This is a genomic window from Pseudomonas entomophila, from assembly GCF_013523125.1.
Lineage (GTDB): Bacteria > Pseudomonadota > Gammaproteobacteria > Pseudomonadales > Pseudomonadaceae > Aquipseudomonas > Aquipseudomonas entomophila_B.
The window spans coordinates 1-53575 of sequence record NZ_JAAMQJ010000037.1 but is presented as its reverse complement, the minus strand read 5'-3'; the positions used below and the strand labels follow the sequence as shown (position 1 = coordinate 53575).

Annotated in this window: 54 protein-coding genes and 2 pseudogenes; 31 read left to right on the top strand and 25 right to left on the bottom strand. The window is 64.7% G+C overall.

Features of this window, described 5'->3' with window-relative positions; genetic code table 11:
* Positions 1 to 323 precede the first annotated feature (323 nt).
* From G7007_RS17430 to G7007_RS17410, 5 genes are all read right to left on the bottom strand, one after another.
* Positions 324 to 944, bottom strand: coding sequence for a GAD-like domain-containing protein (locus G7007_RS17430; protein WP_181103638.1), 621 nt, complete (start codon positions 942 to 944; stop codon positions 324 to 326).
* Positions 917 to 1165 carry a polymorphic toxin type 15 domain-containing protein gene (locus G7007_RS17425; protein ID WP_219859144.1) on the bottom strand — a complete coding sequence of 83 codons (249 nt, stop codon included), beginning with the start codon at positions 1163 to 1165 and terminating at the stop codon, positions 917 to 919. The genes G7007_RS17430 and G7007_RS17425 overlap by 28 nt, the downstream gene beginning before the upstream one ends.
* Before the next feature lie 116 nt (positions 1166 to 1281).
* On the bottom strand, positions 1282 to 1905 hold the full coding sequence (locus G7007_RS17420; RefSeq protein WP_181103637.1) for a GAD-like domain-containing protein: 624 nt from the start codon (positions 1903 to 1905) through the stop codon (positions 1282 to 1284).
* A gap of 17 nt (positions 1906 to 1922) precedes the next feature.
* Complete coding sequence (locus G7007_RS17415; protein WP_181103636.1) at positions 1923 to 3296, bottom strand: DUF6861 domain-containing protein; 1374 nt, start codon at positions 3294 to 3296, stop codon at positions 1923 to 1925.
* A 434-nt stretch (positions 3297 to 3730) separates the two neighbouring features.
* Positions 3731 to 5530: a putative bifunctional diguanylate cyclase/phosphodiesterase gene (locus tag G7007_RS17410; protein ID WP_258198607.1), complete on the bottom strand. Its 1800-nt coding sequence runs from the start codon at positions 5528 to 5530 to the stop codon at positions 3731 to 3733.
* Positions 5531 to 5685: 155 nt separating this feature from the next.
* On the opposite strand from G7007_RS17410, the gene G7007_RS17405 reads away from it, so the two are divergent.
* Positions 5686 to 5919 carry a hypothetical protein gene (locus tag G7007_RS17405; RefSeq protein WP_181103634.1) on the top strand — a complete coding sequence of 78 codons (234 nt, stop codon included), beginning with the start codon at positions 5686 to 5688 and terminating at the stop codon, positions 5917 to 5919.
* A 170-nt stretch (positions 5920 to 6089) separates the two neighbouring features.
* Entirely contained in the window at positions 6090 to 6554 is a 465-nt protein-coding gene (locus G7007_RS17400; protein WP_181103632.1) for a hemerythrin domain-containing protein, read from the top strand.
* Between the two features lie 97 nt (positions 6555 to 6651).
* Here G7007_RS17400 and G7007_RS17395 read toward each other — a convergent pair.
* Positions 6652 to 7767, bottom strand: a pseudogene (locus G7007_RS17395) (5-methyltetrahydropteroyltriglutamate--homocysteine S-methyltransferase); the annotation flags it as partial.
* Positions 7768 to 8040: 273 nt separating this feature from the next.
* Here G7007_RS17395 and fabV point away from each other — a divergent pair.
* Complete coding sequence (gene fabV, locus G7007_RS17390; protein WP_181103629.1) at positions 8041 to 9252, top strand: enoyl-ACP reductase FabV; 1212 nt, start codon at positions 8041 to 8043, stop codon at positions 9250 to 9252.
* A gap of 158 nt (positions 9253 to 9410) precedes the next feature.
* The gene (locus G7007_RS17385) at positions 9411 to 10091 is read left to right on the top strand and encodes an N-acetyltransferase (protein WP_181103627.1); all 681 of its coding nucleotides are present in this window, start codon (positions 9411 to 9413) and stop codon (positions 10089 to 10091) included.
* 49 nt (positions 10092 to 10140) lie between these two features.
* Here the strand turns inward: G7007_RS17385 and G7007_RS17380 are convergent, their stop codons facing one another.
* The 4 genes from G7007_RS17380 to G7007_RS17365 form a co-directional block, all read right to left on the bottom strand.
* Positions 10141 to 10482: a HopJ type III effector protein gene (locus G7007_RS17380; RefSeq protein WP_181103625.1), complete on the bottom strand. Its 342-nt coding sequence runs from the start codon at positions 10480 to 10482 to the stop codon at positions 10141 to 10143.
* Positions 10475 to 10771, bottom strand: coding sequence for a DUF1244 domain-containing protein (locus G7007_RS17375; RefSeq protein WP_181103623.1), 297 nt, complete (start codon positions 10769 to 10771; stop codon positions 10475 to 10477). The genes G7007_RS17380 and G7007_RS17375 overlap by 8 nt, the downstream gene beginning before the upstream one ends.
* An 8-nt stretch (positions 10772 to 10779) precedes the next feature.
* Positions 10780 to 11472, bottom strand: a complete 693-nt coding sequence (folM, locus tag G7007_RS17370) for a dihydromonapterin reductase (protein WP_181103641.1) — start codon at positions 11470 to 11472, stop codon at positions 10780 to 10782.
* Between the two features lie 129 nt (positions 11473 to 11601).
* Positions 11602 to 12216 carry a hypothetical protein gene (locus G7007_RS17365; protein WP_181103622.1) on the bottom strand — a complete coding sequence of 205 codons (615 nt, stop codon included), beginning with the start codon at positions 12214 to 12216 and terminating at the stop codon, positions 11602 to 11604.
* A gap of 251 nt (positions 12217 to 12467) precedes the next feature.
* Here G7007_RS17365 and G7007_RS17360 point away from each other — a divergent pair, with 251 nt between their 5' ends.
* The gene (locus G7007_RS17360; RefSeq protein ID WP_181103621.1) at positions 12468 to 12923 is read left to right on the top strand and encodes a flavodoxin; all 456 of its coding nucleotides are present in this window, start codon (positions 12468 to 12470) and stop codon (positions 12921 to 12923) included.
* Between the two features lie 252 nt (positions 12924 to 13175).
* Here G7007_RS17360 and G7007_RS17355 read toward each other — a convergent pair whose 3' ends face one another.
* Positions 13176 to 13967, bottom strand: coding sequence for an IclR family transcriptional regulator (locus G7007_RS17355; protein WP_181103620.1), 792 nt, complete (start codon positions 13965 to 13967; stop codon positions 13176 to 13178).
* 171 nt (positions 13968 to 14138) lie between these two features.
* Between G7007_RS17355 and hmgA the strand changes: the two genes are divergently transcribed.
* Genes hmgA through maiA form a run of 3 tightly spaced genes read left to right on the top strand, consistent with a single transcriptional unit; the run spans position 14139 to position 17376 of the window.
* Entirely contained in the window at positions 14139 to 15440 is a 1302-nt protein-coding gene (gene hmgA / locus G7007_RS17350; protein ID WP_181103619.1) for a homogentisate 1,2-dioxygenase, read from the top strand.
* A gap of 3 nt (positions 15441 to 15443) precedes the next feature.
* Positions 15444 to 16736 (top strand): fumarylacetoacetase, encoded by a 1293-nt coding sequence (fahA, locus tag G7007_RS17345; protein ID WP_181103618.1) that lies wholly within the window; start codon positions 15444 to 15446, stop codon positions 16734 to 16736.
* A gap of 10 nt (positions 16737 to 16746) precedes the next feature.
* The gene (gene maiA / locus G7007_RS17340) at positions 16747 to 17376 is read left to right on the top strand and encodes a maleylacetoacetate isomerase (RefSeq protein ID WP_181103617.1); all 630 of its coding nucleotides are present in this window, start codon (positions 16747 to 16749) and stop codon (positions 17374 to 17376) included.
* Positions 17377 to 17779: 403 nt separating this feature from the next.
* Here maiA and G7007_RS17335 read toward each other — a convergent pair whose 3' ends face one another.
* Both G7007_RS17335 and G7007_RS17330 read right to left on the bottom strand, forming a co-directional pair.
* A complete protein-coding gene (locus G7007_RS17335; RefSeq protein ID WP_181103615.1) occupies positions 17780 to 18586 on the bottom strand; it encodes a SirB1 family protein in 807 nt (268 codons plus the stop codon).
* A gap of 98 nt (positions 18587 to 18684) precedes the next feature.
* Entirely contained in the window at positions 18685 to 18945 is a 261-nt protein-coding gene (locus G7007_RS17330) for a YebG family protein (protein ID WP_181103614.1), read from the bottom strand.
* A 228-nt stretch (positions 18946 to 19173) separates the two neighbouring features.
* Between G7007_RS17330 and G7007_RS17325 the strand changes: the two are divergent.
* Positions 19174 to 19643: pseudogene (locus G7007_RS17325) on the top strand (phosphate-starvation-inducible protein PsiE).
* Positions 19644 to 19669: 26 nt separating this feature from the next.
* Here the strand turns inward: G7007_RS17325 and G7007_RS17320 are convergent.
* The 5 genes from G7007_RS17320 to G7007_RS17300 form a co-directional block, all read right to left on the bottom strand.
* The gene (locus G7007_RS17320; protein WP_181103612.1) at positions 19670 to 19969 is read right to left on the bottom strand and encodes a DUF3509 domain-containing protein; all 300 of its coding nucleotides are present in this window, start codon (positions 19967 to 19969) and stop codon (positions 19670 to 19672) included.
* A 107-nt stretch (positions 19970 to 20076) separates the two neighbouring features.
* Positions 20077 to 20505, bottom strand: a complete 429-nt coding sequence (locus G7007_RS17315; protein ID WP_181103611.1) for an HPF/RaiA family ribosome-associated protein — start codon at positions 20503 to 20505, stop codon at positions 20077 to 20079.
* Between the two features lie 178 nt (positions 20506 to 20683).
* Positions 20684 to 23008, bottom strand: a complete 2325-nt coding sequence (gene fecA / locus G7007_RS17310; protein ID WP_181103609.1) for a TonB-dependent Fe(3+) dicitrate receptor FecA — start codon at positions 23006 to 23008, stop codon at positions 20684 to 20686.
* A 102-nt stretch (positions 23009 to 23110) separates the two neighbouring features.
* On the bottom strand, positions 23111 to 24034 hold the full coding sequence (locus tag G7007_RS17305; protein ID WP_181103607.1) for a FecR domain-containing protein: 924 nt from the start codon (positions 24032 to 24034) through the stop codon (positions 23111 to 23113).
* Entirely contained in the window at positions 24031 to 24528 is a 498-nt protein-coding gene (locus G7007_RS17300; RefSeq protein WP_181103606.1) for a sigma-70 family RNA polymerase sigma factor, read from the bottom strand. The genes G7007_RS17305 and G7007_RS17300 overlap by 4 nt, the downstream gene beginning before the upstream one ends.
* A gap of 158 nt (positions 24529 to 24686) precedes the next feature.
* Between G7007_RS17300 and G7007_RS17295 the strand changes: the two genes are divergently transcribed.
* The 3 genes from G7007_RS17295 to G7007_RS17285 are packed head-to-tail and all read left to right on the top strand — an operon-like array spanning position 24687 to position 26895.
* Complete coding sequence (locus tag G7007_RS17295; RefSeq protein WP_181103604.1) at positions 24687 to 24992, top strand: DUF3649 domain-containing protein; 306 nt, start codon at positions 24687 to 24689, stop codon at positions 24990 to 24992.
* Positions 24989 to 26569, top strand: a complete 1581-nt coding sequence (locus tag G7007_RS17290; RefSeq protein ID WP_181103602.1) for a PepSY-associated TM helix domain-containing protein — start codon at positions 24989 to 24991, stop codon at positions 26567 to 26569. Before G7007_RS17295 ends, G7007_RS17290 begins: the two co-directional genes overlap by 4 nt.
* On the top strand, positions 26569 to 26895 hold the full coding sequence (locus G7007_RS17285) for a DUF3325 domain-containing protein (RefSeq protein WP_181103600.1): 327 nt from the start codon (positions 26569 to 26571) through the stop codon (positions 26893 to 26895). Before G7007_RS17290 ends, G7007_RS17285 begins: the two co-directional genes overlap by 1 nt.
* On the opposite strand, the gene G7007_RS17280 is transcribed toward G7007_RS17285, so the two are convergent.
* Complete coding sequence (locus G7007_RS17280) at positions 26881 to 27768, bottom strand: helix-turn-helix domain-containing protein (RefSeq protein ID WP_181103599.1); 888 nt, start codon at positions 27766 to 27768, stop codon at positions 26881 to 26883. The genes G7007_RS17285 and G7007_RS17280 overlap by 15 nt on opposite strands.
* A 135-nt stretch (positions 27769 to 27903) precedes the next feature.
* On the opposite strand from G7007_RS17280, the gene G7007_RS17275 reads away from it, so the two are divergent.
* From G7007_RS17275 to G7007_RS17260, 4 genes are read left to right on the top strand one after another with little or no spacing between them, the layout of a single operon-like run.
* The gene (locus G7007_RS17275) at positions 27904 to 28842 is read left to right on the top strand and encodes a DMT family transporter (protein WP_181103597.1); all 939 of its coding nucleotides are present in this window, start codon (positions 27904 to 27906) and stop codon (positions 28840 to 28842) included.
* A 29-nt stretch (positions 28843 to 28871) separates the two neighbouring features.
* Positions 28872 to 30371, top strand: a complete 1500-nt coding sequence (locus G7007_RS17270; protein ID WP_181103596.1) for a glucosyltransferase domain-containing protein — start codon at positions 28872 to 28874, stop codon at positions 30369 to 30371.
* A complete protein-coding gene (locus G7007_RS17265) occupies positions 30368 to 30736 on the top strand; it encodes a GtrA family protein (protein ID WP_308852308.1) in 369 nt (122 codons plus the stop codon). Before G7007_RS17270 ends, G7007_RS17265 begins: the two co-directional genes overlap by 4 nt.
* A complete protein-coding gene (locus G7007_RS17260; RefSeq protein ID WP_181103594.1) occupies positions 30733 to 31671 on the top strand; it encodes a glycosyltransferase family 2 protein in 939 nt (312 codons plus the stop codon). Before G7007_RS17265 ends, G7007_RS17260 begins: the two co-directional genes overlap by 4 nt.
* A 34-nt stretch (positions 31672 to 31705) precedes the next feature.
* Here the strand turns inward: G7007_RS17260 and G7007_RS17255 are convergent, their stop codons facing one another.
* Together G7007_RS17255 and G7007_RS17250 are read right to left on the bottom strand one after the other, a co-directional pair.
* Complete coding sequence (locus tag G7007_RS17255) at positions 31706 to 32680, bottom strand: 2-hydroxyacid dehydrogenase (protein ID WP_181103592.1); 975 nt, start codon at positions 32678 to 32680, stop codon at positions 31706 to 31708.
* Positions 32681 to 32767: 87 nt separating this feature from the next.
* On the bottom strand, positions 32768 to 33715 hold the full coding sequence (locus G7007_RS17250) for a LysR family transcriptional regulator (RefSeq protein ID WP_181103591.1): 948 nt from the start codon (positions 33713 to 33715) through the stop codon (positions 32768 to 32770).
* Between the two features lie 177 nt (positions 33716 to 33892).
* Here G7007_RS17250 and G7007_RS17245 point away from each other — a divergent pair, with 177 nt between their 5' ends.
* The 5 genes from G7007_RS17245 (at position 33893) to G7007_RS17225 (ending at position 39525) form a co-directional block, all read left to right on the top strand.
* Positions 33893 to 35419 carry an efflux transporter outer membrane subunit gene (locus G7007_RS17245; RefSeq protein WP_181103589.1) on the top strand — a complete coding sequence of 509 codons (1527 nt, stop codon included), beginning with the start codon at positions 33893 to 33895 and terminating at the stop codon, positions 35417 to 35419.
* Between the two features lie 17 nt (positions 35420 to 35436).
* Positions 35437 to 37593: an FUSC family protein gene (locus G7007_RS17240; protein ID WP_181103639.1), complete on the top strand. Its 2157-nt coding sequence runs from the start codon at positions 35437 to 35439 to the stop codon at positions 37591 to 37593.
* On the top strand, positions 37583 to 37783 hold the full coding sequence (locus G7007_RS17235; protein ID WP_181103587.1) for a DUF1656 domain-containing protein: 201 nt from the start codon (positions 37583 to 37585) through the stop codon (positions 37781 to 37783). Before G7007_RS17240 ends, G7007_RS17235 begins: the two co-directional genes overlap by 11 nt.
* Positions 37784 to 37793: 10 nt before the next feature.
* Positions 37794 to 38660, top strand: coding sequence for an efflux RND transporter periplasmic adaptor subunit (locus G7007_RS17230; RefSeq protein WP_181103585.1), 867 nt, complete (start codon positions 37794 to 37796; stop codon positions 38658 to 38660).
* 85 nt (positions 38661 to 38745) lie between these two features.
* Positions 38746 to 39525: an RHS repeat-associated core domain-containing protein gene (locus tag G7007_RS17225; RefSeq protein WP_181103583.1), complete on the top strand. Its 780-nt coding sequence runs from the start codon at positions 38746 to 38748 to the stop codon at positions 39523 to 39525.
* 187 nt (positions 39526 to 39712) lie between these two features.
* Here G7007_RS17225 and G7007_RS17220 read toward each other — a convergent pair whose 3' ends face one another.
* Complete coding sequence (locus G7007_RS17220) at positions 39713 to 40177, bottom strand: universal stress protein (protein WP_181103581.1); 465 nt, start codon at positions 40175 to 40177, stop codon at positions 39713 to 39715.
* A gap of 200 nt (positions 40178 to 40377) precedes the next feature.
* On the opposite strand from G7007_RS17220, the gene G7007_RS17215 reads away from it, so the two are divergent.
* The 4 genes from G7007_RS17215 to G7007_RS17200 all read left to right on the top strand — a co-directional run bounded on the left by G7007_RS17215 (position 40378) and on the right by G7007_RS17200 (position 45504).
* Positions 40378 to 41289, top strand: coding sequence for a LysR family transcriptional regulator (locus tag G7007_RS17215; RefSeq protein WP_181103579.1), 912 nt, complete (start codon positions 40378 to 40380; stop codon positions 41287 to 41289).
* Between the two features lie 160 nt (positions 41290 to 41449).
* A complete protein-coding gene (locus G7007_RS17210; RefSeq protein WP_181103577.1) occupies positions 41450 to 42988 on the top strand; it encodes an MFS transporter in 1539 nt (512 codons plus the stop codon).
* A 27-nt stretch (positions 42989 to 43015) separates the two neighbouring features.
* On the top strand, positions 43016 to 44077 hold the full coding sequence (locus G7007_RS17205; protein WP_181103575.1) for an HlyD family secretion protein: 1062 nt from the start codon (positions 43016 to 43018) through the stop codon (positions 44075 to 44077).
* Positions 44074 to 45504, top strand: coding sequence for an efflux transporter outer membrane subunit (locus tag G7007_RS17200; protein ID WP_181103573.1), 1431 nt, complete (start codon positions 44074 to 44076; stop codon positions 45502 to 45504). Before G7007_RS17205 ends, G7007_RS17200 begins: the two co-directional genes overlap by 4 nt.
* A gap of 315 nt (positions 45505 to 45819) precedes the next feature.
* Here the strand turns inward: G7007_RS17200 and G7007_RS17195 are convergent, their stop codons facing one another.
* Positions 45820 to 46644 (bottom strand): SDR family oxidoreductase, encoded by an 825-nt coding sequence (locus G7007_RS17195; protein WP_181103571.1) that lies wholly within the window; start codon positions 46642 to 46644, stop codon positions 45820 to 45822.
* A gap of 33 nt (positions 46645 to 46677) precedes the next feature.
* Positions 46678 to 47142 (bottom strand): multidrug transporter, encoded by a 465-nt coding sequence (locus tag G7007_RS17190; protein ID WP_181103569.1) that lies wholly within the window; start codon positions 47140 to 47142, stop codon positions 46678 to 46680.
* Positions 47143 to 47309: 167 nt separating this feature from the next.
* Here G7007_RS17190 and G7007_RS17185 point away from each other — a divergent pair, with 167 nt between their 5' ends.
* Entirely contained in the window at positions 47310 to 48176 is an 867-nt protein-coding gene (locus G7007_RS17185; RefSeq protein WP_181103567.1) for a hypothetical protein, read from the top strand.
* A gap of 72 nt (positions 48177 to 48248) precedes the next feature.
* Here the strand turns inward: G7007_RS17185 and yaaA are convergent, their stop codons facing one another.
* Positions 48249 to 49025 carry a peroxide stress protein YaaA gene (gene yaaA, locus G7007_RS17180; RefSeq protein WP_181103565.1) on the bottom strand — a complete coding sequence of 259 codons (777 nt, stop codon included), beginning with the start codon at positions 49023 to 49025 and terminating at the stop codon, positions 48249 to 48251.
* Between the two features lie 131 nt (positions 49026 to 49156).
* Here yaaA and G7007_RS17175 point away from each other — a divergent pair, with 131 nt between their 5' ends.
* From G7007_RS17175 to moaE, 5 genes are all read left to right on the top strand, one after another.
* Positions 49157 to 50356: a polysaccharide deacetylase family protein gene (locus G7007_RS17175; protein WP_181103563.1), complete on the top strand. Its 1200-nt coding sequence runs from the start codon at positions 49157 to 49159 to the stop codon at positions 50354 to 50356.
* Positions 50357 to 50622: 266 nt separating this feature from the next.
* Positions 50623 to 52017, top strand: a complete 1395-nt coding sequence (locus G7007_RS17170; protein ID WP_181103561.1) for a PhoH family protein — start codon at positions 50623 to 50625, stop codon at positions 52015 to 52017.
* A gap of 97 nt (positions 52018 to 52114) precedes the next feature.
* Positions 52115 to 52585, top strand: a complete 471-nt coding sequence (gene moaC, locus G7007_RS17165) for a cyclic pyranopterin monophosphate synthase MoaC (protein WP_181103559.1) — start codon at positions 52115 to 52117, stop codon at positions 52583 to 52585.
* Positions 52585 to 52830: a MoaD/ThiS family protein gene (locus tag G7007_RS17160; RefSeq protein WP_181103557.1), complete on the top strand. Its 246-nt coding sequence runs from the start codon at positions 52585 to 52587 to the stop codon at positions 52828 to 52830. The genes moaC and G7007_RS17160 overlap by 1 nt, the downstream gene beginning before the upstream one ends.
* A 2-nt stretch (positions 52831 to 52832) precedes the next feature.
* The gene (moaE, locus tag G7007_RS17155) at positions 52833 to 53279 is read left to right on the top strand and encodes a molybdopterin synthase catalytic subunit MoaE (RefSeq protein ID WP_181103555.1); all 447 of its coding nucleotides are present in this window, start codon (positions 52833 to 52835) and stop codon (positions 53277 to 53279) included.
* The last annotated feature ends 296 nt before the right edge of the window (positions 53280 to 53575 follow it).

Genomic DNA, 53575 nt, shown 5'->3' with positions numbered 1-53575 from the left:
ACCCGACCTCGTCAGACATTGGGCTGGAAATTCCCTGTTGAAGTGTTGACGGATCATCTGCAACTGCTGGCAACCAATCGGCTCAACATTATCAACTGACTGTTGCACTTGGAACCTGAGGCCGCCAAGCCTTGCTGCCGTGGAACTGCTCACCCGCATCGCCTAGCTGAGCTCGCCACCCATATTGAGTTCGGTGGGGTTTATGGAGCGCTTACGAAAAGGTAAGTCTGGGTCAAGTGGTCTACGAGGTAACGCGCCGGTGGCTGCTGCAGTGCGCCTTGATGTGTTTGGCGACAAGCATGGGCAACCGTCGAGCAAACGCATTAATACAGATCGGAAAGCGTAAAGGGCTCCAAAGGCGACAGTTGTGACAAGAAAGTGAGGTGCTCGATGATGTTCACTTTCTCCAGATTCTCTAACGCCTCACTGCCGCCCAGCATGAGCGCAGGAACGAAACCATACATTTCGTCACTCTTCAGAGGGCCGAGTTTTTTTCGCGCGCGGCTGAAAAGGCCTAGAAAGTCGCTACTTTCGATGCTGGGGTGCATGAAAAGAACCTGACTTTGCCTGTTCAAGGAATCTTCGGTCGTGCCCAGTTCATGGGCGGAGTAGCGAGACAAAGAGGTGTGGATATCCAGCGAGTAACCGGTTTTTTCCCCCCACAGATACAAGCACCCGAATGCAGTGCGTGCGATCACATGATAGATATCCCTTGCTTCGAAAACTGTTCCCTCAAGCCACGAGCGTACGACACCCTCATATTCCGCTGGGTTGACTATCCAAAAAATACCGCCTGCATGAGCGCTCCAACCATAATCCTTCCAGTAGCTCAATAGGCGCTCGGGTAATCTATCTCTGTAATGTTCAATAGCCGTTGATGGCACTGGGGTGTGTGACGTTGGGTTGCCCATTTCTTCTATAAAAAGGTTGATCGCCTCATCCATATAAGTCTCACATTTAAGAATGTATGCTTTCGTGCGGCCGGATGGATCCTCTCAGCGGTCGTCCAGATGCCGTTGATTTTCCCATTCCGCTGTGGGCCAATGCTTGAGTTAACTTGCCTATCGCCAAAGTCTGCAATGACATCCTTGCCTTCTGCGTTTAGAGCAGAGTTATACAGCGCCGCCAGCGGCGACAGGGTTTCTTGAATGCGTTTCTTTGCCAGCGCTCTAGCTTTTGTAGGGCTTCTCGTGGCTGAGCATATTTCTTCTGATCTGGGTCTAATAACTTCTCTGCAACGAGAATATGCTCGGCGGGTTTATTTTTTATTAAACTGAGCACTCAAGGATAAAGGTCTGCAAGTTTGAAAGGCTCCAGTGGGGCGAGCTGAGCCAGAAACGTCAAGTGTTCTATAATCTTGAGCTTTTCTAGATTTTTCAAATCTTCGCTTCCACCAATCATCAGCGCTGGTACGAAACCATACATTTCGTCACTTTGCAGGACGCCGAGTTTTCTTTTGGCAGGGACGAAGAGATCTAGAAAATCGCTGAATTCGAAGCTGGCAGAAATGAAGAAGCTCTCACATTGCCTATCCAAGTCTTCTGCAGTCGTTCCTCGCTTTTTATAGGCACAAAGTGAATAACAACTTTCAATAGTCAGGGACTGTCCCGTCTTTTCGCCCCATAGATAGAGCTTTCCGAATGCGGTACGTGCGATGACATGGTAAGTGTCTCGCGTCTCGAGTTCTGTGTCTTTGAGCCACATGCTAACGACGCCTTCATACTGCTGAGGATCTACGATCCAAAAAATTCCGTCTGCATGGCCGCTCCAGCCATAATCATGCCAATAATTGAGCAAGCGCTCTGGCAATATTTTACTGTAACGTACGATACTTGATATGGGTACAGCTTTTTGAGCGATCGGGGTGCCCATTTCGTCAAAGAAAAGCTTGATGACTTCATCCACTCTGTTTCTCCTTTTGGCTAGCACTTGTAGAGCTTGACATTTAAGAGTGTCGTTTTTCGCGCATGCTGAGGAATTTTCTCGGCAGCGGTTTTGATTGGGTCAATTTTTCGTTTCCATTGAGCGCCAATGCTCGAGTTGACTTGTCGATCGCCGAAGTCTGCGATGATATCTTTCCCTCCTGCAATCAAATCGGGATTGTGAAGCGCTGCCAATGATGACATGGTTTCCTTCGTATGTTGTCTAGCAAGCGCTTTGGCTTCGTCACGGCTCATTATGGCCGAGTATTCCTCTAGTAACCGAGAATGGATTTCCTCTCCTAGTAATATACGTTTTTGTTTCGCAAGGTATGGATCCCGTTTTTTAGGATCAGCAATGTTCTTCAAATACTCCTCAACCGTCAGCCGGTTCAACCCCCCTTCCTGCCCCTTCAACTGCCGCACAAACTCATCACCCTTCGACGCTGGCAATCGATCCGCCCTGAAACACTCCACCTCATGCACAGGCATGGTAGTCGATTTGCCCTTGCCTGGCCCTTCGTGGCGGCCATCCGGTTTAGGGGGCGAAGGCGACGCGTTTCCCTGACCGCCTTCGACCCGTCGTGGCTCGGTGGCCTTCAGGTCAGGGTGGCGCTTGAGCTTGTCTTCATGCTTGAGCATCCACTGCGCGATCCTGCTGCCCCGTGCGCTGCGCTGCATGTCCTGGGCAAGCACCCTCGCCGAACCGCCACCTCGTGTCAGGTAGGCGACGATCGCACCGAGCAGCAGAACCACCACGGCTTCGTGGGACCGTGCAATGTCCCAAGCGCCTTGCTGGGCCGCCGTGGGATCGTCGTAGAAGGTGTTCAGTGGGTCGTTGGGCAGTTCGCGAGGGCCGCGCCACGCCGTGGCGATGCCGCGCACATACCCCTCGATGATGGCCGGGAGCCCGTCCATGAAAAACTCGGCGACCGAGGCCAGGCCAAGGAGGCTGAGCAGCCAGCCACCCGCCTGGGCGCCGATCAGCGCGCCGCTCGCCGCGCCCGGCACGGCGCCGATGCCAGCCGCGAAAAACCCTACGCCCCCGCCGATCACGGCGCCGGTCACCGTGCTGCCGACGACGATCATGGCCATCTCGGCCAAGACCTCGATCAGGTCGTCGAGGATGTCGTGGATATCGAGATCGGCGAAGCGCTTGAGCAACTGGTGGGCCGCTTCGCGTTCGGCCAGGTCGCAGGCATGACGGACGCTCCTGATTCTGCGCCGGAGCAGATGAAGACTCGCACGGTGGGGTGAGCCGTGCGCGCTGAACGTGGGTGAGTACGGATCAGGATTGGTCGGGGCATGAACGTCGAACAGGTGTTCGATCTTGGCCTCCAGCGCCAGCCAGTCGAGAATCCATATCCCTGGGATCATGCGTCGCTCCTGCGCAATGTCAGTCGTTCAGGTAATAAGCAGCCAAGCCGCTCTCTCTCGAGGGCGATCGATACTCGATAAACCGATGTCAGGTTTATTCACGTGCAGGCGCGCACGTTCCGAACTTGGAAGAGGGTCGTTGTTAACGGAAACGTGATCGCATGTACGGCAGTTAAACGAAGTCGCCGCATTCAACCTGAAGGGTTTAAGTAGCAGTCATGTAAAGGCGGCGACAGGCCAAGCGTAAGTAAGGCTGCGCGCACGCTGCAACCGCTTAAATGTAAAAAGCCGATATTTGGGAAGGGGACTACAAGATCGTAGGAAAAGTAGAAGAATTCCTACAACAAAATTCCATAAGTTAAACGCTTTGTTGTTCATGGGCGTCAGCGCTTGTTGTTTCAACAATAAGCGCACACCTGCAGCGCCGCGCCTCTTTACACCTGCGCCTTCGCCCGAACGTCGCGCTCGTGTGCCTCGAGCCACTGCACCACCCGATCCGCGTGCATGGGCCGGGCGAACAGGAAGCCCTGTCCTTCGTCACAGCCCCATTCGGCCAGCAGCACGCGTTCGATATCGGTCTCGATGCCTTCGACCACCACCTTGTACCCGGTCTTGCGGGCCAGGTTGATGATCGTCTTGACCAGGCGCTGGTCCTTTTCCTCGGTGGCGAGAGTGTGCACCAGCGTGCGGTCGATCTTGATGACTTCGGCAGGCAGGTCCCGCAAGTAGATCCAGTTGCTGTAACCCGAACCGAAGTCGTCGATGGCGATGCGTACGCCGGCCTGGCGCAGCCGTTGCAGCTGCGAGCACACCACCTCGGGCGAACGCATCAGCGAGCTTTCGGTGAGTTCGATCGAAAATGAGCCACGGGGCAGAGCCTGCTCGTCCAGCAGACCGATGATCAGATCAGCCAGGCGGGTGTTCTCCAGGTCCGACGCCGCTAGGTTGATGGCGATCGGCATGCTCAGGCCTTGCCGGTGCCAGGCGCTGGCCTGTTCGATGGCGGCCCGGGCCACGAGACAACTGAGGGTTTCGATGAGCGCGGTCTTTTCCGCCAGAGGGATGAACTCGGCAGGCGAAATCACGCCCAGCATCGGGTGCGTCCAGCGCAGCAAGGCTTCGACACCGGTGCAGTGGCCATCGCGCAACGACACCTTGGGCTGATAGTCGAGACGGAACTGGTCGTCCGAGTGGACGGCGACCGACAAGGCGCTCACCAGGTTCAGGGCCCGTTGTTGCGCGGCGTCGATCTCGGACTGGTAGAGCGTCCAGCCCAGGCGCTTGGCGCGTGCGTTGTCGGAGGCGCCGACCACCAAACGCACGTGGTCCTGGTCGAAGGGCGTGTCTCGGCCAATGGGCAGGACGCCGATGCCGATGTTCATGTGCAAGGGAATGCCGTCGTTCACCAGTGGCTGGCTGAAGCGGTCGAGGATCAACTGGTAGAGCGCCGGTCCGTCGCAAGGCTCTTTCAGCAACAGGCCGAAGCGGGTAGGGCTGACCTTGTACAGCGCGTGTCGCGGGGGCAGCAAGGTCAGGAAGCGGTCGCGGATGGCCAGCATCATGTTGCTGGCGAAGGTATAGCCGAACGCCTTGACCACATCGTTCAGCGCCCTGGGCGAAATCACATCGATGGCCACCAGCTGCGTGGCCCGCTGCGCACGCATCGACAGCACAATGTCCTGTTCGAGCTTTGAGCGGTTGTACAGCCCGGTAGGCGGGTCGATGTACGAGGCCGCGCGCAGGTTGCTCAAGCGGATCATCACCAGTTCGGCCATGTGTTGGAGAAACGCCGCCTGCTTTTCGTTCATGGCCCCGCGCGGCTGCGTGTCGGCCACGCACAGGCTGCCCAGCCCCAGCCCTTCGCTGGACAGGATCGGGAAGCCGGCGTAGTAGCGCAGCCCCGGGTCGTCGACCATCAAGGGATTGGTGGCGAAGCGCGCGTCCTGCCAGGTGTCGAGCACTTCGAGCAGGCACGGTTCGAGAATGGTATAGGCGCAGATCGCCTCGTCACGGGGCGCCGACTCGACCGCCAGGCCGATCTGGGCGCGAAAGATCTGGCGCTCGCTCTCGACGATGGAAATGAAGGCGATCGGCACCTCGAGCACGGAAGCGGTCATCGCCACGAGCTTGGCCAGGACCGGGTCTTCCTTGCTGCGCGCTTCGGCCTCCAGGTCCCTGAGCATGTTCAGCCGTGCGTCTTCATGCTCCGGCAGCGGGCAATACGTCACTTCCATGGTTCATCCAGATGGCAATGCTTCTTCGCTATGGGTATCGGCATGCGGGCATCGATATGAAGGCGCACTGACGGGCGGTCGCGCGCGGATCGAACTCGGCGGCTCAGGTGCGCCTCGAACCAGCATAGGCGTTGCCACCCAAGAGGAGAACTGCCATGCCCTCGCCAGATGAGCAAGGTCTGCCGCCCGTGGACCCCTTGCCCGGTTCGAACGACCCGCTGAGCCCAGGCCGCGTCGACGTTCATCCCTCCCGCGATGCAGGCGTGGAACAGTTGCCCGACGATGACGACCACCGGCCCATCGACGGCGACGACACGCCGCTCGACCCACGGCCGACGGACGAAGAAACCGACAACGCCGAGTTCGACGGTCAGCCCGATCCGCGTTGACGCCCGTATTGCGTGTGCTCTTTGGCCCGCTCTGCGGGCTTTTTTACGGCGGGTATTCGACGGATGCGACCCCCCTGCTCCAGTGATCGACCGGTTTGAACCCAGCACGCTCGCTCGACTCAACCTTGGGCGACACCGTGAACCGAACCCTGGCCCTGATGAGGTTTTCCATGAACGCCATCGAACTGCTGACCAACGATCACAAGACCGTGAAAAAGCTGCTGGACGACCTGACCTCGACCACCGAACGCGCCGTGAAGAAGCGTGCCGAGTTGTTGGGCAAGCTGAACTACGAGCTGCAGCTGCACACGCAACTGGAAGAGGAAATCCTCTATCCGGCGTTCAAGAAGGCGGGCAAGAAAGAAGAAGCGACGATGTACTACGAGGCCAAGGAAGAGCACCGTACCGTCGACGCGCTGGTGCTGCCGGACCTGATGAAGACCGACACCGGCACCGTGGAGTTTTCCGGGCGCGCCAAGGTGATGAAGGAGCTACTCGAGCACCACATCGAGGAAGAGGAAAGCGAGATGTTCCCCAAGGCGCGCGAGTTGTTCTCCGATGCTGAGCTGGAGACCCTGGGTCAGCAGATGGAACAGTACAAGAAAGACTTCAAAGGCACCCAGCACGCCGCGTGAGCCTGGCCCTGCGCACGACGAGCCCCGGCGTCGTGTACAGGACCCCGGTGTGTCAGCTCGCTTTCGCCAGGTCAGGTGCTGCGGCGGCGAGCGTCCCAGGGTCGTTGACGGCCCTGGCCAACGACACCACTTCCTGGCACTTGCGTACCGCCAAGGCCAGCCATGCCTTCGGTTCGTCATTCCGTCCCGGCTCGGACACGAGATCCACGGGGCCGTGCAGCAAGGCGCACGACGGCGCTACCCACAGTCGATCGCCCAGCCGTTCGGCCGCATGGCGCAGCACCTCGGCGGCCTTGTCCAGATTGCCACCTTGCGGGTCACGACCATCGACCACGCCCAGCGACAGGGTCTTGTAGGTCGGCAGGCGGTCGAGCAGGGTCGGATACTGCTCCGGCGCGCACACCAAGTCGATGTGCAGGCCTTCGACCGGCAGGTTGGCGGCGAGCCCGAGGTTGTCCTGCAGACCCCCGAAGTAGGTGGTGATCAGCTTCTTCAATGGCGCGCGCTGGAGCAGGTTGTAGACGCGCTCGTAGGCGTTCTTCCAGGCCTGGGGCAGATCCAGGGCCAGGATCGGCTCGTCGATCTGCACCCATTCCACGCCCTGGTCGGCCAGACGATGGAAGATCTGATCGTACAGCGGCAGCAGGCGCTCGACCAGGTCCAGCCTGTCGAACGCCTCGTCCTGGGCCTTGCCCAGCCAGAGGTAGGTCAGCGGGCCTAGGATTACCGGCTTGACGGTGTGGCCCAGGGCCTGGGCTTCGTCGACTTCTTCGAACAGTTGCGTCCAGCTCAGCTGGAAGCTCTGGTCGACGCTGAAGACCGGCGCCCGGTAAAGGTAGTCGGTGTCGAACCACGTGGTCATCTCCTGAGCCGGTCCACCCCCGCACTCGACGGTATCAGCCGCCTCGTCGTGGGCCATGGCGAACAACGTGTGCAACGTCGGCGTGGCATCGCCCTGGGGGCGAGCGTGCGCGGGGATGACGCCGAAGGTCAGGGAATGGGTCAGGACTTGGTCGTGCCAGGCGAAGTCGCCCACCGGCACCAGGTCGATGCCGGCCTCTTTCTGCGCCTGCCAATGCGCGGCACGCAACGCTCGGCCCACGGCACGCAGGCCGGCCTCGTCGAGCGTGCCTTGGCGAAAGGCCTCCTGGGCGCGCTTCAGTTCACGGTCGCGCCCGATGCGCGGGGATCCCAGGGTGTGTGCAACGGCCATGTGTCGAGGTCTCCAGTCAGATGCGTGCAGTCTGCCGCGCACTGGCGCCTGAGAACATCTCATTTGATTCGCTTTGATCGTGAGCGTTTCTAATGCAGCAAGCGCTCTGCGCCTGGGACACCGCCTGGCGTCCGACCGACGTCGGCCTTGAAACCCGTCGATCTCCCCTTAATATGTGTCGGCTACGGAGCAGGGGTAGTCTCACCCTCTGATCACGCGAACGCGCCCAGCGAGGGGTCGTTCACAGACTAAACACCCGAAGAGGTACAGACGTTGGCCATTATCCACCCCAAAGTCCGCGGTTTCATCTGCACCACGACCCATCCGAAAGGTTGCGAACTCAACGTTCGTGACCAGATCGAGGCAACCCGCGCACTGGGCGTTCGTGAAGACGGGCCGAATAAGGTCCTGGTGATCGGCGCCTCCAGCGGCTACGGCCTGGCCGCGCGCATCACCGCGGCCTTCGGCTTCAAGGCCGACACCTTGGGCGTGTTCTTCGAAAAGCCTGGCACCGAGACCAAGCCTGGCACCGCCGGCTGGTACAACGCCGCTGCCTTTGACAAGTTCGCCAAGGCCGAAGGCCTGTACAGCAAGTCGATCAATGGCGATGCCTTCTCCGACGAAGCCCGCGCCAAGGTCATCGAACTGATCAAGAGCGACATGGGTGGCAAGGTCGACCTGGTGATCTACTCGCTGGCCTCACCCGTGCGCAAGCTGCCGAAGACCGGCGAGCTGGTGCGCTCGGCCCTCAAGCCGATCGGCGAGCCATACACGTCGACCGCCATCGACACCAACAAGGACACCATCATCGAGGCCGCGATCGAGCCGGCCTCCGAGCAGGAAATCCAGGACACCGTCACCGTCATGGGCGGTCAGGACTGGCAGCTGTGGATCGACGCCCTGGCCGAGGCCGGTGTGCTGGCCGAGCAGGCCCGTACCGTGGCGTTCAGCTACATCGGCACCGAGATCACCTGGCCGATCTACTGGCACGGCGCCCTGGGCAAGGCCAAGCAGGACCTGGACGACACCGCCCAGCGCCTGGACGCCAAGCTGTCTGCCGACATCGGCGGCGGCGCCAACGTGGCGGTGCTCAAGTCGGTGGTGACCCAGGCCAGTTCGGCCATTCCGGTCATGCCGCTGTACCTGTCGATGGTCTTCAAGGTGATGAAGGAGCAGGGCATCCACGAAGGTACCGGCGACCAGCTCAACCGCATGTTCCGCGACCGCCTGTACCGCACCGACGGTCAGCCAGGCGAGGTCGACGAGAAAGGCCGCCTGCGCCTGGACGACTGGGAACTGCGTGATGACGTGCAGAATGCCTGCAAGGCCCTGTGGCCGCAGGTGACCACCGAGAACCTGTTCGAGCTGACCGACTACGCGGGTTACAAGCGTGAGTTCCTGAACCTGTTCGGTTTCGAGCGCACCGATGTCGACTACGACCAGGACGTGGCGACCGACGTACCGTTCGACTGCATCTCGCTGTAAGCTTCACTTCGAACCCGCACGGCTTTCAAAGCGTGCGGGTTTTCTTTCGGTCTGAAACTATTTGATACAAATTATTTCACGCTTCGCGCGCGCAATCCGCCCACTTCTGGCCTATACCGCTTCCTGGGGAAGTCGATTCAATCAGCTAGGGGATATACATGGGAGCGGGTGCACTGCTGCAAAAGCTCAGGCAGAAAGGCCTGAAGCGTTCACTGAAGACGGCCTTCGAACGGTACGTGTTCTTTCACTGGGAACTGATCTGGACCGAGCGTGACCTGAGCATGCCGATCGAGCGGTTCAAACTGCGTGAGCATCCACCGCTCACCCGCCTCGACATCACACCTGAGAACGTCCACCGGTTCGAACGCCACTTCGGTGACCGTGTAGGCGTCATGCGCGAGTTTGCCGAACAAGGTCATGTCGGTCACATGTGGGTAGACGAAGCCGGCGATGTGGTGGGCGTGATGTGGTCGACCACGGACGATTACTACGACAAGCACTACTACGGCTGCACGTTCAAGGTCGCGCCAGGGCAGTATTTCGCCCACAGCGGAGAGCTGATCCGCCGTTACTACGGCACGCGCCTGTCGCAGACCGCGCAGTTGACCATGTGGGAATGCATGCGCGAGAAGGGCTGCACCACGACGATCGATGTGGTCGAAAGCCACAACGTGCCGGCCATGCGTCTGCACATGCGCATGGGCTATGTCGAAATGGGACGGATCACCCATGTGTACGGGCTGTTCGGGCACTGGCGCTTCTTCCGCGAAACCACCTACCAAGGCTCGCGCCTGGAGCAGCTATGCCGGCCGCTCGTGCGCGCCGCGGCCACGGCGTGAAGCGATCCTGGCCTGGACGTGCGCCAGGCCAGGGTCTGCGAGCCTCGTGTCAGGCCAGGCGTTGCAGCGGCTGTTCGGTGAAGGTGACGCCAGCCAGACCGTAGGCGATCAGCGCCCGGATGTTGGCATGGTCGCTACCGTCCGGCGTGGCCTGCACGCTGCGGTAATGCTCGCCGAACGCCAGCAAGGCTTCCTGGTCGCTCAGGCCCTCGAGCACGGCCAGGCCCAGGGTCTTGCAGGAGCCCTCGTTCTGCCCAGCGGCGTTGTGCACGTCGCCGTTGTCGAACGCTTGCGGCGTGTAGCGGTAGTGTTCGGCGATGAACGCCAGCGTATCGGCGAAGGCGTGCTCGCCGGTGGTCAGGCGCTCGCGCAGGGTGGCCAGGTCAGTCACGGGGTTTTCCTTGTTCGAAGGCCGCCTGTTGGGCAGGGCTGGCGTCGGTCTGGTAACGGTCTTTCCATTCGGCATAGGGCATGCCGTACACCGCTTCGCGGGCATCGTCCAGGCTCAGGTCGAGCTGCCGTTCGTCGGCGGCGGCCTTGTACCATTTCGACAGGCAGTTGCGGCAGAAGCCCGACAGGCTCATCAGGTCGATGTTCTGCACGTCGGTGCGACTGCGCAGGTGTTCGACCAGGCGACGGAACGCGGCGGCCTCGAGTTCGAGCTGTTGTTGGGGTGTCATGGCGACTCCTAGGCGATTCGGTTCTTCAGATGGCGGCCACCGTTGATGACCACCTGGCTTCCGGTGCTGTAGCGGCTTTCGAGCAGGAACATCACGGCATCGACCAAGGGGCCGGCGCCTGGCTCGAACTCCAGCAGGGCTTTTTTCAAGGCGTGCTCACGGTAGGCCTGGTCGCCGTCTTCCTTGAAGATCAGCAGACCCGGCAGGATCCCGTTGACCCGCACGGTGGGGGCATACTTCTCGGCGAACGACAGCACCATGTTCTGCAGCGCGGCCTTGGTCGCGGCATAGCCAATGTGGCTCTTGCTGCCGCGTGACGACGTCTCGTCGCACACATGGATGATGTCGGCCTTCTCGACCTTTCCCAGCTGTTCACCCAGCGCCAGGTTGAGGTGATAGGGCGCCTCGACGTGCAATTGGAACATGGTCTGCAGGTTATCCAGGCCATCGTCCAGCCAGAGCGAGGCGTTGTGCACGATCGCGCGCAGGCCAGGGTAGTCGTTGCGCAGATGGTCGATCAGCGTCTGGCGCTCGGCCGGCACGCACAGGTCGGCCTGGAACGGGATGATGTTCGGGTGTGCGGCCTCGGTGCCGATGCGGCGGCTGGTGCCGATCACAGTATGGCCGGCCTTGGCCAGCGCGAGTGCCAGGGCCAGCCCGACGCGCTGACTGGCGCCGGTGACGAGAATGGGGCTGTTCATGTGCTGGGTGGTCAACGCTGTCTGTTCCGTGTGAAGGTCGTCGAGCATAACCGAAGTGCAGGCCCGCGCGCAGGCCGGGGCAGGCAGGTCCGGTTGCTTTCAAGGCCGCCGCAGCGTGGCGCTCAAGCCTCACTCCAGCAGCGGGTCATGCACATCCGGATGCACGCGGCGGTGCGCCTGGAGAATGTAATCGCGCAAACGCTCGATCTCGTCCTCGGCGCTTTCACTCAGGTCGTAGGCGGCCAGGCGACTGTCGATCTGCCGACGCTTGAGGCCGCGCAGGCGAATCGGCAGCTCGCCTGGTGGCGCGAAGCGCATGTTGAAGCGCGTGGGCGTTCTGGCCATGCCCTGCGCCTCCAGCAGCACCCCTTTGAACGAGATGTCGCGGACCCACAGTCGACTGGCACGATCACGGTCGTCGAGCAAGGCGACCGGCGTCTCCAGCGTCAGGCGCCAGGGCCGCAACAGGGGCCCGTCCTCGTAGATGTCGGGCATGCCCAACTGCAGGTGCAGGGTGTGGAATTCGTCTTCCACCAGGTGCAACGGGAAACTGATCTGCTGGTTGTTGACGTGCGCCTGCAAGGTGACCTGGTCATGGCCGACCAGACGGGTGAGCAGCTCCTGGACCCGTCGATCGCCGTCCACGCGCAGGCCTGGCCCTGGATCGGCCGCGCCAACCTGAGGAAGTCGCTGCATGTCCAGGATGAAATCCAGTTCATCCTGGGTGAGAAGGTTGTCTGACATGGTCGAACTCGAAGAGGCTCATCAGGTCGGTGCGATCGCGCGGAGGGGCCGTGCATCGCGGGTCGTTCGAACGCTGCCCACCCCTCATCGGCTGGGCGCCGACTGCCGTCGCGCGCGATCGCTCAGCGCATCCAGGCAGCATGCCGCACATGATAGCCCATGACATGTGAAGACCGCGTTCATGCATTGGCCTTTTGCTATCGACCAATACGCGTATCCTACGGCTTCACTCTGTTCGGAATCTTCACCCGATGAAAGTCGCCATCATTTCAGGAACGGTCTACGGCACTGCCGAGGACGTCGCTCGTCACGCTGCTTCGTTGTTGGGCAAGGCAGGCTTCCAGACCTGGCACGCACCGCGCGGCACGCTCGCGGACATCCAGGCGTTCGCGCCCGAGGCCTTGCTGGCCATCACTTCGACCACCGGCATGGGCGAGTTGCCCGATGACCTGATGCCGCTGTACGACAGCTTGCGTGACACGCTGCCAAGCCAATGGCGGGGCTTGCCGGGCGGCGTCATCGCGCTGGGCGACTCGAGCTACGGCGATACCTACTGTGGCGGCGGCGAGCAGCTGCGCGAGCTGTACGCCGAGCTTGGCGTGCAGGAAGTCGTGCCCATGCTGCGTCTGGATGCCAGCGAAACGGTCGACCAGGAAACCGATGCCGAGCCTTGGCTGGACGACTTCATCAACGCCTTGAAGGGCTGAGGCGGCCGTCCCTGAAGGCCGACCGGCCATAAAAAAAGCCGCTGTCCACAGGCAGCGGCCAATCGAGACGACAGATCAAGGAGCTTCAAAATCCGCGTCGAGGTACCCACCGGCAGAGGTGAAGAGGGGGAGTTGTCACCCCTGCCAATCAGTCGAGCCAGCATAAGCGCTTGACCCTGAAGGAAATACCACTGCTTTTGACATTCACTGTTGCACGGTGGGCAACAGTCGGTGCCGTTCTCCGCGTGCCGTTCAGTCGCCTACGCTTTCCTCGGCGTGATAGCCCATTCGCCAACTGGTCGCCTGCGCTGCCGCGAGCAGACGCCGAGCCGCCGGGCCCTGTTCGTCGGCATCGAAGGTCGACGCCGGTCCGACCACGGTCATGACCGCAGCGATCTGCCCTCGTGCATCGAAGATGGGCGCCGACAATGCATCGACCCCGGGCAGCAACGACCCATGCACATGGTGCAGGCCACGCGCGCGAATCGTCTGCAAGGTGGCCAGCGGCCGTGCATCGCCGTCGAGTGCCGCCAATGCATCGTCGAGCAGGCTGGCCGTCTGGTGCCCGGGCAGGTAGGCCGCGAACACCAGGCCGGTCGAGGACGACAGCAACGGCAGCACCGAGCCGATCTGGGTCACCAGCGTCACTGCGCGCGCGGCCGGTTCGATACCGACCACCGTCGCGCCCTGGTTGCCCCACACGGCCAGGAAACAGGTCTCGTTGAGGTCGTCGCGCAGCTGCGCCAGCGGCAGCGCTGCCACTTTCAGCACATTGATGCTGCCCAGCGCCGCCAGGCCGACACGCAGGGCTTCGCGGCCGAGCGCGTAGTGGTTGGTGGCCGCCTCCTGCTCGGCGAAACCGCTGGCGATGAGCGCCTGGAGGTAGCGGTGGACCTTGCTCGCGGGCATGCCGACGTGTTCGGACAGGCGCGACAGCGAGGTCGAAGGCGCCAGCTGGGCCAGGGCCTTGAGGATGTCGGTGCCGATCTCGGCGGAACGGACCTTTTGCTTGCCCGTGTCGGGAGCGGAATGGGCGTGGGCCATGGGCAGAACATCCAGCGAGTCAGGGGTCGCCTTTATAGCTTGACGATCGGTGCCGAGCAAATTACGTTTATCGTAATCTGTTTACGATAAATACAATGCACTCGTACGATGCGTCACGCGTCAGTGCGAGCATCCACCCGCAGCTGGGCTTTCCGGCGCACGGAGGTACAGATGACAGCCAGCGCGTCTTCGGACATTCGCTACCAGAGTGGCTGGGGCAACGAGTTCGCCAGCGAGGCGCTCCCCGGCGCGTTGCCGATCGGGCAGAACTCGCCTCAGCGAGCGCCCTACGGGCTCTACGCCGAGCAACTCTCAGGCACCGCCTTCACCCTGCCGCGCACCGAGCAGCGGCGCAGTTGGCTGTATCGCATCCGCCCCTCTGCCTTGCATCCACGCTTCGAGCGCCTGGCCCACCAACCCTTCGCCGATGCCTTGCCGCCGGGCACGCCGAATCGTCTGCGGTGGGGGCCTCACCCTGTGCCCGACGCGCCGACCGACTTCCTCGACGGGTGGCTGCCGATGGCGGCCACGACGGCGGCCGATCAGCCAGCCGGCGTCAGCGTTTCCCTCTATTGCGCCAGCCGCTCCATGGAGCGTGTGTGCTATGACGCCGATGGCGAGCTGCTGCTGGTGCCGGAGCAGGGGCGCCTGCGGGTGGTGACCGAACTGGGCGTGCTGGAGGTCGAACCCTTGCAGATCCTGGTCTTGCCCCGGGGCCTGAAGTTTCGTGTCGAGCTGCTCGATGGCCAGGCGCGTGGCTACATCGCCGAGAACCATGGCGTACCGCTGCGACTGCCCGACCTGGGGCCGATCGGCAGCAACGGCCTGGCCAACCCGCGCGATTTCCTGGCCCCCGTGGCGGCCTACGAAGACCTCGAGCGGCCCACCCAGCTGGTGCAGAAGTACCTCGGCACGTTCTGGGCCTGCGAGCTGGAGCATTCGCCCCTGGACGTGGTGGCCTGGCACGGCAACAACGTGCCCTATACCTATGACCTGCGCCGCTTCAATACCCTGGGCACGGTGAGCTTCGACCATCCTGACCCGTCGATCTTCACCGTGCTGACCTCGCCCAGCAGCGTACCTGGCATGGCCAACCTGGATTTCGTGATCTTCCCGCCCCGCTGGATGGTGGCGCAGAATACCTTCCGGCCGCCCTGGTTCCACCGCAACCTGATGAACGAGTTCATGGGGCTGATCCAGGGCGCCTACGACGCCAAGGCCGAGGGCTTCCTGCCTGGCGGCGCCTCGCTGCACCCGTGCATGAGCGCCCATGGGCCGGATGCCGACACCTGCGCCAGGGCGATCGCGGTCGAGCTGCAACCGCACTACCTGGCGCACACCATGGCCTTCATGTTCGAGACGTCCCAGATCTTGCGTCCCAGCCGTCAGGCCCTGGACAGTGCCCAGTTGCAACCCGACTACGACCAGTGCTGGGCGACCTTGCCCCGCACCTTCACCCCGGACCGGAGATGATCGATGAGCCAGACCGCCGTTGCCCGCAGCTGGGTCGAGCATGCCAATGACCATGCCGACTTCCCGCTGCAGAACCTGCCGCTGGGCATCTTCAGCCGACCGGGTGAGGCGCCGCGCTGTGGCGTGGCCATCGGTGACGCCATCCTCGACCTGCAGGCCGTCTCGGCGGCCGGCCTGCTCGACGGCGCGGCCCAGGCGGCCGTCGCCGCGACCGAGGGGGGCACGCTGAACGGGCTGTTCGCCCTGGGCGCTGCACCCCGCGTGGCCCTGCGCGAGCGCGTGCAGGCACTGCTGGCCGAACACAGCGAGTACCGCCGCCTTCTGGAAGACGCCCTGTACCCCATGGCCGACTGCCAGATGCACTTGCCGGCGCGGGTCGGCGACTACACCGACTTCTACGTCGGCCTGCAACACGCCACCAACGTCGGCAAGCTGTTCCGCCCGGACAACCCCTTGCTGCCCAACTACAAGCACGTGCCCATCGCCTACCACGGGCGCGCCTCGACCCTGCGGCCTTCGGGCACGCCGATGCAACGTCCTTGCGGCCAGACCTTGCCAGCCGGCGCGGCCCAGCCGGTGTTCGGCCCAAGCGCCAAGCTGGACTACGAACTCGAACTGGGTGTCTGGATCGGGCCTGGCAATGCCCTGGGTGAGGCGATCCCGATCGCCGAGGCCAGGCAACATCTGGCTGGCCTGTGTCTGCTCAACGACTGGTCGGCACGGGATATCCAGGCCTGGGAGTACCAGCCGCTGGGGCCGTTCCTGTCCAAGAGCTTCATGACCAGCCTGTCGCCCTGGGTCATCACCGCCGAAGCGCTGGCACCGTTCCGTCGCGCACAGCCCGTGCGTCCCGCCGACGATCCGCACCCCCTGCCTTACCTGTTCGACACCCAGGACCAGGCCCAGGGCGCGTTCGACATCGAGCTGGAGGTGCTGCTGTCGACCGAGCGCATGCGCGCCGCCGGGCTGCCGCCCCACCGTCTGGCACGCAGCCATGCGTCGAGCATGTACTGGACCGTGGCCCAGATGGTCGCCCACCACAGCGTCAACGGTTGCCAGTTGCAACCGGGGGATCTGTTCGGCTCGGGCACCTTGTCGGGTACCGAACCGGGTTCGTTCGGCAGCCTGTTGGAAATGACCGAAGGTGGCAAACAGCCTGTCGAGCTGCCCAACAGCGAACGGCGGCAGTTTCTCGAGGATGGCGACGAGGTCACCCTGCGCGCGCGCTGCGTGCGCGAGGGCCAGGTCAGCATTGGGTTCGGCGAGTGCCGGGGCAGGGTCATGCCGGCGCGCTGAGGGCCTGGGAATGGAGCTGTTCACCTATTACCGCTCGACCGCGTCGTACCGCGTGCGTATCGCCCTCGCGCTCAAGGGCGTAGAGGTTCAGACGCTCCCTGTGAACCTGCTGACGGGTGAGCAGCAGGAGGCTGGCTACCTGGACGTCAACCCGCAAGGCCGCGTGCCGGCCCTGCGCCTGGACACGGGGCAGGTCCTGACGCAGTCCATGGCCATTCTCGATTACCTGGAAGAACGCTGGCCCACGCCGCCGCTTCTGCCGGCCGACCTGCTGGCCCGCGCCCAGGCGCGCAGCATCGCCGGGTTGATTGGGTGCGACGTCCACCCCCTGCACAACGTGGCTGTCCTGCAACGGCTGCGGGGGCTTGGGGTGAAGGAGACCGACGTGCAGGCCTGGATCGCGCACTGGATCGGTCGTGGACTGGCGGCGGTGGAGCCGATGTTGGGCGAGGAGGGGTACTGTCTCGGCGATACACCGGGGTGGGCGGATGTGTTCGTGGTGCCGCAGGTATACGCGGCCCGGCGCTTCGGCGTGGGGCTGGAGGCCTGCCCGCGTATCCAGCGGGTAGTCGCGCTGGCGGAACGGCATCCGGCCTTCATCACCGCCCATCCGCAGGCACAAGCGGATACGCCGGGCTGACCTGACAGACCAATGCATCCCTCCGTGGGAGCTGACGGACCAGCTCAGCCTTCTGTGGGAGCAAGCGGGCTTGCCCGCGATGCAGGCGGCGACGGTCTGGACGCTATCGCGGGCAAGCCCGCTCCCACAAGCTGCTTGCGCAGCCACGCCTACACCGACGGCTGCAGAGATCTGGGTGGGAGCTGGCTTGCCAGCGATAGGGCCCTGTCAGGCGCCGCCTGCATCGCGGGCAAGCCCACACAAGGTCCTGCGATAGCCTGCAACGCCGTAATACGGCTACGGGTGTGGGGGCGGTCTCTGCCGAGGCGCCAGACCGGCCACGATTGGGCGCAAAAGACCCACGAAGTCCGCCTGCAAGCATACCCATCAGTGGCACCGCTCAGACCAACATCACGACCCAGCCTCAATGAAGAGAATGCCCCGTCACCGGCAGGCGTCCCAGCCGTTCGCTCAACCGCAACCGCTGCACCGGGTCATCGCTCAGCAACAAGGCGCGCTCCAGGTCGAACCGCTCTGCCTCGGGGCACTCCAGCCGCTGGTAGAGGATGGCCCGCGCCACATAGTCCGCCGCCGTCGGCGCCCCCAGCTGCATGACCCGCTCGGCATCCACCAGCGCGGCCAAGGGCTGATCGTTGTCGGCATGCAGCTGACGCAGGTTGCGCGACAGGCGTTGCAGCATCTGCCAGGGCGTGGCGGCCTGCAGGTGGTCGGCGGTAAGGGTCACCTGCGCGCCATACTGACGGGCCAGCAGGTCGCGGCAGTCGGCCGGGTACAGGCGCCGGCCGCCGCAGGGGTCGAGCAGGTAGTCGGCACCGGGCACCCGCAGCAGGAAATGCTCCGGAAAGTTCACACCCTCGAGCGCGATATCCAGACGCCGCGCCAGTTCCAGTGCAAGGATCGCCAACGGCAGTGGTTGGCCTCGGCGCCTGAGCCGCACCTGGTCCAGCAGGGCAGCATGGGGCCGCAGGGGAAATTGCTCGTCCTGTTGAAAGCCGAGCGCATTAAGCTGGCGCAGCAGCAGTTGGGCGAGTTCGGCCGCCGGCAACGCAGGCAGGTGAACCTGCACCTCGTGCTGAACGTGTTGAACGTGCCGCAGCCAGGCCTCGGGGACGACCTCTCGGTCATGCTCGGCAGCGACCCACAGGGCAGCAGCGACCAGATCTGGCGGATCGTGTTGCAGGCAGGCCAGGCAAGCGTGACGTGGATTCATGAGGCATCTCCCGACGTCTTAACTATTAGCTGCCGGGCCCCGGTTCGTCCAGTGAACAGGCGCAGACGCCTCTGACATACGCTCGCGCCTCGACTCGATCAGTCGACCTGGCCATCAAGCAACTCGCCGAGTGCATCCGGCTGGCTCTTGAATGCCCGGGCGAACACGTCCCGGTGCTTGGCCATGTAGATGCCTGCCTCTTCGACCTGCTTCTCGTTCAACGACGGTACGGCTTTTTGCAGCACGTCGGCCAGGCGCTCGGCCAGTTCGAGCATCTTGTCATGACGATCTGCTTCGGCTTTATCCATGAACAAACGCTCCGGGTCGCGACTGCTGCGGTACACCACTTCGACGGCCATTCATCACCTCTATGCCTTTATCGCTGTCTGTAGATTGCTGTATCTATATACAGTATTCCGCATTCGCCCTTCCAGCGCAAGCCGGAAGATGCCCTTCGTCCCCGCGTCGACGTGTCCTGCGACGCTCGGTCGTCTTCTCAGGCTAGTGCTTTGGCCTCATGCCTGCATGGCGACATCTGTCATGGACATGACGTACCTTTCCATCCGTCACCTCGGGAGCTGGACATCGTGAACATCAAATGGGCTGAAAAGCTGCGCAAGGGCCTGCATGGCTCCGCCGACTCGCTGGCAATCTGTGCGTCGAGTCGTTCCACTACCTGGCCTTGTTCGGCATCGGTGGGGTGACCGCCTGGGCCGCGCTGATGACCTTTCTGGAAATGGTGGGCCAGGGCAGTGCCAGTGTCGATGACATCCTGCTGCTGTTCATCTACCTGGAGCTGGGCGCCATGGTGGGGATCTACTTCAAGACCAACCACATGCCGATCCGCTTCTTGCTCTACGTGGCGATCACTGCGCTGACGCGCCTGCTGATCGGTGATGTGTCGCACCACAAGGCGCCGGATGTCGGGCTGCTGTACCTGTGCGGCGGCATCCTGCTGCTGGCGTGTTCCATCCTGGTGGTGCGCTACGCCTCGTATCGCTACCCTTCGGCGCGCGTGCTCGATGCACATGGCAAGGATCTGGACGACGGCAAGTGATCAGCCGCGGGTGAGAAGCGTGCCGATCAGAGGGTGACGCCACTCACGGGGGTGGACGAGGCGGGCGAGCGCGGATCGCGGGGCATGCCTGTCAGCAAGGGCAGGGTGTCTCCCTGCTCGGAGGCAAGGTCCAGGCGAAGGCTGTCGATCACGTGCCGAAGGCGTTGAGGATCGTTGCGTTGCTCGGGCGTGATCAGGCGCTTGGCGGCCACGCCGTGCTCGGTGGACAAGGTCAGCATGATGCTGCCGTCGAGTCGTTCGATGCTCAGGTTGACCCGGTAACGCGGGGCGAAGGCATCGCTGATGAGGTTGAACGGGTTGTGCATGGTGCCGGTTCTATGGCGAGGGACGTGCAAGGATTGACCGGCGGCGACGGGCGTTGGTTCACGCCAGGCCGGACGCAGGGCACGAAGCCCGGCGTCCGGCACATCGGTCAGGCTTTCGAGGCCTTGGCCTCTTCCTGGGCTTGCAGGTCCTGCAGGCCTTCCAGCTCTTCAGAGCCGTCCAGGCCTTGCAAGTCCGGGTCTTCGATCAGTTCCGGCACGGCGCGCTTGTCACGCAGCTTGCCGTACAGGTGTTCCAGTGCATGGTCGAGCTTCTCGGCCGCGCCATCGATGGCCAGCTCGAGCGAGGGGGCGTTGTGGGTCACGGAGATCGGCTGGTGGCCCTTGGGTCGTGCCTCGAGCTGGCAACGCTTGTCGTCGGCCCCGGACTTGGCGCCGTTTTCGTCACTCAGGTGCACCTCGATGCGGGTCAGGTCTTCCTCGTAGCGTTCGAGCGCGCTTTGCAGGGTGCTGGTCACCCAGTCGTTGAGACGGATGCCGCCTTCGATTTGATTGCTGCTGTTGACCTGGATCTGCATGGTTCAATCCTTATTCAGCTGGCTCGCAAGAGGCCCTTGCCCTGGCCGAAAAGGCCAAGGGATCTATTGCCTCTTGACTCCAGGGTCGGGGGAAAGTGCATAGAATTCAACCCCCTTCGCCAGATAAATGTCCTGTTGCAAAAGGTAGTTGCCGACCGTCGAGGGTTGCGCGATGCGGTCAGAACTCGACGGACGTCTGCAGGTACAGCGTGCGCGGCTCCCCGACATACTTGCCCTTGTTGTTGTCATCGAACGAGCGGGTGTAGTACTCGCGGTTGAACAGGTTTTTCACGCCCAGAGCAACGTTCAGGTTCGACCATTCAGGACCGAAGTCATAGGCCACGCGGGTACTGGCCAACATGTACCCGGGGATTCTTCCCGTGCTGCCGTCGGCGCTTTCGGCACGGGTGTTGGCATTGTCGGCGAACTGGCCGTCCTGGAAGCTGACATCGAGGTTGGCCTGCCAGGGTCCTTCGCTGTAGCCCACGCCCAGGTCGCCTTTGTGTCGTGAGGAGAAGGGCACGCGGTTGCCTTTGTTGGGCCCATCCTCACGAATGCGCGCATCGACGAAGGCGTAGCTGGCGTGCACGTCGAAGCCGGCCAGGCGTGGGTCGAGGCCATCCAGCGCGTAGCGCACACGGGTCTCGATGCCTTGGTGCCGCGTCTCGCCACGGGCGATCACCGAGTCATTGGTCTGGTTGCTTTCGTACTGGTTGTCGAAGTTGATCAAGAACAGCCCCAGTTCGGCTTGCAGGTCGCCGCTGTCGTAGCGCGTACCGATTTCCCAGGTACGGGCCTTTTCCGGCTTCACTTCGCCACTGCTGACGCGGTTGGGCATCTGGCTGTACTGCACGCTGCCGAAGGAGCCTTCGGTGTTGGCATACAGGTTCCAGCGTTCGCTCAGGCGATAGAGCACGTTCAACGCAGGCAGTGCGGTCGTGTAGTCGCCCTGGTAGCGCTTGCCGTTGAGGGCATTGTCCTGCTCGGAGTCGATCAGTTCGTAGCGGATGCCTGGGGTCAGCGTCCAGCGACCGATGTCGATGCGATCGTCCAGGTACACGGCATGGGCTTCGGTGTGCCCGCGGGTGTCACGATCGTTACGGCTGGCCGTGGTCGGCAGGTCGGCGCCCGGGGCTTCGCGAAAGCGCAGCTCATGGCTGGATTCGTTGACGTAGCGATAGCCGACGCCCAGCTCATGCCAGCTGTCGCCGAGGGCGATTCCTTGGGAGAACCGCGTCTCCAGGCCGCGCACCCAGTACTCGCGCGGCGACAGGGACACGAAGTTGCCCTGGTCCAGGTAGCCACTGCGCAAGGTCTTGGTGAAGAAGCTGTTGACGCTGAACTGACGGTCGTCCTGACGGTAATCGTAGCCCACATTGAACAGCGTCCGACGGCCCCAGAACGTGTCGTTGGTGCGGGACGACTGATAGGGATCTGCGTCGAAATTGGCTTTGCTCAGACCACCCGGCATGTCTGCCTCGCCTTCGTAGTACTGCGCCATGGCATGCAGACTGTTGGCCTCATCCAGCTGCAGCGCGCTCTTGAGGATGAGGTCGTCGATCTGTGTGTCGCTGTGTTCGCGCCAGTCACCGCCCCGGGTGCCGGAGTAGAGCAGCGCGCCGCCCAGCCCGTTGTCGTTGGTGCCGCCGACCAGCAGGTTGGCGGTGTTCTTGAAGCCATCATGGCTCGACGAGGGGCTGATGCGGTTGGTCATGGACGCCTTGAGCGTGGGCGCCTCGGGGATCGCACGGGTGACGAAGTTGACGATGCCTCCGACGTTCTGCGGGCCATAGCGCACCGCGCCGCCGCCGCGGACCACGTCCACCGCGTCCATGTTGCCCAGGCTGATCGGGGCCAGCGACAACTGGGGTTGTCCGTACGGCGCGAAGGGCACCGGAATGCCGTCCATCAGCACTGTCGAGCGCGAGGCCAGTCGTGGGTTGAGACCGCGGATGCCGAAGTTCAGCGCCAGGTCATGGCCACCGGTGCCGTTGTTCTCGGGCGCGTTGACCCCCGGCATGCGGTCGAGTACGTCCCGTGCGGTCGCGGCGCCACTGCGCTGGAATTCCTCACGACGGATCACGTCACGGGCGCCAGCGTGCTCGAACACCCGATCCTGGCGGGCGTCGCCCAGCCAGTCACCGACCACGGTCGAGGTGCCCAGCTCCAGCGGCTCGCCCGCCACGGGCACCTTCGCAGGCTCCAAGGTATAGCCACCGGCATTCGGCTGTGCCTGCAGGCCACTGCCGCGCAACAGGGCATCCAGGCCGGCGGCGACCTCGTAGGGTCCTTCCAGGCCAGGGCTGAGCAGGCCCTGGGTCAAGGCCGAGCCGTAGGCAATCAACACGCCGCTCTGTCGGCCGAACTGGTTCAGGGCGTCCTCGAGCCCACCGGCGGCGATGTGATAGGTGCGGGTCTCGGCCGCCTGCACGGCGGGTACGGTGAACACCAGACTGGTGGCGAACAACAGCGCCGGGAGGCAAGGCGTGCGTGACAGAGGCATGAAGCAAACATCCTTCGAAGGTGGGTCTTTGCCTTGTCTGTCACGCGAGGTCGACGAAATGGCTCACACACGATGAAAAAATCGGCAGTCGCATGGTGCGGATCAGGTCGGCTCTACCTGAACCCAGTAGCGCGTGAAGCGTCGTACCCGTACCGGCAGGGCCACGCTGAGCATGTGCAGGATGCGCTCGCTGTCGTCTATCGGGTACGAGCCGGATACGCGCAGCCCCGCGATGCGCTCACTGCACCCTAGCCGACCGGGGCGATAGCGCGACAGCTCGTCGAGAAAGTCTGCCAGGCGCATGTGCGAGGCGACGAGCATGCCATCGACCCAGGCGCCGACGTTGGGGTCCAGGGGCGCCACCGCCTGCCAACGGTCGTCCAGCAGCCGGGCCTGCTGCCCTGCCTGCAAACCCTGGCCGTGCAGGATCGCCATACCGTCGAACACCGACACCAGGCTGTAGCCCATGAACCGGCGCACGTTGAATCGCCCGTGTTCGAGCTGCAGCCGCCCACCGGCCGTCTCCAGCGACAAGGGGCGCAACCCCGCGCGCACGTCTAGCTGCGCTTCGCCCTCCAGCAGCCTGACGTGGCGCGCCTGTGCGGTGATCTGCACATCGGCGGCGCTGGCGGTGTTCAGTTGCAACAGGCTGCCATCGTCCAGGGTCAGGCGCCGACGCTGACCAAGCGGGCTGCGGTAGTCGGCCAGCAGATGCGGCATCGACGGGTGCGTTTGCAGACCCAGTCCGCACCCGGTCACCACACCTGCCAGCAGCAGGGCCTTGAGCGCGTGTCGTCGCGCGGGCGAGGGCGGCGCTTGCAAGGTGGCATGAAGGACCGGTGAGGCGACCGTGCGAAAGCGTCGGTTGACCTGCTGGATGTGTTCCCAGGCGCGGCGATGCTCCGGGTCGGCTTCGAGCCAGTCAGCAAAGGCCGCCTGCTGGCGCGGGCCGAAGTCGTCATCCTGCGAGGCGAGCAGCCAGTGCACGGCCTGCTCGGCCACGGCAGGGGCGAAAGGGAGGCTCACAGGGCAAAATAGCAGCGCAAGGCTGCCTTGTGCAGGTGGCGTTTGACCGTGGCCAGCGAAATCCCCAACTGCACGGCGATCTCGGACTGGCCCAACCCATCGACCTGCGACAGCAGGAACGCGCGCTTGACCAGGACCGGCAAGCCATCGAGCAACCGGTCGAGCTCGAGCAGCGTTTCGAAGATGATCGCTTTGTGTTCCTCACTGGGCGCACAGGCCTCAGGCGCCTGCGCCAAGGCCTGCAGGTAGGCCCGCTCGAGTTCCTGGCGCCGGAAGTGGTTGCACATGACCCGTTTGGCGATGGTCACCAGAAAGGCGCGGGGCTCGATCAACTGGGGCGTTTCCCGCGCGTGCAGCAGCTTGATGAAGGTGTCCTGCGCCAGGTCTGCGGCATTGTGCGGGCAGCCCAGACGCTGGCGCAGCCAACCGGTCAGCCAGTGATGGTGGTCGCGGTAGAGGCCTTCGACCAAAGGGGTAGGGGAAGGAAACGCCATGCTGACTCCAGCACCAGGCAGGCGCGAGTGTGATCGAGAATTGTTCGCATTTTAAAGTGCGTGACGGTGAGCAGCAAGGGAAACGTGCGTTGCTGCTTTGCATATGAGAATCCAACTCATTATTATCGCAACCCTTGTCCTTCCTCTGGATACGTTCGATGAAAAGCAACGCCGCCGGGCCCATGCTCGGTTATCGACTGGCCGTCGCCTCGCGCTGCCTGGCCGCCTTGCTGGGGGGCTACTTGCTGGCGTCGATGGTCAGTGTGTGTCTGGCGTTGCTGATCCCGGGGCCGCAGGTCGATGCCGTGCTGATCGGCTCCATGCTGTCCTTCGTCTTCTACGTGCTGGCCTTTCTCTGGTGCTTCGCCTGCCGCAGCACGTGGCGCGCCTGGGTCGGTGTGCTGGCGCCGAGCCTGATGCTGGGCGCGATCAACGGTCTGGTCTACGGGATGGCGTACCCATGAGAGAGGGCTTCCGCCAGGCGATGGCCTGGTTGCACACCTGGCTCGGCCTGATCTTCGGCTGGTTGCTGTTCGCGATCTTCCTGACCGGGACGCTCTCGTACTTCAAGGAAGAGATCAGCCACTGGAGCAAACCGGAAATCCAGCGCCATGCGCTCGATCCGGCTGCCAGCCTGGCCGTGGCCCAGCGCTACCTGCAGGCCAACGCCGCTGATGCCAGCAGCTGGTTCATCCGCCTGCCCAGCGAGCGCGAGCCGGCCATCAGCGTCAACTGGCGCGCCAAGGACGCGGTCGGTCGCCGAGGTTTCACGGGTAAAGAGCTCGACGCGCGCAGCGGGGAGGTTGTCGAAGCCCGCGAAAGCCGAGGCGGGGAGTTCTTCTACCGCTTCCACTTCCAGTTGGAAATGCCGCATCCCTGGGGGCGCTGGCTGTCGACCTTCTGCGCCTTCATCATGCTGCTGGGGCTGGTGACCGGGATCATCACCCACAAGAAGTTCTTCAAGGAGTTCTTCACCTTCCGTCCGGGCAAAGGCCAACGCTCCTGGCTGGATGGCCACAACGCCATCGGCGTACTGGTGCTGCCGTTTCACCTGATGATCAGCTACAGCAGCCTGGTGATCTTCATGTACCTGGTCATGCCGGCCGGCATCCTCGCCAGCTACGGCAGCGCCGACGGCTACTTCGCCGACCTGTTCGGGCGTGACCAGACCGTGCCCGCTGCCGGTGCCGCTGCTCCCCTGACCTCGTTGCCAGGGCTGTACGCCAAGGTGCAGACGCAGGTGCCGGGGGCGCGCATGGGCTTCATCCAGGTGCAGAACCCCAACGACCAGAATGCCCACGTGAGCTTTACCCGCTCGGCCGCCGACCATGTGGCCTACAAGCGCAGCGAGACATGGACGTTCGATGGCGTCAGTGGCGCCACGCTGTCGCAGGGCGCGCCGGAAAGCGTCGCGATGATGACCTCCTTCACCTTCGTCGGCCTGCACATGGGCAACTACGCCGGCCCTTGGCTGCGCTGGCTGTATGCGGTCTTCGGCGTGGCCGGGACTGCAGTGATCGGCACGGGGCTGGTGATGTGGCTGGGCAAGCGGCAGCTCAAGCACGCCAAGCAGCCGAGCATGCCCGGCGAGCTACGCCTGGTGGAGGTGCTCAACATCGCCAGCATGAGCGGCCTGCTGCTCGGGGTGGCCGCATTCTTCTGGGCCAACCGGCTGCTGCCGGTGACCTTCGAAGGGCGCGCCGACGGGGAAGTGAGCGCCTTCTTCATCGCCTGGGCGCTGGCGCTGGTGCATGCCGCGCTGCGCCCTGGACGTCGAGCCTGGGGCGAGCAACTGACGCTGGGCGCGCTGGCCTTCGCCGGCCTGCCGCTGCTCAATGGCCTGACCACCGGCCAAGGCTTGAACCACTCCGTGCCCGTCGGCGACTGGGCCATGGCCGGCTTCGACCTGACGGCGCTGGTTACCGGCCTGCTGCTGGCCTGGACCGCGCGACGCATGCTCGCCGCACCCCACGTGGTCAAGCGCGCGCCTCGGACCGTCCAGGCTGCCCGTGAGGCCATGACCGACGTGGAGGCCAGCTGATGCTCGGCGTGGCCATGCTGGCGTTCGCCGGGTTCGCGACCTTGTGCCTGGCGATGGACAAGCACGCCAGCGACCTGCTCAAGCGCAGGCCTACTCCCGCGCAGTCGCGCCTGGCGAGGGGCGTAGGGTGGGGACTGCTGCTCGTTTCGCTGCTGCTGGCCGTGCAGCGGCAGGGGTGGGCCTATGGCCTGGTGCAGTGGACAGCCGTGTCGATGGCGGGATTGCTCATCTGGGTCTTCGGCCTGCCCTACCAGCCACGGGCGTTGCTGGGCCTGGCGGCCGTCAGCCTGGTGCTGGGGCCGGTTCTGGCGCTATGGCCGGCCTGAGCCTCGAAACACGGCGCGGTAATCGCCCGGGGTCGCGCCCAGGGCAGCGCGGAACCGGTTGCTGAAATGACTGGCGCTGGCGAACCCGCACAGCAACGCCACCTGGCCCAACGGCAGGTCGCTGTCGCGTAACCAGTGACAGCCGCGGGCCAGACGGCGGGCCAGCACGTAGCGATGGGGCGGCAGGGAGAAGCTGACTCGGAACATCCGGGCGAAATGGTAGCTGGACAAGTGGCAGCGCAGCGCCAGTTCGTCCAGCGTGAGCGGTTGGTCCAGGTGCGTCTCGATGTAATCCACCAGATGCCGACGCTGATGCGGTGCCAACCCGCCTTTCAGACGCAAGCCCTGACGCAGGCCGACCTGTCCGAGCAAGGCATGGTCGATGATCGCCTGCCCCAGGCTGCTGGCCAGTAGCCGTTCACCAGGTTCCTGCCAGTCCACGGTGATCAACCGACGAAAACGCGCGGCCTGGTGAGGATCGTCGAGGAAGGTCGCCTCGTGCAGTTGCAGCTCCCGCGGCTCACGGTCGAGCAGACGCACGCAGCCCAGGGCGAACTGCTCTTCGCTGACGTACAGGTGCGCCAGGCGGATCGCGCCATTGACCACCCAGTTGGACTCGTGCCCGGCCGGCATCACGCACAGCTTGTTCGGCGCGCCTTTGGCACCGGGCTGCTGGCGCCGAAAGGTTCCTGTGCCATCGGCGATGTAACACGACAGGGTGTGATGGGTCGGCGCCTGGTAGTCGCGGGCATCGTCGCGGTTGTACCACACCGCTGCCGCCATGCCGGTGTCCAAGGTCGCGCTCAGCTCCAGGCGCGCGTTGGGCGAAGCCTGCATGCTGTTGAAGACGTCTAGCTGGTTCAAGGGGGTCATGGGCACTTCCTCCGAGCTCATCGTACGGCCAGACGCAGGGGAAGGGCAGCGTAGCGCTGCGCAAAACCGCAAGTTTGTGCAAGCGCACGGTGGGCCGCCGCTCGACACTGTCGGCCTGACCCAAGGAGCGTCCCCATGAACCTGTCGCTGTACGTGCTCACTGTCCTGATCTGGGGCACCACCTGGATCGCCTTGAAATGGCAGCTCGGCGTGGTACCCATTCCGGCCTCCATCGTCTATCGCTTCGCCCTGGCCGCGCTGATTCTGTTCGCCTTGCTGGTGCTCAGCGGTCGTCTTCAGCGCATGGATCGGCGCGCGCACCTGATCTGCCTGGCGCAGGGCCTGTGCCTGTTCTGCGTCAACTTCCTGTGTTTTCTCAACGCCAGTCAATGGATCGCCAGCGGCCTGATCGCCGTGGTGTTCTCCACCGCCACCCTGTGGAACGCCTTGAGTGCACGCCTGTTCTTCAAGCGCACGATCGCGGCCAACGTGATCGGCGGCGGCGTGTTGGGCCTGCTGGGGTTGGGCCTGTTGTTCTGGCCGGAGCTGAGCCACCACCGCGTCGGTGAGCGCACGCTGCTCGGCGTCGGCCTGGCATTGGCCGGTACGCTGTGCTTCTCGGCGGGCAACCTGCTCTCCAGCGTGCAGCAGCGCGCCGGGCTCAAGCCGATGACGACCAACGCCTGGGGCATGCTCTACGGGGCCTTGGCGCTGGCACTGTACTGCGTGATCGCACAGGTGCCGTTCAGCACCGACTGGAGCGCCCGTTACCTGGGCGCTCTGGCGTATCTGGTCATCCCTGGATCGGTGATCGGTTTCACCGCGTACCTGACTCTGGTCGGGCGCCTGGGGCCTGAACGAGCGGCGTATTGCACCGTGCTGTTCCCGCTGGTGGCGCTCAATGTGTCTGCGCTGGTCGAGGGATATCAATGGACGCCGGTCGGCCTGGCGGGGCTGGTGCTGGTGATGGTCGGCAACGTGTGGGCGTTCCGTACGCCCAAGGCGCGCGACACCGCTCTGATCGACAGCGCTTCGCTCGCGCGCTCGACAGCCCCGAAACAGACACTACACTGACGTGCAGACAGCCTTCTTCGAGACCGGCCATGCCGCGTTCCAGCTTCTGGAAAAGACCGCTGAGCTACCGCGAAACTCAAGTGTGCTGTCTGATCGCCCTGGCTCTTCATGTGCTTCCCCTGCTACTGGCCGATCATTTCTATATCGACGACAGTTGGCGCTCGGAGGAAGCAGGCAACGCCTGGGCGGTCGAAGGGCGGGTGCTGATGCAATGGCTGTACGCCGGGCTATCGTTCAGCGGCATCGCCCCCAATCTGTTTCCCTTGCCCTTGCTGCTGGCCACCACGCTGGCCGCCCTGGCCTTGGCGCGCCTGGTCTGGCATTACGTCGAGGCGCCGACCGCCAGCCATGTGCTGGTGGTGTTGCCGCTTTGGTACAACCCGCTGTTCCTGCAAAACCTGTCCTATCAATACGACGGCGCCGGGATGGCCCTGGCCATGGCAGCCTGCATCATGGCCATCGCCACACCGGTCTACCGATGGCGTGATGCCTTGGCTGGCACCCTGTGGGTGGCGATCGCCTGCAGCTTCTACCAGATCAGCCTGAACGTGTTCGCTGCACTGTGTGCCGTCGAGGTGGTACGCAGTGTGATCGAGAAAGGCAGGTTCGAGGCGGTGGTGCGCCAGGTCGCAGGCCGCTTGTCGCAGCTGGTGGGTGGATGCCTGCTCTACTACGCCACCGCTTACCAGGCCATGGGGCCGGCGCGCCAGGCAACGTTGCCGTTGGACGGCCAATGGCCGGCATCGATCCTGCAGCGGCTGGCTCATGTCCATGAGCGCATCGCGCTGCTGGCGACCCCTGGCACGCTGTGGCTCATCGGCCTACTCACGGCCGTGTCGGGGGTCGGCCTGGCGATCGCTGTCATCCAGGTGCTTCGGCGGCCAACGAGCAGGATGAACCGACTTGGGTTGCTCACTGCGCTGATCGTGCCCGTGCCGCTGATCGTGCTGCTGGTGCCCGGCCTCACGCTGGGGTTCGCGGTGTTCAACGATCACGCGCGTACGCTGATGGCCTTCGGCGTCTTGATGCTGCTGGTGGCGTGGCTCGCCCATCGCGTCCTGATTCAGGTGCACCCGCATCTCGGCTGGCTCCTGGCCCTGCCGCTGCTGGCAATGCTCGCCTTCGCCTTCGCCTACGGCCGGGTCATGGTCATGCAGAAAGAGCTGCAGCAGGCCGTCGCCTTTGGCCTGGCCAAGGACATGACATCCCAGCCCAGCCTTGCCGGGCTATCGTGCTATCGCATGATGAATGGGTCCAGCCACCAGTGGTTGCCCGCCGCCAAGGGGTCGTACGCCGCGATGCCCGCCTTGCGCTACGTGCTGAACATCGATTTCCTGCTGCTGCCAGAAATGCTGCCCAGACTCGGCGTGAACACGTTCAACTGCTCGCAAGGACTGGACAGGGTACAGGTGCTGCTGCGAAGTCCTGAGCCGCAGGTGGACACTGTGTTCTATGCCATCCACCGCGTGGACGATGTGGGGTACGTGCTGATGAAATCGCCGCGTGATCCAGAAGGCTTGCGCTGGTGAGCCGTCGGCGGTTTGCGCGCTATGCCCTGGTCGGCCTTGGCAACACGGCCATCCATTGGCTGGCGTTCTTCGTACTGCATCAGGCCATAGGCTGGTCGCAGGCGTCGAGCAATGCCGTGGCGTTCGGCCTTGCGGCCAGTCTGTCGTACCTGGTCAATGCACGCGTCACCTTCGAGGTCGCACCCAAGACGAAAGGCTATGTGCTGTTCATGTCCGGCATGGGCGCGCTGAGCCTGCTGATCGGATGGGCCGCAGACCACTCGGCCTGGTCGCCGTGGCTCACGGTCTCGGTCTTTTCCGCCATCAGCCTGATCGCGGGTTATGCCTATGCGAACACCGTGGTGTTCAGGAGGAGCGTGCGATGAACATTTCTCTGATCGTGCCGGTGTTCAATGAACAAGCCATGGTGGAGCGGTTCTACCGGGCCGTGCGCGAAGAGCCGACGCTGAAGGCGATGACGGTCGAGATCCTGTTCGTCAACGATGGCAGCAGCGACGACACCGAAGCGATCTGCACGCGCCTGGCCGAGCAGGACGAATGGGTCACGGTGATCAATTTCTCGCGCAACTTCGGCAAGGAGTCCGCCCTGTTCGCAGGCCTGGAGTACGCCGGCGGCGAAGCGGTGGTGCCGATCGACGTCGACTTGCAGGATCCGGTCGAGATCATCGCCCAGCTGGTCGAGCGCTGGCAGCAAGGCGCCGACGTGGTGCTGGCCAAGCGACGCAGTCGCAGTGCCGACACACGGCTCAAGCGCTGGAGCGCGCGGCTGTACTACCGCCTGCACAACCGCATCGCCTCGACCCACATCGAGGAAAACGTCGGAGACTTTCGCCTGCTCGACCGCAAGGTGGTGATGGCCATCCGCCAACTGCCCGAGCAGCAGCTGTTCATGAAGGGGGTATTGTCCTGGGTCGGCTTTCGCACCGAGATCGTCGAATACGACCGACCGTCACGCGTGGCCGGGAACAGCAAGTTCGGCGGCTGGCGACTGTGGAACCTGGCGCTCGACGGCATCACCTCGTTCAGCACCGTGCCGCTGCGCCTGTGGACCTACGTGGGTGGCGCAGTCTCGCTGGTGGCGTTGCTGGTCGCCCTGTACCTGCTGATCGACACGGTGGTGTTCGACGCCGATGTGCCCGGCTACCCCTCGCTGATGTCGGCGATCCTGTTCCTGGGCGGCGTGCAGTTGATCGGCATTGGCATCCTGGGCGAGTACATCGGGCGCATCTACCAGGAAACCAAGCACCGCCCCCGTTATGTGGTGCGCAAGGTCCAGGGCCGGCAGCGCCAGCCAGGCTAGCGCTCGGTGCTCCGGTGGCCTGCCGGCCCTCGGGTCAGCCTTTCCAGACCTGCGGATTGACCAGGTCCCGCGGGCGCTCGCCCAGCAGCGCCGCACGCAGGTTGTCCAGGGCGCGGTTGGCCATGGCCTCGCGGGTCTCGGCGGTGGCCGAGCCGACATGCGGCAGGGTCAGTGCATTGGGCAACGCGAACAGCGGCGAGTCGGCCAGGGGCTCCTTCTCGTAGACGTCCAGGCCGGCGCCACGGATCGTGCCCGATTGCAAGGCTTCGATCAGCGCCGCTTCGTCCACCACCGGGCCACGGGCGATGTTGATCAGGAAGGCGCTGGGTTTCATGAGCTTGAGTTCGCGCGCACCGATCAGGTGACGTGTCGCGTCGCTCAGCGGCACCACCAGGCAGACGAAGTCGGACTCGCCCAGCAACTGGTCGAGGCTGCGGTATTCGGCGCGCAGTTCCTGCTCCAGCGCAGGCTTGCGGCTGTTGCCGGCGTACAGCACGCGCATGCCGAAGCCCAGGTGGCCGCGCCGCGCGATGGCCGCGCCGATGTTGCCCAGCCCGACGATGCCCAGGGTCTTGCCATGCACGTCGCTGCCGAACAGGTTCGGGGTGACGCTGGCCTGCCACTGGCCGGCCTTGGTCCAGGCGTCCAGCTCGGCGACGCGCCGGGCGCTGCCGATGATCAGCGCAAAGCCCAGGTCGGCGGTGCTTTCGGTCAGCACGTCGGGGGTGTTGGTGAGGGCGATCCCACGCTCGTTGAAGTAATCCAGGTCGTAGTTGTCATAGCCGACCGAAACGCTCGACACCACTTCCAGCTTGCCTGCGCCTTCGAGCTGCGCCCGACCGAGCTTGCGACCTACGCCGATCAGGCCATGGGCCTGGGGCAGCGCTTCGTTGAACTGGGCGTTGAGGTCGCCCTGCTTGGGGTCGGGCAAGATCACGTCGAAATCGTGCCGCAGGCGCTCGGCCATGGCGGGCGTGATGCGGCTGAAGGCCAAGACGGTTTTTTTCATCGGGCAACCTTTCTGCAAGAGGGGTGGCGGGGAAGGTAAGGTTCATAGCAACCTACCATCCCCATCCCCGAGCAGACACCCCTGTCTTCAATTCGCGATCAGCAGCTCATGGGTCTTGAGGTCCGCCTCGTGCGCCGCGAGGATCTCCGGCAGGGAGTTGCGCAGGTACTCCACCCAGGTCTTGATCTTGGCATCCAGGTACTGACGCGACGGGTAGATCGCGTACAGGTTCAGCTCCTGCAGCCGGTAGTCCGGCATCACCCGCACCAGGCTGCCATCGCGCAGGCCATCGATGGCCGAATAGATCGGCAGCACGCCCACGCCCATGCCGCTGCGGATCGCCACCTTCATCGCGTCGGCGGAGTTGACCTGAAACGGGGACTGGGCGATGGAGACCACCTCCTGCCCCTGGGGCCCGTCGAAACTCCATTTCTCCAGCGGGATCACCGGGCTGACCATGCGCAGGCACGCATGCTGGGTCAGGTCCGCAGGGCGTTGCGCCACGCCGTGACGCGCCACGTAGTCCGGCGAGGCGCAGACGATGCTGTAGGTGATGCCCAGGCGCTGCGACACGAAGCCCGAGTCGGGCAGTTCGCTGGCCAGCACGATGGACACGTCGTAGCCCTCGTCGAGCAGGTCCGGGACGCGATTGGCCATGGTCAGGTCGAAGGTGACGTCCGGATGGGTTTCGCGATAACGCGCGATGGCGTCGACCACGAAGTGCTGGCCGACGCCGGTCATCGAATGCACCTTGAGCACACCGGCCGGGCGGGCATGGGCGTCGCTGGCCTCGGCTTCGGCTTCCTCGACATAGGTAAGGATCTGTTCGCACCGCATCAGGTAGCGCTTGCCCGCCTCGGTCAACGCGATGCGTCGGGTGGTGCGGTTGAGCAGGCGCGTCTGCAGGTGCGCTTCCAGGTTGGAAACCGCACGGGAGACGTTGGCGGTGGTGGTGTCCAGTTGCGCGGCAGCGGCGGTGAAGCTGCCCACTTGGGCCACGCAGCTGAAGGCACGCATGTTTTGCAGGGTGTCCATGGGTCGCTCTCGAAGTAGACGGCCGATTGTGACACGAAGACGCCCGCGCCGACCGTCAGACGAAAGCCTGATTATCGCGTTTTCGGTAACAAAGATTCGCAGGAATCCCTGCTTATCGCCAGTGCGGCCGCCTCCTAGAATGGCGCCGCCCCTCTTCCTTGCTCGGAAACCGCCGTCGTGTCGCGTCGCCTCATCGGAGCGCTCCCTGCGCTCAGCGCCTGTGTTCTCGCTTTGACCTTGACTGGCTGCCTCTCCACCGCGGGCATCGCGCCTCAGAGCAAGGCCCCCTCGGCCGATACCCTGGCCACTGACCAGGCCATCCGCGAAGCGGTGCGCGAGGCGGGTTGGCCCGACCAGCAGTGGTGGCACGCGTTCGGCGATGCGCAACTCGATCACTGGGTCAGCCTGGCGCTGGCCGGCAGCCCAAGCCTGGTGCTGGCGGCCGCCCGCGTGCGCCAGGCCAAGGCCCTGGCCGGGGTGGTCGAGGCCGACGAGCGTCTGCAAGGCACCGCCCAGACGACGCTCAAGCGACATGCCTGGCCGGAGGATCAGTTCTACGGCCCCGGCGCGCTGTCAGGGGCCGAGACCTGGGACAACCAGGCCAACCTTGGGTTGAGCTATGCCCTGGACCTGTGGGGCCGTGAGCGCAATGCCAGCGAGCAGGCCCTGGACCAGGCCCATGTGCGCGTGGCCGAGGCCCGGCAGGCCGCACTCGAGTTGCAGAACAGCGTGGTCAAGACCTACATCGGTCTGTCGCTGCAGTTCGCTCGCCGCGACATCGTCAGCGACGAGCTGCACCAGCAGGAGCAGATCGTCGCCCTGGCCGAGCGTCGCCTGGCGGCCGGCATCGGCACTGAGTTCGAGCTGAGCCAGGCCCAGGCGCCGCTGCCGGAAACCCACCGCCAGCTCGACGTGCTGGACGAAGCGATCGCCCTGGCGCGCAACCAGCTGGCCGCGCTGACAGGCCAGGGGCCGGGCGCCGGGACCAGTCTGACCCGACCGCACCTGAACCTGGGCGCGCCGATCGCCTTGCCCTCGGCGTTGCCTGCGCAATTGCTGGGCCAGCGCCCGGACGTGGTCGCCCGCCGTTGGCAGGTGGCCGCCCAGGCCCGTGGCCTGGATGTCGCTCACGCCGATTTCCTGCCCAATGTCGACCTGGTCGCTGGCCTGGGCTTCGTCGCCACGGGTGGTGGTGCGCTGTCCTTCCTCCAGGGGCGCAAATTCAACTACAGCGCCGGCCCCGCCCTCAGTCTGCCGGTGTTCGATGGCGGGCGCCTGCGGGCGCGCCTGGGCATGGCGGCGGCGGGCTACGACGAGGCCGTCGCGCAGTACGACCAGACCTTGGTAAGCGCGCTCAGGCAAGTATCGGACCAGCTGATCCGCCGTCATTCGCTGGACGTGCAGGCGCGGCTGGCCGCCGAGTCCGTGGCCACCGCCCGCAAGACCTTCGATATCGCCACGCTGGCCTTCGAACGCGGCTTGACCGGGTACCTGGAGGTGCTCAACGCCCAGACCCTGCTGTTCCGCCAACAGCAGATCGAACGGCAGGTGCAGGCCTCGCGGCTGGTGGCGCAGGCCGAGCTGGTGACGGCCCTGGGCGGTGGCGTGCAGGCCGGGCGCGACGTGCCGGGCACGCCGCAAGAGGCGGTACCGCCTGTACCACGCGCACTGGCCGTCTTCGATCAGCGGGCGGGCGGCCGGTGAACCTCGTTCAGTCGCCCATGCGCTGGCTGGGCCAGCTGGAGTGGCGTCGCGGGTTCCTCGCCTGGGCACGCACCGACGGCGTGACCTGGGTCTACATCGTCAAGGTGCTGCTGGCGGCTTTCCTGACGCTCTGGCTGGCCATGCGCCTGGAGCTGCCGCAACCGCGTACGGCGATGATCACCGTGTTCATCGTCATGCAGCCCCAGAGCGGCCACGTGCTGGCCAAGAGTTTCTACCGCATCCTCGGCACCCTGGCCGGCTCGGCGATGATGGTCGCGCTGATCGCCTGGTTCCCGCAGAACACCGAACTGTTCCTGCCCAGCCTGGCGCTGTGGGTCGGGCTGTGCTCGGCCGGGGCGATGCGCTACCGCACCTTCCGCGCCTATGGCTTCGTGCTGGCCGGCTACACCGCGGCGATGATCGGCCTGCCGGTGCTGGAGCATCCGCAGGCCGCGTTCATGGCCGCCGTCTGGCGAGTGTTGGAGATCTGCCTGGGGATCCTGGTCTCGACCCTGGTCAGCGCCGCGATCCTGCCGCAGTCGGCCAGCGCGGCCATGCGCAACGCCCTGTACCAGCGCTTCGGCGCGTTCGCCGGTTTCGTGGTCGAGGCCTTGCGGGGCGCCGGCTCGCGTGAGCGCTTCGAGCAGGACAGCGTGCGCTTCATCGCCGAGGCCGTGGGGCTGGAGAGCCTGCGCAACGTCACCGCCTTCGAAGACCCGCACATGCGCCGGCGCAGCGGCCGGCTGATGCGCATGAACAGCGAGTTCATGGCCATCGGCACGCGTTTCAACGCCCTGCACCAGTTGCTCGAGCGCCTGCGCCTGCGCGGGCCGTCGCAGCTCGTCGATGCGCTCGCCCCCGGTCTGGAGACCCTGAGCGAGCTGCTCGCGCCTTATGCCGGGCGTGCCCTGACCGACGCCGATGCCGTGCGCCTGACCCTGGAGCTGGCCGCCTACAAGGACGGCCTGCAAGGGCAGGTCCGCGCCCTGCGCGCCGCCTTCCTGGAGCGGGCGCCGAGCGAGGCGGAGCTGCTCGACTTCCACACCGCTTTCGAGTTGCTGTACCGCTTCATCGACGACCTCTACAGCTATGCCCAGACCCATGCGTCGCTGGCCGCCCACACCCATGAACGCGAGCGCTGGGACGAACCCTACGTGGCCCAGACCAGCTGGCTGGTCTCGCTGGCCGCCGGGGTGCGCGGGGCGGCAGTGCTGTTGCTGCTGGGCAGCTACTGGCTGCTCAGCGACTGGCCGAGCGGGGCGATGATGACCCTGATCGCCACGGTCACCGCCGGGCTTTCGGCGGCCTCGCCCAACCCCCGCCGACTGTCGTTCCAGATGGCGTGCGGCACCTTGCTCGGGGCGCTGGTGGGGTTTTTCGAGACCTTCTTCGTGTTTCCCTGGATCGATGGGTTTCCGTTGCTCTGCCTGGTGCTGGCGCCGGTGTTCGCGCTTGGCGCCTTTCTCGCCTCGCGCCCGGCCTATGCCGGGTATGGCATTGGCCTGCTGGTGTTCTTCGCCATCGGCAGCGTGCCCAACAACCTGACGGTGTACGACCCGTACGGTTTCATCAACGATTACCTCGGCATGCTCCTGGGCATGCTGGTCTGCGCAGCGGCTGGCGCGATCATCCTGCCGCCCAACAGCCGTTGGCTGTGGACCCGCCTGCAACGCGATCTGCGCGAGCAGGTGCTGTGGGCGATCAGTGGTCGTCTGCGCGGCCTGGGTTCGGCCTTCGACAGCCGCACCCGTGACCTGCTGCACCAGGCCTATGGGCTGGCAGCGGGGCAACCCCAGGTCCAGGGCGAACTGCTGCGCTGGATGTTCGCGGTGCTGGAGATCGGCCATGCGGTCATCGAGCTGCGCAAGGAGCAGGCGAACATGCCCGTGCACCCGGCCTACGCTCAATGGCAACCCTGGCGCCAGGCAATCCGGGTGATGGGACGCGCCTTGGCGCGGCTGTTCCTGCAACCGAACGCCGGTAACCACGAACGTGCGCTGTGGGCAGTCGACCAGGCGATCGCCAGTGTCCAGGCCGCCGACGAACCCTTCGCCCGGCATTTCGACACCTCGGTGCTGCGCCGGGTGCAAAGCTACCTGCACTTCATCCGCAGCTCGCTGCTCGACCCCCGCTCGCCGCTGATGCCGGCCCAAGGACTGCACCATGCCCCGTGAGATCGCCTTCCACGGCGTCTACCTGCCCACCATGACCTTGATGTTCCTGTTCGCCGCAGGCCTGGCCTGGGGGCTGGACCGCTACATCGCCAGCCACGATGGCTACCGCTTCTTCTGGCACCCGGCGCTGTTGCGCCTGAGCCTGTTCGTCTGTCTGTTCGGCGCCCTGGCGCTGTGGGTCTACTGGTGAGACATCCGCGATGAAAAAGTTCTTCAGCCTGTTCGCTACCCTGCTCGTGCTGACCGCTGCGGTGGTCATCGGCCGCCAACTATGGCTGCACTACATGACCACGCCCTGGACCCGCGACGGCCGCGTGCGCGCCGACATCATCAACGTCGCCGCCGACGTGCCCGGCTATGTGGTGGACGTGGCGGTGCGTGACAACCAGCGGGTCAGGAAAGGCGACCTGCTGCTGCAGATCGATCCGGCGCATTACCGCGTGGCCGTGCAGCAGGCTCAGGCGCTGGTCGCGTCGCGCAAGGCGACCTGGGCAATGCGCAAGGACAACGCTCGCCGCCGCGCCGACCTGGACAACCTGGTGATCTCCCGCGAGAACCGCGACGACGCCGACAGCGTCGCCCTGGCTGCCCAGGCCGACTACCAACAGGCGCAGGCCGCCCTGGCTGCCGCCGAGCTGAACCTGGAACGCACGCGCATCGTCGCCACCGTCGACGGCTACGTCACCAACCTCAACGTGCATCGAGGCGACTATGCCCGCACTGGCGAGGCGGTCATGGCGGTGGTCGACGAGCACTCGTTCTGGGTGTACGGCTTCTTCGAAGAGACCAAGCTGCCGCACGTGCGGGTGGGCGACCCGGCCGACCTGCAGATGATGAGCGGCGAGCAGTTGCAGGGCCATGTCGAGAGCATCGCCCGCGGCATCTACGACCGTGACAACCCCCAGAGCCGCGAGCTGGTCGCCGACGTCAACCCGACCTTCAACTGGGTGCGCCTGGCCCAGCGGGTGCCGGTGCGGATTCACCTGGACCAGGTGCCGGATGGGTTCCTGCTGGCGGCGGGGATGACCTGTACGGTGGTGGTGAAGCCAGACGCTCGAACGCACTGATAGATCTGTCAGTACCATAGCGTGTGCCTTTGGACCATAGTGGCTGAGTGTGCTTCATTAGGCATCGTCGAGGGTGGTCGCCAGGATGAATAAGGTCACGTTCAGATCACAGGGTCGGCACGCGTACGGGCCTTATGGCTATTGCAAGGCCTTGGGCAGTACAGCCGGCCTGCTGGGATTCAGCGGTGTTCACGTAGATGCAGGGACAGGCAATTATGCGTTGGGAAATGGGCACAGAATGTACAACCCAAGGCTCATGCGCTTTCAGAGCCCGGATTGGCTGAGTCCATTTGATCGAGGCGGCGCTAACACCTATGTCTATTGCCTAGGCGACCCTGTCAATCAGACAGACCCCTCTGGCCGATTTTCGCTGCGGCGGACATGGCAGGCGTGGACAGGTGGACCAAAGAGCGTCACCTCGTTGTCGAGGCTCAAGAACACCAATGCCCATCAACTCTCGATGGAGACCCAAACGACCCGGACTAGTCTGCGCCTGGGTCTTGCAAGCCTGAAGTTGGTGACCCCCCAAAGACCTCTCGCCAAGCTCCTGAACGCATCGAGTTCACATACGCACAAGTGGCTGGTCACCGAGCGCGGTGAGCTGGTTGTTGGAAGTTTCGATCACGCCAAGGTGTACTCGACACATGCGAGCTTCGCGGACCTTGCTGCGGAGAGGTATGGCACCAGCGCTGTTGTCGTGGCGGCCGGGGAGTTCAAGATGATAAAAGGGAACATCGTGATGACCAACTACAGCGGGCATTACAAGACACCCTACGACAGGCTATGGCCGGTCAAGATGCACATCGAAACGCTGGCTGAAGGAGTCAAGATCGTACGACGATCGTATCTGGCTGATGCGCCGTAAGGCAGCCTGATCGCCAGACGAGCTGCCTCTGAGGCTCAGGGCGGCGGGGAAAAGGCTGTTCAGGATAGAGCGCAGGATACTGAAAGTCCCTGGGAAGGCCAGCGTTGGCTGACGCACTTTGTCGACCGCCTGTTCATCACATGTGCACGAACAGGCCAACGTAAGGCCTGCGCTGGCGTCAGCCGGCTTATGAATCACTGCTGCCTGAAGCTACCCCCACCAACACCGGCACGCTCACCTGGTCGATCACCTTGGCGCTGATCGATGGGTCGAGCAGCCGGCCCAGGCGCGACAGGTGGCGGTGGCCCATGATGATCAGCTCGCAGTCCAGCGTGGCCGCCTGGGTCACGATCGCCTCCACTGGCGTCTGGGTGAGCATGGTGCCTTTGCAGGCGAATCCGGCTTCGCGCAGCCGGCGCAGTGCGCCGGCCATGGCCTGGTCGGCCTGGCGCTGCTCTTCGCAGGCGGCGGGAAACTCGTCCAGTTCCTGTTCCGTGAAGGCAGCCGGACGCTCGTGCACGGCGAAAGTCGCGTCGATGGCCAGGAGCACGTGCAATTCGTGGGCCTGAGGCTGGCAATAGCGTTCGGCCAGCGCCAGCAGGGCATGGGCGGCGGCGGAAGCGTCGATGGCGATCAGGACGGTGCGGGGCATGCGGGCTCCTTGGCGGCAGCGGTGGCGGTGGGCATCGAGTCGCGAACGGCCGCCATCAGGCGCCGACCGGGCTCAGCGCCGACAGATGTACCACCTCGGCCCCGCGCGAAAAATGCCGCGTGCCGCACTCACCAATTGCGCTCGGCGCAATCCGCCCAGCTGTTAAGCTGCGTCGTCTCACCTTGCCATGGAAAACGGTCATGCAACTCCCGGACATGAATCTGCTGGTCGCCCTCGACGCCTTGCTCGACGAAGGCAGCGTGGTAGGCGCCGCGCAGCGCATGAACCTGAGCCCGGCGGCCATGAGCCGGACCCTGGGGCGGATCCGCGACGCGTTGGGCGACCCGGTCCTGGTGCGGGCGGGGCGAGGGCTGGTGCCGACCCCCAGGGCCTTGGCGTTGCGCGAGCAGGTCAGCGCGCTGGTCGAGCAGGCCGGGCAAGTGTTTCGCAGCGGTGACGAGGTGGACCTGGCGAACCTGGACCGTGCCTTCAACATCCGCACCAATGACCTGTTCATCGCGTTGTACGGCGCACAGCTGCTGCGCATGATGCACGAGCAGGCGCCCCGCACGGTGCTGCGTTTCGTGCCGGAAACCGGCGGCGACGACGATGCCGTGCTGCGCGATGGACGCACCGACCTGCTGATCAGCTCGAGCATCGACCTGGGCCCCGAGATTAAGGTGCAGAGCCTGTTCCATACCCGCTACATCGGCCTGGCCCGGCGTGACCACCCGATCTTCGAGACGTCGATCACGCCCGAACGCTTTGCCGTCTATCCACAGATCAGCGTGTCCCGGCGTGGGCGCGCCAACGGGCCGATCGATGTGGAGCTGGCCAACTTTAAGGCCCAGCGCCGGGTCGCGCTGATCACGCCCAGCTTCCACTCGGCGATGTTCTCGCTGCCCGACTCGGACCTGATCCTGCCGATGCCGGCCAACATCCTCAACAGCGTCGCCAAGCTCGGGCTGCCGTTGCGTTCGTTCGAGATCCCGCTGTCCATGGAACGGGTCGTCGTGATGCAGGCCTGGCACCCGCGTTTCCACCATGACCCGGCGCACCGCTGGTTACGCCAGCTCTTGAAGCGCTGCTGCAGCGACGACCCTGAGCGCTAACGCCCACCTGCTCCCGTCGAGCGTGCAGCAAAAGCACGCTCCAGCGCTCCGACCATTGCGCCAGACGCAATCTAAACCTGCCGACAAGTCAATTTTCGTCAGCCTGTCGCGCTCCTAGAATGCCCAGCTTCCCTAATTTGTTGCTGGAGATGTCTGCTCCATGGCGTCGCTGTCCCTGTCTTCCACCGCGCCCGTCGCACCGCCGGCTGTCGCGCCTGCGCACACGACCTTCGGCCCACGGGTGGTCACCGGACTGTTCGGCGTGCTGCTGGCGGTGCTGTGCGCGGGCCTCAACGAGAGCGTGATCAAGCTGTCCCTGGCCGACATCCGCGGTGCCATGGGCATCGGCGCCGATGAAGGCGCCTGGCTACTGGCGGTGTACTCGGCCGCCTCGGTGTCGGCCATGGCCTTCTCGCCCTGGCTGGCGGCGACCTTCTCGCTGCGCCGGTTCACCCTGACCGCGATCGGCCTGTTTGCCGTGCTGGGCCTGGCCCAGCCCTATGCGCCGAACCTGCACAGCCTGATGCTGCTGCGCGTGGTGCAGGGGCTGGCGTCCGGTGCCTTGCCGCCGATGCTGATGAGCGTGGCGCTGCGCTTCCTGCCGCCGGGCATCAAGATCTACGGGTTGGCCTGCTACGCGCTGACCGCGACCTTCGGGCCGAACCTGGGCACGCCGCTGGCCGGGTTGTGGACCGAGTACGTCGGCTGGCAGTGGTCGTTCTGGCAGATCATCGTCCCGTCCCTGGTGGCGATGGCCTGCGTGGGCTGGGGCTTGCCCCAGGACCCTCTGCGCCTGGAACGCTTCGCCCAGTTCGACTGGCGCGGCGTGCTCCTGGGGCTGCCGGCGATCAGTTGCCTGGTGCTGGGCCTGAGTCTCGGGGATCGCTGGGGCTGGTTCGACTCGCCGCTGATCACCTGGCTGCTGGGCGGTGGCCTGGTGTTGCTGGTGCTGTTTCTCTACAACGAATGGTCCGAGCCGTTGCCGTTCTTCCAGCTGCGCCTGCTGGGGCGGCGTAACCTGAGCTTCGCCCTGGTGACCCTGGCCGGTGTGTTGATCGTGCTGTCGGGCAGCGGCAGCTTGCCGTCGGCGTACCTGGCGCAGTTGCAGGGCTACCGACCTGCACAGGTCAGCCCTTTGATGCTGCTGGTGGCCCTGCCGCAATTGATCGCGCTGCCCCTGACGGCCGCCTTGTGCAATATCCGGGCGGTGGATTGTCGCTGGGTACTGGCCACGGGCCTGAGCCTGATGGCGCTGTCCTGCGTCGGCAGCCATTTGCTGACCTCGCAATGGATCCGTGACGACTTCTACGGGTTCTACCTGCTCCAGGTGTTCGGCCAACCGATGTCGGTGCTGCCGTTGCTGATGATGTCGACCAATGGCATGACCCCGCAGGAAGGGCCGTTCGCCTCGGCCTGGTTCAACACGGTCAAGGGCCTGTCGGCAGTGATCGCCGGTGGGTTGCTCGAAGCGCTGGGGACGCTGCGCCGGCATTTTCATTCCAACCACCTGGTCGACAGCCTGGGCAACGCGCCGCTGATCGACGATCGCGCCGCCGGCCTGGCCCGACGCATTCACGAACAGGCCGCGGTGCTGAGCTCGGCCGACCTCTACCTGGTCCTGGCGGGGGTTGCCGTGGCCTTGATCTGCCTCATTCCTCTGGTCCCTACCCGGGTCTATCCACCGCGCGCGGTGGCCTGACCTGGGACTGCATTCGGAACTCTGCACATGAACAATCCTCGCAAGACCCTCATCCTCGGCTCGGTGCTCGCCGTGGCCGTGCTGGCGGCCCTCGTCGGGCCCTGGCTGCTCGGCAGCGACGAGCACCAGAGCACCAACGACGCCTACGTGGTCGCCGACTACACCGTGGTCGCGCCGAAAGTCGCTGGCTTCATCGAGCAGGTGCTGGTGGAAGACAACCAGCAGGTCAAAGCCGGTCAATTGCTGGCGACCCTCGATGCGCGGGACTACCAGGCCGCGCTGGATGCCGCCGAAGCCCAGCGGCTGGTCGCCCGGGCGCAGAGCGTCGATGCGCGGGCCACACTGGAGCGGCAGCAAGCGCTGATCGCCCAGGCCGATGCCGCGTTGAAGGCGGCCAAGGCCGAAACGGCGTTCGCCACCCAGGAGGTCGGGCGCTACGGGCGTCTGGCCGAGCAGGGCGCAGGGACCGTGCAGAACGCCCAGCAGGCACGCAGTCGCGTCGACCAGGCCCGCGCCCGGCAGGCCAACGCCCAGGCGGCGTTGCTGGCCACGCGCAAGCAGGTGGACGTGCTGCAGGCCCAGGTGGCCAGTGCGGACGGTCAGCTCAAGCGTGCCGAGGCGGGCGTCGAGCAGGCCCGCCTGGCGCTGTCCTACACGCGCATCGTCGCGCCGGTCGATGGCATGGTCGGCGAGCGTGCGTTGCGTGTAGGGGCGTACGTCACTCCCGGCGCCCGGCTGCTGTCGGTGGTGCCGCTGCACCAGGCCTATGTGGTGGGCAACTTCCAGGAAACGCAGCTGACCCACGTGCAGCCCGGCCAGGCCGTCACCTTGCGCGTGGATACCTTTGGCGACGAGGTGCTGCAGGGCCACGTGCAGAGCATCGCTCCGGCCACCGGCGTGACCTTCGCGGCGGTCAAGCCGGACAACGCCACCGGCAACTTCACCAAGGTGGTCCAACGGATCCCGGTGAAGATCGTCTTCGACGACGGCCAGCCCTTGCTGGCGCGGCTGCGGGTCGGCATGTCGGTCGAGGCGACCGTCGATACCCAGGACACGTCTCTGGACGGCACGCAGGTCAGCGCACGATGAGCGCCCTGACACGTCTGAGCCCGTTGCTGGCTGCCCTCCTGCTGGCCGGCTGTACCCTGGGTCCGGACTTCCAGCGTCCGGACGCCCAGGCGCCTGCCACCTGGCAACCCGTGCAAGGGCAGGCCGCGCCCAGCCTGCCCGAGGCGCAGCCCGTGGAGACGCGCTGGTGGGATACCTTCCACGACGATCGTCTCAGCGCCTTGATCGAGCGGGTCGTTCGGCAGAATCTCGACCTGAAGATGGCCAGCGCGCGGTTGCTGCAAAGCCGGGCGTTGCGCAGCAGCGTGGCCAGCGACGAAGTGCCGTCGGTCGGTGTCCAGGCAGGCTACGACCGTGCACGCAACAGTGCCGAAGGCCTCAACGACCCGTCGGGACGCAGTGGCAAGTCAGCCTACGATCTCTGGCAGGGCGATCTGGTCGCCGGCTGGGAACTGGACCTGTGGGGACGGGTGCGCCGCCAGGTGGAAGCGGCCGATGCCTCCGTCGCGGTGGCAGAGAACGACCGTCGTGGCGTGCTCCTGGCCTTGCTGGCCGAGACGGCGGGCGACTACATCCAGTTGCGCGCGACCCAGCACACCGTGCGGGTGACCCAGGAAAACCTCGACGTCGCCCGGCACAGCCTGACGCTGTCGCGTAGCCGCCAGGCCGAAGGCGTCGCCACGCGCCTGGACGTCGCCCAGGCCAGCGCACAAGTGGCCTCTATCGAAGCGCGCCTGCCCAGCCTCGAAGCGCGCCGGGACGAGCTGATCAACGCGCTGAGCCTGCTGGCCGCCGAGCCGCCACGCAGCCTGCAGGCGACACTGCTGGCCGAGGCCGACCTGCCCACGCCCCGACAGACCTTCGCCATCGGCCTGCCGTCGGAACTGGCCGCGCGTCGCCCGGACATCCGCCAGGCCGAAGCCCGGCTGCATGCCGCCACCGCCAACATCGGTGTGGCCCAGGCGGACTTCTACCCGCGCATTCGGTTGTCGGGCAGCGTGGGCTTGCAGGCCCTGCAACTGTCCGACTTCGCCGGTTGGGATGCGCGACGCTTCGCCATAGGGCCGCAGGTGTCGCTGCCGATCTTCGAAGGCGGGCGGCTCAAAGGCAACCTGCACCTGCGCGAGGCGCAACAGCAGGAGGCCGCCTTGAATTACCGCAAGGTGGTGCTCGGCGCCTGGCACGAGATCGACGATGTCCTGCGGTTGTACAACGCCAGCCAGTTACGTCGGGATCGCCTGGCCGAGGCGGTGAAGGAAAACCGGATCGCCCTGGAAACGGCCCAGCGGCAGTATGTGGAAGGGGCAGTGGATTTCGTCAACGTGCTGACGGTGCAAGGTGCGCTGCTGGCCAGCGAAGAACAATGGATCGACAGTTCGGCGGCCGTGTCCCAGGCGTTGGTGGGGTTGTACAAGGCATTGGGCGGTGGGTGGCAGGCGTTCGAGTAGTTGACGTCGTCCTGGTTTGAAGAGGAGAGGACGGCCAGGCTGACCAGCGTCGCTCGGTGACTGTGACGAGGCATGAAGCCCAGGCCCCTGGCAGGGGCCATCGCGGGCAAGCCCACAGGCGCCCCTTCTTGGCAGGCTGTGTTGGCCTTACTGGGAGCAGCTGTCTTTGCTGGTTCAATCGCGGGCAAGCCCGCTCTCACAAAGCGAGCATGCACCAACGTTTTGACCGGCCACATTGGCCTTGGTGGGAGCTGGCTTGCCAGCGATAGCGGCTGGTCAGTCACCACCTATGCCGGGCATGGGCAGGGTCCTGACCTAAAGCGAGCGCAACAAGCCGAAACGCTTCTTCAATGCCCAATCCAGCCACCGCCGTGGCACCCAGCCAGCCAGCCAGGGCAATGCCCGGCTGCCGTTGCCCACCCGCACCCGGATCGGCACAGGTTGGCGTGAACACGCCTGCAGCACCTCACGGGCCAGCACCGTCGCCGGTGTGGGCCGATCCTGCGAGGCCCGGGCCCTGGCCCGCACGCCATCGCGCAGCGGCCACCAGGGTGAAGCCGGGGTCAGCACCTGCTCGGCCTGGCGCTCGGCGTGGGCGGCAAAACGTGAGGCAATGGCGCCTGGCTGTACCTCCATCACCCGCACACCGAACGGCGCCAGCTCCAGCCGCAGCGCATCGCTGAGCGCATGCACCGCCGCCTTGGACGCGCAGTAGGCGCCGGCGAACGGCGTCACCAGAACACCCGAGACGCTGCCGATGTTCACCACCAGGCCCCGACGGCGGCGCAACAGCGGGAACAGCGCGCGCGTCACCTCGACCAGGGCGAACACGTTGGTCTCGAACTGCCGGCGCAGCGCCTCGGCACCGCCGTCCAGCAGCGGTCCCATGGCGCCGTAGCCTGCATTGTTGATCAGGATGTCCAATCCGCCTTCCTCGGCCTCGAGGCGCTCGGCCAGGCCCGCCACACCCGCGGCATCGTTCACGTCCAACCCATAGCCGCGCAGGCCGGCAGCGGCCAGCCGCTCGACGTCGTCGGTGCGACGCGCGGTGGCCCAGACACGGTGACCCGCATCGCGGAACGCTTCGGCCAGGGCGTGGCCGATGCCACTGGAACAGCCGGTGATCAGAACGACGGACATGCACGGTTACCTGTCAGTGTGAAGGAGGGCGGCTCAATCGGCGAAGCGACCTTGCAACTGCTCGGCGCGGAACGTCAACGTCTGCGCCCGATAACCCGTGCGTATCGATGGCAGGGGCAGGCAATCGCTCCACGTGGCGCCAGGCTGCAGCTGACCAGGTCCCTGGTAACGGGGCGAATCATAGGTGGTCGCGGCCAGGTTGATCGTGTCGCCCGGCGCATAGGCGGCGACCTGCCAGCGCAGTGCGACCAGCGGTACGTCGTTGCCGTTCTTCATCTCCGCCCGCAAGGCGCGATCAGCAGGGCACTGGTCGGGCGCGTAGTGCAGGCGAAGCTCGAGGCGTGCCAGCTGCGCCGCTTCGCGGTGATCCTGCCAGGCGACCCAGACGGCCACCAGGCCCAGCCCGCAGACCGCGGCCAGCGAAATCGCCAGCGCCTTGGCCGGATAGCGCAGCAGCAGCACCAGCCAGGTCAGGATGAGCAATGCACCGATGATCATGAGCGGCCATGTCCTTGGAGTGAAAGTGACATCCTATCCCGTCAGGATCTTGCCTTCAAAAGGCCTGTGTCACGGCAGGGCTAGCACTTCTGCCAGTGGTCCGGCCTCGAGCAAAACCTTTAGGGTCTTTGTAACGCTGCATCACGCAGTCATCAGAGGACACGATCATGCACATCGACCAAAGGATCACTGACGCTTCGCAGACCGACAACGCCACCGGCTCGCTGTCCGCCAAGGTTTCGCCCGCTGGGTGGGTACCTGGCGATCAATTCGTCGCGACGTCGGTTCATTTCTCTCAGACCGACAGCACGGTAGGTGTTCTGGGCATGCTCCGCGAGGAAAACGTGGACGGTGCTCAAGCTTCCGATCCGATCTACATGTTTCTGGGCTTCCCCGCCAGCCTCGAGGAGGGCGATCATGAGATTGGCGCTGGGGAGCAAGGCGTGTGGGCCTATTTTGCTAGCTCGACCGGCGGCTATGCCACAGGTGGGAAGGTGACGGGCCTGCAGTGGAACAAAGACGCAGGCATCCTGCAGGCTGCCCACTTTGAATTTCATGGCAAAGCCGAGAACGGTCAGGCGTTTTCCATCACCAACGGGAAATTCTGTGTCGACTATCAGAGCGCGCTTTCGTCTTTTGACAGTAGCGAATTGACAGCGACCGGCTCCGGATCGGCGTCGATCGACCCGGCGTTCATGAATATCGCTCATTTCACGGCCAACCGCTTCGAGCTTCATTACGACGCCAGTGTGTCCAAGGGCTTCGTCACCCTGCTGGAATACGACGCACAGGATGTCGTGCAGGCGGGCGCACGCCTTGGCTTCAGCGTGGTTGAAGGCGTCGTGACGCCCGACAAGGCTGCCCTTCTGGTAGGGCAGGGCGTGTACCCGGCAGACCCAAGTACCTTCACCGTCACGGAGGTCTCGTGCAACGAAGACATGACCCATGTGGCCTTCGCCTATACGTTCGACCTCAGCCGTTCGAACGAGCCACGCACCACGGTCAAAGGCGAGCTTGACGTAAGACGTGGCTGAGTGCTGACGGCATCGCCTGATCCTGGCACCTGACGCCCTGCACGGGCGTCAGGTCGTCCGGACCGTGTCGCCTCAAGGCGCCTCGTCACGCAGAAAGACCAGCTTGTCTGCGCTCGAGGCGTCTTGCGCATACCGATACCCCTGCACGTCGAACGCCTTCAGCCGCGCAGGGTCCTCGATGCGCGCCTGAATCATGAAGCGCGCCATCAGCCCACGGGCCTTCTTGGCGTGGAAACTGATGATCTTGTACTGCCCGTTCTTGAAGTCGCGGAACTCGATGTCGATCACCCGCGCCTTGAGTGCGTCACGCTTGACTGCACCGAAGTACTCGTTGCTCGCCAGGTTCACCAGCACGTCATCGCCCTGGTCGGCCAGGGCCTGGTTCAGCCCTTCGCTCAGGCGTGTGCCCCAGAAGGCGTACAGGTCCTTGCCCCGGACATTGGCCAGGCGTGTGCCCATCTCCAGGCGATACGGCTGCATCAGGTCCAGCGGTCGCAGCAGCCCGTACAGCCCCGAGAGCATCCGCAGGTGCTGTTGGGCATGGTCGAAGTCGTCTTCGCCCAGGCTGTCGGCGTCCAGCCCGGTGTAGACATCGCCCTTGAACGCCAGCAGCGCCTGCTTGGCGTTGTCGGGCGTGACGTCCGTCGTCCAGCTGCCGAAGCGCGCGGCGTTGAGCCCGGCCAGCTTGTCCGACAGGTGCATGAGCGCGGCGATCTGCTGGGGCGAAAAATCGCGCAATTGGTCGACCAGCAGCTGGGCATGGTCCAGGTACTGCGGCAAGGTGTGCCGCTGGGTGACCGGCGGGGTTTCGTAGTCGAGGGTCTTGGCGGGTGAGAGTACGGCCAGCATGGTTCGGCTCCTGAAGTCAGCGGACGATTCTAAAACGGCTGACAGATCACGCCAAACCCTCGTGCGTCTCGACCTGCCACGACCGGCCGGCGGCGGCTATAGTACGCGGCTCGTCTACAGGGAGTTGCCGCATGCGTGTCGCCTGGATCGTCCTGGCCATTTTCCTCGCCACCCCGGCCCAGGCCGCGCCGACGTCGTTCGTCAGCCTCGACCGCAGTGTCTGGCCGGAGCGGCTGGACAGCCCGGTGCTGTTCGACGTCGCCTCGCGTGCGCAGATTCTCTCCTTCGCCCAGGTCCTGCACGAGAGCGAAGCGCTCGATGAGCAGGCCCTGGCCGATCGCCTGCAACTGCGCCTGATCAACCTGCAGTCGGTGCGCGCCGTGCGCGCCAGGATGTGGGGGCGGCTGTGGGACAACTACCAGCAGGCCCTGCAAAGCTGCGAGCAGGATGCCTCGTTCTGTTTCCCGGCCCAGTCCCTGGCCGAGTTGCGCACCTTGGCCGCGACCTTCGACACCCAGGTCGGCGCGTTCTACGCCGGGTGGGTCGAACCCAGCCGACAGTTCCATGAGCGCTACCTCGACGACCTGTTGCGCAAGGCCGCGCTGTTGCCGCGCCTGGAGAGCGAGATCCAGCGCTTCCTGGACCCGGAAGGCACCGGCGGCACGTTCGGCGATCGCCTGTTCCTGCTCAGCGTCGTCGGCGGCCCAGGGCCGATGGACGGCGCGACCGAAACGCTGGCCGATTATCTGCGCCAGCAGCAGGTCTCGGGCCTGTTCTTCGTGCTGGGCAGCCGCTGGCAGCAGTGCCGCGACGCCACCTCCGCTGCTGCGCTGCGCGAGCGCTATGCCGGCCACTGCGTCGGCCTGCAAGGGTGGGAGTACCGCTCCCACGCGCAGTGGCAGGACTGGCAGGCCTCGCTCCAGCGCAGCCAGGCCAGGATCCAGGGTGACGCGCCACAGCAGTACGTCGGCTGGTTCCGCCCGCCCTACGGGCAGCGGCGCCAGGACGGTCAGGCGTTCATGGCCGCTCGGCAGCTGCGGGTTTCGCTGTGGGACATCGATGCGCAGGACAACGGGCCGCTCAGTGCCGAGCAGTCGGCGCAGCGTGTGCTCAGCCTGATGCTGCTCTGGCGCCAGGGCATCGTGCAGTTCACCGAGACCTCGGCCAAGGCGCAACCTGCGGTGCAGCAGCTGCTGGCGCTCACCGCCCAGAGCGGGATCGGCTGGGCCGATTGCCATGGGGACTTTCAGGCGCCGCCCCCGCACGAAGCGGGGCAGGACGCCGAGGCGGCCGTGCCGACGGAGGACGAACACGAGCAGGTTGACCACTGACTGTAGTCGTACCTGGACGACAATCCAAGGTGCGCGGTCAGTCGGAAAAAATAAACTGCCCATCCGTTGGAAAACGCTGTTGCCTGCCATGGGTTTGCGGTATTTAGGAAGTGGACAGCCGAATCCTGCAGCACAGGTGGCGTCATCCAGGCCCTCCTGGCTGCAGGTGCGCTTCCCGCCCGTAACGACGCGGATACGGGGAGAACGGTGTCACTTCGCGGCGCGGTGATAGCGCGCCGTCTGGCTCCCACATAAGGTGACAGAGTATGGATGACCAAGGACGCACCCCTTCTTCCGACCAGCCAATCCTGTATGTGCTCGATACCAACGTCCTGATCCACGACCCCAATGCGTTGCTCAACTTCGAGGAGCATTACGTCGCCATCCCGATGACCGTGCTCGAAGAGCTCGACAAGCTCAAGGCCGGCAAGCATACCGTCGCAGCCGAATGCCGCCAGGCCATCCGCCTGATCGACCAGACCTTGGGGGACGCCTCGCCCCAGGACGTCGAGCGCGGTGTGCCGATCCAGCGCGGCAAGAGCGGCCCGAAAGGCTACCTCTCGATCCTGATGACCTCGCGCAACGACCCGGCCCAGCTGTTGCCGGAAACCCTCAACGACAACATCATCATCAACCAGGTCCTGGAAGTGCGCGCCCGGCGCAAGGACTTGAGCGTGGTGCTGGTCACCAAAGACATCAACATGCGCCTGAAGGCGCGCGCCTGTGGCATCGCCGCCGAGGACTACAGCACAGACCAGCTGGTCGACGACGTGTCGCTGCTGTCCAAGGGGTACCATTCGGTGACCGGTTCGTTCTGGGACCGGGTCGACAAGGTCGAGACGCGCCAGGAGCGCGGCCGTACCTGGCACCGTGTTCACCTCAACGACGTCATCTCCCCGGTGCACGTCAACGAGTTCATCGTCGATGAGCAAGGCTTCGTCGGTTGGGTCAAAGGGGTGCGGGGCGACGAGCTGCTGTTGCTCGACCTGCACCAGGAACCGCTGTTGCACCAGGAGGCCTGGGGCCTCAAGCCGCGCGACATCCACCAGGCGCTGGCGCTGTTCGCGCTGCTGGACCCAGACATCCACCTGGTCAACCTCACGGGCGCCGCCGGTTCGGGCAAGACCATCCTGGCCCTGGCGGCCGCCATCGAACAGACCATGGTCAGCAAGCGTTACCGGCGCATCATCGCCACCCGCAGCGTCCAGGGGCTGGACCAGGAGATCGGCTTCCTGCCCGGCACCGAGGCGGAGAAGATGGAGCCTTGGCTGGGCGCGATCACCGACAACCTCGAAGCGCTGCACATGGACGACGAGAACACCCATGGCAGCGTCGAGTACATCCTCGAGCGCGTACCCTTGCAGTTCAAGTCGCTCAACTACATTCGCGGACGCAGCTTCCAGCAGAGCCTGATCCTGATCGACGAGTGCCAGAACCTCACGCCGCACCAGATGAAAACCATCATCACCCGGGCCGGCGCGGGCTCCAAGGTGGTCTGCCTGGGCAACCTGGCGCAGATCGACACCCCCTACCTGTCGGCCCCCAGCTCCGGGCTGACCTACCTGACCGAGCGCTTCAAGGACTTCCCCCACGGCGTGCACATCACCCTGCAGGGCGTGCCGCGGTCGGTGCTGGCCGAATACGCCGAATCGCACCTGTAATCCTCCCCATCTGCCGGGCGCTTCGCCGCCCGGCGTTTTCCGTTCCGGGAACCTCGACCTCGGGTTTACACTCTTTGCCTCTTACCGGAGGAAAACCGTGCTGACCCATCTCGATTCCCAAGGGCGCGCCGCCATGGTCGACGTCACCGACAAGGCCGTCACCGCCCGTGAAGCCATCGCCGAGGCGCGGGTGCGCATGCGCCCGGAGACGCTGCGCATGATCGTCGACGGCGAGCACCCCAAGGGCGACGTATTCGCCGTGGCCCGCATCGCCGGCATCCAGGCCGCCAAGAAGACCAGCGACCTGATCCCGTTGTGCCACCCGCTGATGCTGACCAGCGTCAAGCTCGAGCTGCGCGCCGAAGGCATCGACGCCGTGCACGTCAGCGCACGCTGCAAGCTGGCAGGGCAGACGGGCGTGGAAATGGAAGCCCTGACTGCCGCCAGCATCGCGGCGTTGACGATCTACGACATGTGCAAGGCGGTGGACAAAGGCATGGTCATCGAGCAGGTGCGCCTGCTGGAAAAGACCGGTGGCAAGAGCGGCCCTTATCAGGCGGAGGCGTGATGCAGGTTCGAGTGGTGTACTTCGCGCGTTACCGCGAGCGGATCGGGCACGAGGGCGAGACGCTGGAGGGCACGTTCGCCGTGCTCGACGACGTACGCCGCGCGTTGCTGGCCAAGGGCGAGGCCCATGCAGTGCTGGGCGAACAGAACCTGATGTGCGCGCGCAACCAGGACCTGTGCCGGCTCGACGAGCCGGTCGCGGACGGCGATGAAGTCGCCTTCTTTCCCCCCGTGACCGGAGGCTGAGCATGAGCGTTCAGGTGCAACAGGCCGCGTTCCAGCCCGGCCAGCAACTGGAAGCCCTGCACGCCGCCAATGTCGGGGTAGGCGCGGTGGTCGGCTTCGTCGGCTATGTGCGCGATTTCAACGACGGACGTGACGTCGCGGGGATGTTCCTCGAACACTACCCTGGCATGACCGAAAAGGCCCTGGCCAAGATCGTGGAACTGGCGCGGACACGATGGCCGCTGCTGAACGTGCACGTGCTGCACCGTATCGGCGCCCTGGAGCCGGGCGAGCCGATCGTCTTCGTCGGCGTGGCCAGCGCCCACCGCCAGGCCGCCTTCCAGGCCTGCGACTTCATCATGGACTACCTCAAGACCCAGGCGCCGTTCTGGAAGAAAGAGACCACGCCCGATGGCCCACGGTGGGTGGAAGGACGCCAGAGCGATCAGGACGCGGCGCAGCGGTGGTGAGCGGTAAGTCATGAGCTACAAGCTACAAGCTACAAGCTACAAGCAGGAGCAGGCCGGCGGTGCTTTCAGAGGCGCCTGCGTCCTGCTTTTACTTGCAGCTTGCAGCTTGCAGCTTGCAGCTTGCAGCTTTCAGCTTTCAGCTTGCAGCTTGCAGCTTGCAGCTTGCAGCTTGCAGCTTGCAGCTTGCAGCTTGCAGCTTGCAGCTTGCAGCTTGCAGCTTGCAGCGTGCGCTGACGTGCACGGCGTCGATGCCTTCGGCGCGCAGCTCGAGCTTGACGCTGGTCAGCATCAGCGGG

Excerpts from the sequence above, each read along its gene's own strand:
- G7007_RS17280 (WP_181103599.1), bottom strand. The coding sequence starts at position 27,768 with ATGACCCCCTTGAACCAGCTAGACGTCTTCAACAGCATGCAGGCTTCG.
- G7007_RS17375 (WP_181103623.1), bottom strand. The coding sequence starts at position 10,771 with ATGACACCCCAACAACAGCTCGAACTCGAGGCCGCCGCGTTCCGTCGC.
- G7007_RS17335 (WP_181103615.1), bottom strand. The coding sequence starts at position 18,586 with ATGAATCCACGTCACGCTTGCCTGGCCTGCCTGCAACACGATCCGCCA.
- G7007_RS17290 (WP_181103602.1), top strand. The coding sequence starts at position 24,989 with ATGAGAGAGGGCTTCCGCCAGGCGATGGCCTGGTTGCACACCTGGCTC.
- G7007_RS17405 (WP_181103634.1), top strand. The coding sequence starts at position 5,686 with ATGCCCTCGCCAGATGAGCAAGGTCTGCCGCCCGTGGACCCCTTGCCC.
- G7007_RS17315 (WP_181103611.1), bottom strand. The coding sequence starts at position 20,505 with ATGCAGATCCAGGTCAACAGCAGCAATCAAATCGAAGGCGGCATCCGT.
- G7007_RS17215 (WP_181103579.1), top strand. The coding sequence starts at position 40,378 with ATGCAACTCCCGGACATGAATCTGCTGGTCGCCCTCGACGCCTTGCTC.
- G7007_RS17220 (WP_181103581.1), bottom strand. The coding sequence starts at position 40,177 with ATGCCCCGCACCGTCCTGATCGCCATCGACGCTTCCGCCGCCGCCCAT.
- yaaA (WP_181103565.1), bottom strand. The coding sequence starts at position 49,025 with ATGCTGGCCGTACTCTCACCCGCCAAGACCCTCGACTACGAAACCCCG.
- G7007_RS17360 (WP_181103621.1), top strand. The coding sequence starts at position 12,468 with ATGAAAGTCGCCATCATTTCAGGAACGGTCTACGGCACTGCCGAGGAC.
- G7007_RS17295 (WP_181103604.1), top strand. The coding sequence starts at position 24,687 with ATGAAAAGCAACGCCGCCGGGCCCATGCTCGGTTATCGACTGGCCGTC.
- moaE (WP_181103555.1), top strand. The coding sequence starts at position 52,833 with ATGAGCGTTCAGGTGCAACAGGCCGCGTTCCAGCCCGGCCAGCAACTG.
- G7007_RS17300 (WP_181103606.1), bottom strand. The coding sequence starts at position 24,528 with ATGGCGTTTCCTTCCCCTACCCCTTTGGTCGAAGGCCTCTACCGCGAC.
- hmgA (WP_181103619.1), top strand. The coding sequence starts at position 14,139 with ATGACAGCCAGCGCGTCTTCGGACATTCGCTACCAGAGTGGCTGGGGC.
- G7007_RS17275 (WP_181103597.1), top strand. The coding sequence starts at position 27,904 with ATGAACCTGTCGCTGTACGTGCTCACTGTCCTGATCTGGGGCACCACC.
- G7007_RS17235 (WP_181103587.1), top strand. The coding sequence starts at position 37,583 with ATGCCCCGTGAGATCGCCTTCCACGGCGTCTACCTGCCCACCATGACC.
- G7007_RS17330 (WP_181103614.1), bottom strand. The coding sequence starts at position 18,945 with ATGGCCGTCGAAGTGGTGTACCGCAGCAGTCGCGACCCGGAGCGTTTG.
- G7007_RS17415 (WP_181103636.1), bottom strand. The coding sequence starts at position 3,296 with ATGATCCCAGGGATATGGATTCTCGACTGGCTGGCGCTGGAGGCCAAG.
- G7007_RS17225 (WP_181103583.1), top strand. The coding sequence starts at position 38,746 with ATGAATAAGGTCACGTTCAGATCACAGGGTCGGCACGCGTACGGGCCT.
- G7007_RS17210 (WP_181103577.1), top strand. The coding sequence starts at position 41,450 with ATGGCGTCGCTGTCCCTGTCTTCCACCGCGCCCGTCGCACCGCCGGCT.
- G7007_RS17260 (WP_181103594.1), top strand. The coding sequence starts at position 30,733 with ATGAACATTTCTCTGATCGTGCCGGTGTTCAATGAACAAGCCATGGTG.
- G7007_RS17190 (WP_181103569.1), bottom strand. The coding sequence starts at position 47,142 with ATGATCATCGGTGCATTGCTCATCCTGACCTGGCTGGTGCTGCTGCTG.
- G7007_RS17175 (WP_181103563.1), top strand. The coding sequence starts at position 49,157 with ATGCGTGTCGCCTGGATCGTCCTGGCCATTTTCCTCGCCACCCCGGCC.
- G7007_RS17230 (WP_181103585.1), top strand. The coding sequence starts at position 37,794 with ATGAAAAAGTTCTTCAGCCTGTTCGCTACCCTGCTCGTGCTGACCGCT.
- G7007_RS17285 (WP_181103600.1), top strand. The coding sequence starts at position 26,569 with ATGCTCGGCGTGGCCATGCTGGCGTTCGCCGGGTTCGCGACCTTGTGC.
- G7007_RS17320 (WP_181103612.1), bottom strand. The coding sequence starts at position 19,969 with ATGCACAACCCGTTCAACCTCATCAGCGATGCCTTCGCCCCGCGTTAC.
- G7007_RS17400 (WP_181103632.1), top strand. The coding sequence starts at position 6,090 with ATGAACGCCATCGAACTGCTGACCAACGATCACAAGACCGTGAAAAAG.
- G7007_RS17205 (WP_181103575.1), top strand. The coding sequence starts at position 43,016 with ATGAACAATCCTCGCAAGACCCTCATCCTCGGCTCGGTGCTCGCCGTG.
- G7007_RS17250 (WP_181103591.1), bottom strand. The coding sequence starts at position 33,715 with ATGGACACCCTGCAAAACATGCGTGCCTTCAGCTGCGTGGCCCAAGTG.
- G7007_RS17385 (WP_181103627.1), top strand. The coding sequence starts at position 9,411 with ATGGGAGCGGGTGCACTGCTGCAAAAGCTCAGGCAGAAAGGCCTGAAG.
- fahA (WP_181103618.1), top strand. The coding sequence starts at position 15,444 with ATGAGCCAGACCGCCGTTGCCCGCAGCTGGGTCGAGCATGCCAATGAC.
- G7007_RS17240 (WP_181103639.1), top strand. The coding sequence starts at position 35,437 with ATGCGCTGGCTGGGCCAGCTGGAGTGGCGTCGCGGGTTCCTCGCCTGG.
- G7007_RS17185 (WP_181103567.1), top strand. The coding sequence starts at position 47,310 with ATGCACATCGACCAAAGGATCACTGACGCTTCGCAGACCGACAACGCC.
- folM (WP_181103641.1), bottom strand. The coding sequence starts at position 11,472 with ATGAACAGCCCCATTCTCGTCACCGGCGCCAGTCAGCGCGTCGGGCTG.
- maiA (WP_181103617.1), top strand. The coding sequence starts at position 16,747 with ATGGAGCTGTTCACCTATTACCGCTCGACCGCGTCGTACCGCGTGCGT.
- G7007_RS17195 (WP_181103571.1), bottom strand. The coding sequence starts at position 46,644 with ATGTCCGTCGTTCTGATCACCGGCTGTTCCAGTGGCATCGGCCACGCC.
- G7007_RS17430 (WP_181103638.1), bottom strand. The coding sequence starts at position 944 with ATGGATGAGGCGATCAACCTTTTTATAGAAGAAATGGGCAACCCAACG.
- G7007_RS17410 (WP_258198607.1), bottom strand. The coding sequence starts at position 5,530 with ATGGAAGTGACGTATTGCCCGCTGCCGGAGCATGAAGACGCACGGCTG.
- G7007_RS17160 (WP_181103557.1), top strand. The coding sequence starts at position 52,585 with ATGCAGGTTCGAGTGGTGTACTTCGCGCGTTACCGCGAGCGGATCGGG.
- G7007_RS17365 (WP_181103622.1), bottom strand. The coding sequence starts at position 12,216 with ATGTCAGACAACCTTCTCACCCAGGATGAACTGGATTTCATCCTGGAC.
- G7007_RS17170 (WP_181103561.1), top strand. The coding sequence starts at position 50,623 with ATGGATGACCAAGGACGCACCCCTTCTTCCGACCAGCCAATCCTGTAT.
- G7007_RS17200 (WP_181103573.1), top strand. The coding sequence starts at position 44,074 with ATGAGCGCCCTGACACGTCTGAGCCCGTTGCTGGCTGCCCTCCTGCTG.
- G7007_RS17270 (WP_181103596.1), top strand. The coding sequence starts at position 28,872 with ATGCCGCGTTCCAGCTTCTGGAAAAGACCGCTGAGCTACCGCGAAACT.
- fecA (WP_181103609.1), bottom strand. The coding sequence starts at position 23,008 with ATGCCTCTGTCACGCACGCCTTGCCTCCCGGCGCTGTTGTTCGCCACC.
- G7007_RS17355 (WP_181103620.1), bottom strand. The coding sequence starts at position 13,967 with ATGGCCCACGCCCATTCCGCTCCCGACACGGGCAAGCAAAAGGTCCGT.
- G7007_RS17255 (WP_181103592.1), bottom strand. The coding sequence starts at position 32,680 with ATGAAAAAAACCGTCTTGGCCTTCAGCCGCATCACGCCCGCCATGGCC.